The organism is Candidatus Woesearchaeota archaeon (assembly GCA_016192995.1).
Taxonomy (GTDB): domain Archaea; phylum Nanobdellota; class Nanobdellia; order Woesearchaeales; family DSVV01; genus JACPTB01.
Genome location: JACPTB010000001.1, coordinates 57,672 through 115,342 on the forward strand (window position 1 = coordinate 57,672; position 57,671 = coordinate 115,342).

Here is a 57,671-nt window from a genome sequence, read left to right on the forward strand (position 1 = left end):
AAGGTGTCCTGTTAAGTCAGGTAACGAGCGAGACCTGTATCCACAATTGCTAACGAGCAAATTACTGTGATCGTGCACATTGTGGGGACTGCCTGGGAAACCAGGAGGAAGGTGCAGGCAACGGTAGGTCTGTATGCTCCGAATCTTCTGGGCTACACGCGCGCAACAATGGCATAGACAATGGGATACAACTCCGAAAGGAGAAGTTAAACCTCTAAACTATGTCTTAGTACAGATTGAGGCTTGCAACTCAGCCTCATGACGTTGGAATCCCTAGTAATCGGGTCTCATCACAACCCAGTGAATGTGTCCCTGCTCCTTGCACACACCGCCCGTCAAACCAACCGAGCAGGGTTTTGGTGAGGCGTAATCTTTTAATTACGTCGAACCTAAACTCAGTGAGGTGGGTTAAGTCGTCACAAGGTAGCCGTAGGGGAACCTGCGGCTGGATCACCTCCTTTTTTATTTTACTGTGTTTGTTTCCATTAGGCAATCTTTTTATTTTCATAATGGGCCTGTAGCTCAGTCCGGTAGAGCATCGCCCTTGCATTATGTTGCAAGCGAAAAATTGCATTTCACAAGTGAGGCGGGGGCCTCGGGTTCAAATCCCGACGGGTCCATCTTAATTAAGAGACTATATAGTCGTTTACGATCATCACATATATTGACCGATAAGGTCTGCAGTTTGGTATTCAAACAATACCAAATTAAGGGTTAAAGATATGGATTGTATATCCCTATTCATATTAATGAAACCATGCATAGGTAAATAAGGAGATCAATACTATCAGGTGGATGGTTTGGCTCAAAAGCTGATGAAGGACGTGACAAGCTACGAAATGCCTTGGCGAGAAGCATGTGTTCTTTGAACCAAGGATGTCCGAATGTGACTTCACATTAAATCCGAAAGGATGGGAAACACAGGGAATTGAAACGTCTTAGTACCTGTAGGAAAAGAAATCAAACGAGATGCTGTTAGTAAGAGCGACTGAAAACAGCGTAGAGCAAACCGAATCTATTGTAGCAATATAATAGGGATGTGGTGTTGAGGCTACTTTTTAGATCCAAGAATAACATTCAAACTTCTTTGGAATAAGAGACCATAGAGGGTGAAAGTCCCGTAGAAAACTTATTCTTGGATTGTAGTAGTACCTAGAGTATCATTCACCGGATACTGAATGAGAATATGGGAGTATCAACTTCCAACTCTAAATACTATTTGAGTCCGATAGCGTATAGTACCGCGAGGGAACACTGAAAAGAACCCATAAAAGGGAGTGAAAAGAATCTGAAACCTGATAGTTATAGTGGGGTAGGGTTCTTTGGAATTCTACCGTGCGTTTTGAATAACGTACCAGGGAGTTGATCTGAATGGCGAGGATAATCCTTAAAGGAGTTATCCGGAGCGAAAGCAAGTATCCGCAGCTTGCGAGGGATAAGGTATGAAAGTGCCTTAAGTCATTTGGGTCTGACCCGAAGCGGGACGATCTAACCTTGGGTAAGGTGAAGTGAGGGTAAAACCTCATGGAGGCCTGAAGAAGTGCTACGTGCAAGTGCTTTTCTAACTTGAGGTTAGGGGTGAAAAGCCAATCGAGTCCCGTGATAGCTGGTTCCTACCGAAGTTGGCCGCAGTCAAGTCCATAATTATATAGCTTGGATGGTAGAGAAACGGATTTGGAGCTTAGGGGGAGAAATCTCTCGGTTCTTTGTCCAACTCCGAATATCCACGCATAGTTAATATTATGGAAACGGCGGCTCGGGGTAAGCTTGAGTCGCGAGAGGGGAACAACCCAGACTACAGTTAAGGTCCCTAAATAAGAGCTAAGTGTTAAAGGGTGAAGAATGTTTATGTACTAAGACAGCGAGGAGGTTGGCTTAGAAGCAGCCACCCTATAATAAGTGCGTAACAGCTTACTTGTCAAGTATATAAGCGTCGAAAATGGACGGGGCTAAGCTCTTTACCGATACTGTGGACAATCGAAAGATTTGTGGTAGGTAGGCGTTCTGTGTGGGTAGAAGCATTTCTGAGGGGAAATGTGGACCGCATAGAAATGAGAATCCTGGTGGTAGTAAGAACAGAGCAGTGTGAGAATCACTGTCGCCGAAAGGGCAAGGGTTCCTTGACAATGTTAATCAGTCAAGGGTTAGTTGATCCTAACTCGGTTCATAATTTGAAAGAGTCGAGGAAAGGGAAACAGGTTAATATTCCTGTACTATTAAGGTATATGTGGTAACACAAGTTTAATTTCTGACATTTTCGGCTAAGTTAGCATAGATTATCTTCTATGTTAATGAGGACAAATCAAAGGAGTATCGTAATGATGAGAATTTGATTAAACCTTAAAATAGTATCTTTAAGATATCTTAACTGATGCCTAGAATCCATGAAAAAGGAATTAAAATAAATCCTTAATAATCATACCAAGAACCAGCACAGGTGCCCCTAGGTGAGAAACCTAAGGTGTGATGGTGTAATCTAACTAAGGGAATTCGGCAAATTAGCCCTGTATCTTCGGTAGAAAGGGTCCCTGTGGTTGTCTTCATAAGGAGGCGACTGTAGGGTTAAAAGATTAGGGTGGTCCAACTGTTTAACAAAAACACAACTTTCTGCTAGCCTGAAAAGGTGTGTACAGAAGGTGACGTCTGCCCAGTGCCAGTACTTTAAACTCTGGTTCAACGGAGCTAAGAGCTGGTAAACGGCGGGGGTAACTATAACTCTCTTAAGGTAGCGAAATGCCTTGCCGTTTGAATGACGGCCTGCATGAATGGCGCAATGAGATCGCCACTGTCCCTAGTTAGATGCCACTGAACACTCTACCTGGTGCAAAGGCCAGGGATCTCCAGTGGGAAGTGAAGACCCCGTGAAACTTTACTGTAGCCTGTAGTTGCAATGTGAGTGGAGTTATACAGCGTAGATGGGAGTCGCTACGTTTTGATCGCCAGATCAGAAATAGACATCAATGAAACACCATCTTTCAACGCTTACGTTGCTAACCAAGCAATTGGGACAGCTATTGGTGGACAGTTTGGCTGGGGTGGCACCCTGCTGAAAATGTATCAGTAGGGCCCAAAGGTTGGCTCAACTCGGTCAGAAATCGAGTGTAGAGTGCAAGGGCAAAAGCCAGCCTGATTGGAATTCCAATCGTACGAATTTCAAACACGAAAGTGTGGCCTAGCGAACTCCTATGCTTTCTTGATGGAAGTTAGGAATGACAAAAAAGTTACTCCGGGGATAACAGAGTTGTCGCGCCCGAGAGCTCATATCGACGGCGCGGCTTGCTACATCGATGTCGGCTCTTCCTATCCTGGATGTGCAGAAGCGTCCAAGGGTGGGGGTGTTCACCCATTAAAAGGGATCGTGAGCTGGGTTCAGAACGCTGTGAGGCAGTTTGTTTAATATCTACTGGAGATGTTGGATATCTGAGGGGAAGGATCTTCTAGTACGAGAGGAACGAAGAATCGGAGCCACTGGTCTACCTGTTATCTGATAAGGTATGCAGGGCAGCTACGCTCCAGAGGATAAGTGCTGAAAGCATCTAAGCACGAAACCTCCCTCGAAACGAGATATCTTGAGCACCTATAAAAGATAGGGTTGATGGATACGGTGTGTAAGCATCAAGCTTCGGCGAGATGTTAAGCATGCGTACCCCAATAGTTCGTACATCTTATTTACTTATGTGTGGTTTTCTTTTTTTCTTTTTTAAATTCGGTCTTACAGAACAATTAGTGACAACTCTGTTATCTTAGAGAAATACTTGTACCTAAATTACAATTTACAGTCAAATCTCACGGGTCTTCAGAATACTTAAGAGAGTTAATAGTTACCATAAATTTTCTTGTCATACTTTTTTGGTTTGTCAATGCAATAATATTTTTCATCAAACTCTGTTATTTCCACCTTGAAATTCCAATTATCTTCTAGCCAAACTGTCGCTAGTTTAGAAAGAAATCCAATTTTTTTTGCTGTATGATATACTCTATGTGTTTCCAAAGTCATTTTAGGTTTAAAAGAAAGTTTCTGTGGATACGTATTTCTTGTCTTAATTTCATAAAATGTAAAATTATATTTGTCATTTTTATCAATTCCTATATTATTTGCTTGTATAGCATCAATTGAATCCCAATGTTCTATTAAGAACGCAATTTGTTCCTTAGTAAGCATATCGTCAAAATAAGCAAGAAAACGATGTTTAGGGTAGAAATTTGTTAAAGTGATTTGTGGGGTGGCAAGTTTAAACATACATTCTCCTATAATCCCTTTGAACGTGCCATTGAATTTTTTAACATTAAACATATTTTAATTTGTCAAATAAGGATATTTGAAGATTTCCCTTAAGGAGTATAAGGTTTGTTGTTAAATAAATTTTGTATAACAAAATATTTAAACCTACAACGACATCTAAGAGTGTAAGGTGTAAACATGAAATATAACACAAAAAGCGTTATTTTGGGAAGAAAGAAAAGATCAAACCCTGATGATACAAAACATCCTTTATTCATCAGTCTTTTTACTATGAATGATCCTCATAAATCTGGTCAAGTTCCTGACCAAATAATTGATTTTCCTTTAATCGATAGAGTTGATATTACAGGATTAGATGTTATATATCTTCTTGGCGGCAATGATCTTGTTATTAATAATCTTGAATATATTGAAGTTGAAACAGATAAGAATTATCGTGTTTATATCAGAGGAAAACAAGTAAAAAAATAGAAAATATTTTCTCATCTAAACCCTTTGATCTCTTCAACGTTGGCAACTTCTGGAATTGTTTTAAGATTTTTTATTAATTCGCTGATGATATGTTTATCAGCAGTTTCAATAGTGATTGAAGTAAGCACTTTATCTTTGCTTGGTTTAGTATTAATATTAGAAATATTAACCTTTTTTTCTACAAAACACGTCAATACTTTTGCCAGCGTTCCTACTTTATGTTCCAGGAGGAGGCGTAAAATAGTTGTTTCAGTGCGAGAGCTTTTATTCCACAATACAGGAATCTCTTTCGTTTGACCAAGACTGTGAATATTAGAGCAGCCTTGTTTATGAACAGTTACTTTTTTATCTTTTGTTAGAAATCCTACGATTCTATCACTGAGTTGGGGATTGCAGCATTTTGATAATTTTGCTTGATCTGATTTCATACCGACTACTTCAAGGTAATTGATAAGGTTCTCAGGAACAGATTCTTTGAGCTTTTCAAGTTTTCTCCGCCCAGCTTTTGGGTCATGTTCTACTTCCATATGTAATGCTTGCCTTATTTTGCTTTTTGCTTTATTTGTTTTAACAAATTTAAGCCATTGCCGAGAAGGTTTTGCATTTTTTTGAGTGATAATTTCAACAACATCACCTGAATGAAGCACTGTTTCAAGAGGCGCAATTTTATTATTGACTAATGATTTGGAACAGTTTTCTCCAATCGAAGTATGCACCATATAAGCAAAATCAACAGGTGTTGAGTTGACCGGGAGAGAAATAGGATCTCCTTTTGGAGTAAACACTACAATTTCATCTTCAAATAAATCAATTTTTAGGCTTTCAATAAATTGTTTAGCATCTGTTGATTCTGCGCGCCATTCGAGGAGTTGTTTGAGCCATGAAATCTTTTTGTCAAACTGTTTATCGCGTTCAGTGCCATGATACTGCCAATGTGCAGCCACACCATCTTCAGCCATATGATGCATCTCTTCAGTTCTGATCTGAATTTCCAACCTTTTTCCGCCGCCGGTTATTACCGTAGTATGTAAACTTTGGTAACCATTTGCTTTTGGCACAGAAATATAATCCTTAAATCTTCCAGGAGCTGGCTTCCATAATTCATGGACAATCCCCAAAGCTGCATAGCATTCAGGAATTGTTTTAGTGATAATACGCATAGCGATAAGATCATTAATCTCATCAAAATTCAATTTTTTCTTTTCCATTTTTTTGTAGATGCTAAAAAAATATTTGGCTCTTCCAGAAATTCTTGCAGAAATATTTTTTTTCTTTAGCTGTTCTTTGATTTCTTTGATAAGCTGCTTTGTCTGCGCTTCTCGCTCTCCTCGTTTTTCAGCAATTTTTGTTTTAATGTATTGGTAGATTTCAGGTTTCAAGTAGCGTAAGGAAAGATCTTCAAGTTCACCTTTAACGCGCCACATTCCAAGCTTGTGAGCAATAGGCGCATAAATCTCAAGGGTTTCTTGGGCAATTCGTTCTTGTTTTTCAGGAGACAATGATTTTAAGGTTTGCATATTGTGCATTCTATCCGCGAGCTTAATAAGCATGACACGAATGTCTTTTCCTGTTGCAATTAAGATTTTTCTCAGATTTTCAGCATTATAGTCTTCTTTTGATTTAAAATGAATCTTATCAAGTTTAGTTACACCATCAACTAACAACGCAATTTCCTCTCCAAATACTTGTTTAACTGACTCTATTTTAACAGGAGTATCTTCAACAATATCATGCAATAATGCTGCGCATATAGTGGCAGAGTCAGCCTTAAGTTTTATTAAAACTTCAGCAACAGCAACAGGATGGGAAAAATAAGGTTCTCCGGTGAATCTTGTTTGACCTTTATGGGCATCTTCAGCAAGAATATAGGCTTTTCTGATTAGTTTAATATTAGCTTTTGGGTTATATTCTAAAATATCCTCAATAAATTTATCTAATCGCATGCCAAAAGAATGATTTGAAGGTATATAATCTTTGCGGTATATTGTACTACTTCATAACGTTGAAGTAGTACATTTTCGAAATCTTTATAAATATCATTATACAGAAAATATTGAGAAAGAGGTGTCATAAGTGGTAGCTAAAAGCCAATTAAGAATTCGCGGTCCTTTTAAACGAGCAAGTTTGAATCTTTCAGTTGATGCAATTGTAATATTTGTATTAGCATTTTCTATGATGGGTGTTGGATTGTTTATTACAAAGTTAATCAGAGAAAAATCCACTCCCTTATTAGAAGAAGCATTTGATATTAATCTGTTAGAAAAACAGCCAACATCGCAAGATCCAATCTCAATTCAGAATGAGTTAACATTGAAAAAAGGCAAAGACTCTACAGTATTGATTGGCTTTTACAATGTTCATACACAATCAGTTGTAAATGTAGTTCCTTTAATCTCGAGCTGTGTTGATGATGAAGGTGGTGTAGTTACTGGTTTGCCTGTTTTTTTTGCATTACCGCAAACAGTTGAAGGGAGCAAAGCAGTTGCGTATAAAGCAATACTTAAGGAAAAAAAGGGAACTAACCTAGCAGCAAGAAAATATATTTGTCTTGTTGAAATAAACGCACCAACAGCACCAGTAACTCCAGCATATGCTTCAAAGCAAGTGTATTTGAATTTAATTTCATAGGTGATACTCATGGTAAAGAAAAAATCAAATAATGTACAAATGCCTGCTTTAAGATCAAAATCAGGCAAAAAGAAATTAAGTGAAGAGCAGGAATTCAGAATCATGCTCCTTGTTTTAGACAAATTCCTTTGGTTAGGATTTGGTATTATGGCAGTAGGGTTGTTTATGATAGTTACTGGCGCTCAAGACCTTTATAGAGGAATTTCATTTATGGTTGCAGGAGCAGTATTATTAGTGATATTCATGCTGTTAATTGTTAAAGAATATGAAATTGTTAAGTAATAAGATAATATTTATATAATCACTTGTATTTATTTATTTATGCTTAACCATTTTGGATGGAAAAAGACATTATTAATAACCATACTTATTGCAGCTATTCTTGTTATTGCAAGCTGTTCTAAAGTAGAATGCAGAAAAGACACACAATGCGTTCAAAAAGCATGCCAAACTGCAGTATGTTCAAATAATGTTTGTAAATACACTCCTGTCCCTAACTGCTGTGGCAATTTGCAATGCGAAGCAGGAGAAACACGTTGTTCTTGTGAAGTAGATTGCAAACCAGCTTGTAAAGGAGATGTTATTCTCGAACAAATGCAATCAAAGAACAAAACATCTGAATATTTGCAATATGCTTGCAATGAAAAAACTCAAAATTGTGAAGTGCAGGTAAAAAAAGAAAAAGTAAAACCTATTACGTTGATCAATTCATGGCAGCAGCCAAATCTCCGTTTAGATATGGAATTAAAATACAAACAACCGTTTGATGTGGCAAAAGATGAAGTTCAGGTTAAAATATCACTGCAAGATGCTGATGCTAAAGTGAAATTACCTTTAGTGATATCTAAAGTGCAAATTATTTCAGGCCAAGAGTTGTTAGGAAGTAAAAATCTCAATGAAAAACTCAATAGTATTGGCGCTTCTACCATGGTTTCTATTCCTATTATAGCTCAGCTTAATACTTGGGAAGAGAAGCGTGCCATTAAAGTAAAAGTAGATTATGATGCTCTTGTTTTTAAAACTGAAGAAATTATTGAACAATCTCGAAATAATGTTGAAAAACAATTCTCTGGTCAAATAATATTTGTTAAAACAGGAGAAGATGAATCTGAATCGAGCAGTAAATAATGTAAATAAACTATGGTAAAAAATATCGGAATTAAGCAAAAAAGAGCTGTTGAATTGTCAGTGAATTTCATTGTTATGTTGATATTAGGTTTAGCGATCTTCTCGGTGGGGATGTACATTGCAACACAAGTTTTCTTCAAAGCTCGTGACCAGGCAAAAATATTAGATGATGATATTAAATACGCGATAGAAAATGATTTGCGCGATAGTTCTGAAGAAGTGACGATTGGTTTGATCAGGAGATCAGTTGAACGGGCAGGCAATGATGTTTTTGGTGTTGGGATTGCAAATCGTGATGAAGCAGAGACTACTTACAAGATTGATGTTTCTTTTGCAGTTTATGAGAAAGAGGAAGGCAGCGGGAGCAATGATCAAACATATAACAGAATTATTTTCCCTACTAAAAATTCAGCAGAATTAAATCAAATAACTATAAAACCACATGAAATTAAGATTATGAATCTGCCGTTTACCGTTCCTAAAGATACTCCTTCAGGGAGTTATGTATATAATGTAAGAGTTCTTAAAAAACTCGATACTACGCAGGTAGGAAAATTGCAGAAGATATATATAGATGTAAATTGATGAAATTGTAACTCTATTATTATGTTAGCAAAAAGAGGTCCATACATTGTATAAAAATATGAATCTAGGGTTTATTTTTTTAGTTGTAATTAGTTTATTTGTTGTTAGTATATCAAATTTACCTCTGTCAGTGAATTCTTTTGAAGGAACAGGTTTAGTTATAGGTATGTCTTGCAAGGCAAATGCAGATTGTAGAAATGTTAATGAAGTGTGTTATAGTAATATGTGTATTAATAGAGCGTGGATTACAAAGTTAGATAAAATGTCTGCTGAGAAAAAACAGAAAATACTGGAACAGTTTAAAGCAAAATATGAAAAATCTCAAACACAGCCTGCTTCTAATTCTCAACCAACACCAGTTCAAGAGCAATCAGTTGAGAAGGAAAAAGAATCAGGTAAAATCTCATCATTATGTGGTAATGGTATTGTAGAACAAGATGAAGTATGTGACGATGGTAATGATGATGATACTGATCAATGCAGATTTAATTGTTCTTTATTTATCAAATCTACAGTATCACCTTATGTTATGTGTACTAAAGATGTTATTTTGAAAGTTTTTGATGCAAATAAAATTCCTTTAAATAAAGCAATTGTTTCTATTTATAATTATGAAAATACAATGTCTGCTACATCAGGTTCACAACCAATTCATTTTCCTTGGGATCAATATCCAGAAACTCTGTTAATGGTGAAAGGAAAAACTAGTGAATCTGGCGAGTTTAAGATCGAAAATGAATGGTTAACTAACACAAAAATGTATGCTTTTGTTGTTGAAAAGAAGGGATTTCTTCCATCATTTGTTGATGAAAAACAATGTTTTACCAATTATAAATATGACTTTTTTCTTCAAACTCCTCCAAGTCAGTTTTTAACTATTGATCAGAAACAAAATGTACTTCCAGTAACTGTGATGATTACTAACACACACATTTCTAACTTAGAGGTAAGTGGTAGAGAAATAATGTTTCCTTATATTCCCTCAGTTCGAGAAGATCTTTCTAATAATTTACAAAGCGTTGATATAACTTTAAATATTTTTCAAGTGAAAACGACATTGTATCCCAATCAGAAAGAAACTATGTTTTTACAGAAGAAAAGTAGTAATGTTAAGTTAAATCAACTTAATGTCTTTATGTATACTCTTCCCGAAGGAATCTATTATTCGTTTTTTAGTTTCAAATTAAACTATAAGGATGGTAGTAAAAAAGAATTTAATTATTATCCAAATCATGCAACATGGGGAACTATTATTGAAAAACCATCATTTGTAGATCAGAAGCTTCTAACTCAAAGTATAGAATATATAAGCTCAGTTAGAGTTTATCCTCAACAGAATGAAGAAAAGTTTGTAAGTCTTATGGGAGAGAATACTGGGGGCAATACAAAATTAAATATTGTTTTTTTAAATGTAGGTTTTGATAAAGAACTATTTAAATCTATAGTTAATCATTTGATCTATTCTAATAAAGGATTTACCAACGTAGAACCATATATGTCCAATAAAGATAAGCTAAACTTTTGGTATTATCCGGATATACTCTCTTATGATGAAGCATCATGGCCAGTTAGTGAAAATACTAAAATAATCGCTCAGCTTGTGCCACTTACGAAAACCCAGAAAATATATCTCAGTCATGATATTAAAGGTAAAACTTTCTTCATTGCATTAGTTAATGATGATCAAATTATTAGTGATACAATAGCTGGAGCTGGAAAGTGTAAATTTGAGAAAGGAACTCAAGTTGCTATAAATAAAAATATGTTACTACAATGCTTAAGTGGAAAAGATATGTCACAATGCTTTGATCAATTTGATTTGGCTAGAGTTTTTAATCATGAGATGGGTCATGAGATAGGAATCTTAGGAGAAGAGTATGTAGACAATAATAAACTATTTGACATCAATTCTTTTGTTAGTAACCAAAAATATCTTTATAATAATTATAAGTCAAATACCTTTTTTATCGAAGGTTTGGATCCAACAGAATATTGTTTTACTTCACTATTTACAGGTGGAAAAATTCCTTATAACTATATTGGAAATGAAGTGATATGTTCATCTCAATTTAAAGTTCTTAATTGTACTCAAAGCCAATGGGGTGATCTTATAGGTAATGGTTGTGGATCAGATGGATTAGTTGATTGTGGAAAAGATGATCCTAATTATTATTGGGAAGTCGGATGTTACTCAGGTGGTGGGATGTCTGGGGGGAAAAATACAGGGTCAAATCTTCTCAAGCCAACACGCTTTTCTATAATGCATTTAGGAGGAAAGTTTAATTATGCACTTGAAAAGAGTCCTACTTCAAGGGTTTATGGTGTTGCAAATGAACGCTCTATCTGCCGCGCAATAAAAACATATACTGGTTCAGCAGGTGGAGTCTGCAATGAACTATGTATAGATGGCTGTAAACAAGGTGAACGTTGTATACAGGGAACATGTCAAGCTGTTAAAACTTAAATTTATTGGAGGTATAATCTAATAAAATTCATTAGCAATTCCTTATCATACTAATAAACGAATCAACTTCCAATGATGCATTCCCTGGAAGAACACCGTCAACATCTTGAAGAATAAGAATTTCTCGAATATTGTCTGGTTTGACGCTGCCGCCGTAAATAATATACATTTGTTCAACAACACGTTGATGATATAACTGAAGCAAGCTGGCTCGTATAAATGCATGCATTTCTTCTATTTCAAGCAATCCTGCTGGTTGTTTTTTTTGATCGCCTTTGCTAATCGCCCACAAAGGTTCATACGCAATCACGATATTCTTTGCTTGTTTCTGATCAACATTTTTCAAACATTGTTTTAGTTGTCGAAGCACAAAATCTTTGTACTCATCTTCTTTTCGTTGTTTTACGTCTTCTCCAATGCATAAAACAGGAGTAAATCCCTGTTGTAATGCGGTAAGAAGTTTTTTATTGACCATTTCATTAGTTTCTCCAAGTTCACGTCTTTCAGAATGACCAATAAGAACATATTTTACCTTAAATTCTTTTAACATTAAGGGGGAGACTTCACCAGTAAACGCGCCTTTAGCTTCATAAAAAATATCTTGAGCGCCAAGTTCAAGAATATCACGCTTTAATACGTTGTTTACTTCGCTTAATGCAGTAAATGAAGGGCATATAACAAGATTAAAATATTCAATATGCTTGATCTTCTTCTGAAATTCTTTGACAAATGCAACTGATTCAGCAGCAGTTTTATTCATTTTCCAATTACCAATAATCAAGGGATCTTTGGTTGACATACCTATTTCAAAGCATATGTTCTTTTTAAGCTTTTTGGATGAAAGGCACAATCCAATTTGTAAGTGATATTGCGAAAAGTGCCACCATCTTTTTTGCGAGGCTCTTCTTATCTTTCATCGAGTGTTATCCGAGGTTCCAGAGAGGATAGCACAATCGATAACTGCATCTTAAGCCGAGCCGATGGTTGCCGAAAGCATTTTCGCAATATCACTCGTTTTTTGGATTGTGCCGAATGAAACCGATTATGTTTTTACCTTTTTCATCGAGAAATCCTAAGAAATCTTCAGGTAACGGCGCAGTAAATGCATATTTTTCATTCCCAAAAGTAAATGAGACTTTAAAACTATGAAGCAGCATCCGCGGTGATTTAATTCTGGTTAAATGTTCTGGCAGTAACTGATGTTCATGGGTTGTATAATACTTAAACACGCGGTCAGCAATGTAAATCTTATCTCCAACAATAGGATGTTTAATTGAAGCAAGATGCACCCTAATCTGATGTTGTCTTCCAGTTAAGGGTTTACAGAGAACAAGTGTATATTTTTTCCCCTCTTTAATGAACGTATGCAAAGGTGTTATTCCAGTAATACTTTCTTTTCCTTGAGGACTTATCTTAACCTTCCACTTAATATGGGTGCCTCGTTTTTCAGCAAGCGGTTGATTAATAGTTATCGGTTTAGTAAGTACGCCAAATACAATGGCAAGATATTCCTTGTTAAAACCTCGTTCAGACATTTTATGGTAGAGTACTTTTGCTGTTTGCGTTAATTTTGCACATACTATTATTCCAGAAGTATCAAAATCAAGCCTATTAATAAGATGAATTTGTTGATAATGTCCTTGTTGTTTAAGAACATCGAGCAAAGAATTATCCTCATATACACCTCCTGGATGGCTTGCTATTTGTGGAGGTTTATTAACAATAAGAAGATGTTCATCTTCGTAGATAATGGGTATCATATGATGGAAGAATAAGCATACGATTAAAAAAGGTTATGAGAAAAAAGGCTTCATCCAAAAATAAGGTTAGCACCCTCAGGTCGAAACTCTTTGAAATATTCATGAAAAGAGGTCGGAGGGTAGGCTCCTTCGGAGCACGACCGTTTAAGCGAAGATAATAAGCGAAGTTTCGAAGGTGCTAACCTGGCGGCAGCCATTTTTTGGATGAAGCCGAGAAAAAATACAAAACATTATATATCTCTATTTTCTCAACACTATGTTATGGAATTAAAACAAGTTATCTTAGTACGTGAGGATCTTAAATTACCTAAAGGCAAATTAGCTGCGCAAGTTGCTCATGCTGCAGTAGATGCGGCATTGAAATTGCAGAAAAAAGATGAATCCTTATTAAAGAGATGGTATAATTCAGGGATGAAAAAGATTGTTCTTAAAGTAACAGATGAAAAAGAGTTGTATAAATATATTCAAATAGCTAAAGATCAAGGTATCATTACTTCTATTATTACAGACGCAGGGCATACGGTTGTTAAACCAGGTACTGTTACTTGTGGAGCCATTGGGCCAGCTGAGGAAGAGCAAATAGATGCGATTACGAGTAAATTGAAGATGATGTAGTTTAGTCACCATTGCGTAATACTAACGAAAGTTTAAATAGTAGTACTTCCAAAAATAAAATTTGTGGGGTATGGGGAATAAGTATCACACAAAGACTTTAGTTTAGAAAACATATTCCTTAAGGGAAAGAGGGGTGATTTTTTTGACACTAGAACAATTAGGTGCTTCAATAGCACAGCCATTACAAGAGGTATTAAGTAATTTCTTACAATTTGTGCCTGGATTGATAGGGGCATTTGTAGTTTTAGTTGTAGGATATCTTGTAGGATGGGTAGTTTATTTTGTTTTGAATCGATTTTTTACCGCAGTGAAGCTTGATGAGATGCTCATTAAGAAAACAAATCTTTCAAAACGCGTTGGTGACTTAAAATTTGGTCATATTCTTGCAGTTGTTTCGAAATGGTATGTATTTATCCTTTTCTTGACACCAGCAGCAAGTCTTATTAATCTTGAGACAATGTCTGAATTTTTAATTATGGTATCATTTTGGATTCCAAATTTAATCGCAGGTGTATTAATTGCGTTGATTGGTTTAGTAGCAGGTGATTACACCTATTCAAGAATTGTGGAAACAAGAGCAAAAGATGCTGAACTTGTTGCAAAAATTGCACAATGGGTAATCATAATATTTGTCTTCCTCATTGCGCTTGAGCAAGTTGGTTTAAGCATTTCAGTTGCAAGAAACACCTTCCTTGTTGTGCTCGCAGGATTAATGTTAGGTGTTGGTATTGCAGTTGGTATCTCATTCGGAGATGCAATGAAAGAACCAGCAGGAACCTTTATGCGCAAGCACTTTAAAGGAAGAAGATAAACGAAATTATTTTTTCTTTTTGATTTTTTCAATTTTGTTCTCCAAAACATTTATAAATCATCAGTAAATTCATGAAGTAATATGGCTAAAGCAACTAAAACACAAACACGTGTAGCAAATTGGAAGAAGAAGAAGTTAATTCCTATTTATACCGATAACACTTTTAATAATTTCTTGCTTGGAGAAACTATGGTTGAAACTCCTCAGGCATTAGTGGGAAGATGCATTTCTACAAATTTGATGTTATTAACTGGTGATATGAAGAAACAAAACGTTAACCTTAAATTCAAAGTTACGCGCGCTGAAAACAACAGAGCAATTGCTGAGCCTCTTGGTTATTATACTTCTTTTGCTTCAATAAAGCGTATGGTAAGGCGCGGCCGTGATAGAATAGATCTTTCATTCGTGGGTAAAACTGCAGATCATAAATCTGTTCGTATAAAACCAATACTGATTACAAAATCATCAACAACAAGGGCAGTATTAACCTCATTACGGAAAAACTGCTTAGTATTAGTCACTAATTTTCTTAAAGAAACAAAATATGCTGATACGTTTGTTCATGTTATGAGCAATCGCCTTCAAAAATATTTAAATGATAGCCTTAAACGAATTTACCCTCTGCGAACTGTTGAAATTCGTGTTCTTGAGTTAGAAAAAGTAAAAGGCGCAGCAAAAGTTTCTGAAGCAATTAAAGAAATTCAGCCAGAACAGCCTTTAGAAGAAGCTGCAGAAGTAACGCAGCCAGAAGAAGCAGTTTCAGAATAGATCAAGGCAACAATAAGGTATATAAATCTCATTACTATTTTTAGAAATATGAAACTCATCATGCATGGTGCGGAAGCTAAGATTTATAGAGATAAAAATAAAATAATTAAGATCAGAGCTGAGAAAAAATACCGTTGCAGGGAATTAGATGAATCATTGCGTAAACATCGCACAAGAAAAGAAGTGAAAATATTAGAAAAGATCGCAAAACTGAAGCTTGCTCCGAAATGTATATCATATAACGATGTTGATACTGTTGAAATGGAATTTGTTGAAGGAAAAAAACTCTCAGAACATCTTGAAAGACTCAAGTATAAACAGGTTTGTTTTATCCTTGGTCAAAAAATACGGCAGCTTCATGATCTTGAAATTATACATGGTGATTTAACAACAAGCAATTTAATATATGATGATCAAGAACATAAACTTTATTGCATTGATTTTGGTCTAAGCTATACTTCTACAAAGGACGAAGATAAAGCAGTTGATTTGCATGTATTGCATGAAGCACTGGTCAGTAAGCATTATAGCATTGCTGATAGGGCATTTAAAGAAGTCTTACAAGGGTATGATTCTAAAAAGGTTGAAAAAAAGTTAGTGTTAGTAGAATTACGAGGACGAAATAAACAGAAATCATAGGTATGTAATAAGTCTTCTTCGGTTGTAGCGCCGGTTCAGCTTTTGAAGTGTATATCAATTGGATTTTTCTCTCTGGCACTCCGAAAAATCCTCGATAGTTACTAAGAAGAGCTTCACAAAATAGGCGCTAAAACCCCAGACTTATTACGTACGATCATAGCGGCTTCGGTGAAAATGTAGTTTTTGGTGCCATGCTGGTGATTATCTTTCAAATTAATGAACGAGAAAAAAGGAAATTCCAATAGGAATTTTTTCCTTCTTATAAATAAGCGGGATAATCACGGCACCAAAACCGAGGCTATGCCGAGATTTTCACCGAAGCCGATCATAGCATTAACTATATAAACCACCTTATTAATATCTACAGATAGGTAGGGGTTGTATATGAGTTTAGCACAAGATAAGAATTACATGCAACAAGCACTAGAACTTGCTCTTCGAGGCAATACGCTTCCTAATCCTTTTGTTGGCTGTGTTATTGTCAAGAATAATAAAGTCATTGCAACAGGTTATCATCGAAAGCCTGGTGAAGATCATGCTGAAATTAATGCACTATCTAAAATTAGCCTAAAAAAGGCAAAAGGTTCTACTATTTATTTGACGCTTGAACCATGCTGTCATTACGGCAAAACACCACCCTGCATTGACAACATACTTGCAGCAAAACCAAAACGTGTAGTTATTGGTATGAAAGATCCATTTCTCTTAGTTAATGGAAAAAGCATTGCTAAAATTAAAAAAGCTGGCATTGCCGTGAGTGTCGGTGTTTTAGAACATGAAATTAAAAAAGTAAACCGGGAATACATAAAATATATTACCAAAAAAGAGCCGTATGTATATTTAAAATCTGCGATTACAAAGGATGGAAAAATTACTTGGGCAGATGGTAAAAATAAACAAATTTCTGGAGAAGACGCGCGTATTTTTGTTCATAAGTTAAGAAACAGAGTTAATGCAATTCTCGTGGGAATTAATACAATACTTCATGATAATCCACGTTTAACAACCCGGCTTCCTGAAGCTGAGAAACATAAACGTATCAAACAGCGAGGAATGGATCCATTAAGGATTGTCCTCGACAGCACCCTGCGTATTCCTCTTAATGCAAGAGTTCTTAATAATAATCAAGTTATTATTGTCACGACAAGGAAAGGTTATGAAACAAGAAAAGCGCGATTGCTTGAAAAAAAAATCAAACGTTTTATCGTTTTCAAAGACCACATTAACTTAAGAGTTTTGATGAAGATACTCGCAAAAGAAGAGCAAGTTGCAAGCATCTTGCTTGAAGGAGGAATGATTCTTAATACTTCAGCGATTAATAGCAAAATAGTTGATAAATTAGTTCTGATTATTGGGGACTTTAAAGTAGGTAATGGTATGACCTTATTTAAAAAACAAGTCAAAAAATTTAAGTTGACTGATATCAAATCAAACCTTGCAGGCAATGACCTCATTGTAGTAGGTAAAGTTAAGTATATTTGATTACAGGGCAAACTCGAACTAAATAACAGGTGAAAATGTGGGATTAACTGAACCGGAAAATATGGATGATTTATTGTATTTCACGAATAGAGGAATTAAAGAAGGCAAAGTAAAAGCATGGGTTTATAAAAAGCTCTGCCCTCAATGCAAAAAAGAAAAAATGGGAAAACCTGTTGGTGATGAAGGTAATATTAAAATCAGAGCAAAAGAATATCAATGTCCTGGTTGCAAATATACTGAAGAAAAGAAAGAACATGAAGAATCATTAAATTTAGAGGCAAAGTATACTTGTCCTGATTGCATGAAACAAGGCGAGGGCGCAACATTATACAAGAGGAAGAAATTTCAAGGTGCAGATGCCTATGTTGTTGAATGCCAGCATTGCAAAGCTAAAATTCCAATAACTAAAAAATTAAAGGGTGTTTAAGAAGTACGTGGAAAGCTTAGAGCACTCCTCTAAGCTTTCCACGTACCATAGCTAACAATCTTTATATATACTACCCATAATACTGGTTCTATGAATCCATTGCAAACAATTTCTCCATTAGGCGGAAGATATTATGATAAAACTGAATTGTTAGTTCCTTTCTTTAGCGAACAGGCATTCTTTAAGTATAGAATTCTTGTTGAAACTGCCTACTTAGTAGCTCTATCTGAAGTAGAAGGATTTTGCTTGAGAAAATTTACTGATGAAGAAAAAGATTTTTTGAACAATCTTTCGAAACTTTCGCTGGAAGATACTGAAATTATTAAAGAGATTGAAACAAAAGGATATCAAGACATCCCTCCAACAAATCACGATGTTAAAGCAATTGAATATTTTATTAAACTGAGATTAGAAGCAACGTCACTTCATGACTGCAAAGCATTTGTTCATTTTGAAAGTAGATCAGCTTATTCTGCTCATTAATTCTTTCGCAAAAAATTACCAGGATGTTCCTATGCTTGCAAGAACCCATGGACAACCTGCATCCCCAACAACAGTCGGCAAAGAGTTTCTTGTATTTAATAGCCGGCTTAAAAGGCAATTAGAATACTTAAAATCCCATAAAATAACAGGAAAATTAAATGGCGCTACTGGCAATTATAATGCGCAGGTTGCTGCATTTCCATCTATTGATTGGATTAAATTTTCAGAGCAGTTTATTTCTTCATTAGGAATTGAACCAAATCTAATTACAACACAAGTTGAGCCGAAAGATAGTTATGCTGAAGTATTTGATTGTTTACGAAGGATAAATGTTATTCTCCTTGATTTTTCACAAGATATGTGGCGTTATATCAGTGACAACTGGTTTATTCAAAAACCAGTAGCTGGAGAGATTGGGAGTTCAACGATGCCGCATAAAATAAATCCTATTGATTTTGAAAATGCAGAAGGCAATCTAGGATTAGCAAATGCATTGTTTGATTTTTTTTCTCGAAAATTACCCATTTCAAGATTGCAGCGCGACTTGTCAGATTCCACTGTTTTGAGGAATATAGGGGTTGCTTTTGGCCACTGCTTAGTTGCTTATGAAGCACTGTTTAAAGGGGTATCAAAAATCGAAGTGAATAAAGAAGAATTAGTAAAAGCGTTGCAAGATCATCCTGAAATAATTACTGAGGGAATACAAACGATATTACGAAGAGAAGGCTTAACTACAGCTTACGAACAATTAAAGGAGTTAACAAGAGGGAAAAAAGTGACTTTACAAGAAATTTATTCTTTTGTTGAACAATTAGATTGTTCATTGCGGGTAAAAGAAGATCTAAAGAAAATAAATCCAGCAAATTATGTTGGGATAAGCTTCCGGCTCTGTCCCGAATGAAGTTTTTGGTGCCATGCTGGTGATTATCCTTCCAATTAGTACGTGGGAAAAAAGGAAGTTCCAGTAGGAATTTTTTCCTTCTTATCAATAAGTGGGATAATCACGGCACCAAAACCGAGGCGTTAGCCGAGATTCGGGACAGAGCCTAAACTTCCAATAACTATAAAAAGCCATCAACCATAAATCTACTATGAAATCCTATTATTTCGACTATGCTGCCGCCACCCCTATTTGTAAAGAAGCATTAGAAGAATATAATTATATCAGTGAGAAATTCTTTGCTAACCCATCCAGCAGCCATTATCTTGGAAATCTCGCAAAACAAAAATTGGAAGAATACCGAATGCGAGCTGCAAAGATATTACATTGTTTGCCTGAAGAGATTATTTTTACATCAGGAGGAACAGAAAGTAACTTTATTGCAATTTCTGGTGTTATTAATAATAATTATGATAATCAGAGTGAAATTATTACTTCTCATCTTGAACATCCTTCAATTATAGAAGTTTGTAAACAGAAAACTAAACAGGTAAAGTATGCCACTGTTGACAAAACAGGTATTGTTTCATGTATTGATTTGAAAAAGAAAATTACGCGCAAAACAAAACTTATCACTATTCATTATGCTAATAACGAGCTTGGCTGCATTCAACCATTGTCTAACATTAAAAAAATAAGCAATAATATTATTTTTCACAGTGACGCGTGCCAAGGTGCATTGCTTGAACTCAATGTTAAAAAATTAGGTGTTGATTTATTAACCTTAAATTCTGCAAAATGTTATGGGCCTCGAGGAGTTGGTTTATTGTATAAGAAAGAGAGCATTTCTCTTTCACCGGTTATAGTCGGAGGAGGGCAGGAGTTTGGCTTGCGCTCTGGCACACATAATTTAGCGGGCATTGGAAGCTTTGTTGTTGCGTTAGAAGTAGTGCAAAAACAAAGGAAAAAAATATTGGAAAAATTAACTTTATTAAGAAATTATTTTATAATAAAAATAAAACAGAGTATTGCAAATCTCCTGATTAATCAAACTAAACAATCGAAAAATCAGTTGCCAAGTATTATTAATATCGGTTTTAAAAGTATTGTTGCTGAAGAATTAATTAATTACTTATCTTCTCAGGGAATTGCTATTTCAAAAGGAAGCGCTTGCAGTGCAGGGATTATAACCTTAAGTCACGTGTTACAAGCTATTAATGCTAATCCTGATTATGGATATATCAGGATCTCTTTTGGCAAAGATACGACACAACAAGAAGTGGATTATCTAATTAAATCCTTGATTTTCATCGTAAATAGTTTAAGGAACTGTTGAATAGTGATTGTTTAAGTAAGTACATAAAATTTATAATAAAAACTTCTTTACAAAGAATATGTACCGATTAGATGGACATAGAGCATATTTATCAGTAGGAGGGGAATGTGCATATCGCTGTACCTATTGTTATACACTAGTTCCTAGTTATAATCACCAACGAGCAATAGGTATAACTGATTTAGGTTTAGATCTAAATGAATTAGTTCTTGAACACAGAGTTGAAGTAGTTAAAGTAGGTTGTGACACTGAAGTTTTTGTCAACCCTGCATTTGGTCTTGAAGTGATAAGAAAAATAGCTAAATGGGGAACACATATATCATTTGCTACAAAACAAAATTTATTAGAAGGAACTGTTGAAGAATTAGCTGAAATTTGTGCTGAAATGGAAAGTAGAAAAAAACCTAAAAAACTTATTGCATTTGTATCTTTGCTTGGTCGTGAAATAGCAGATTCTTTTGAAAGGGGAGTTCCGACTTACCAAGACAGAGTTGAAACAGTGAAACGATTGTATGCAGTGGGTATTCCTACGTTTGTTTATATGAAACCTCTGATGCCAACAATACCTACTAAAGCAATAGATAATGTAATAGAAGAAACAACAGGTAATTGTTCTGGTTATGTTGTTGGTTCAGGTGTGTTTTCAAAATCACAACTTAAGATAACACAAGCAACTGATGCAACTCCAATTGCTATTCCTAAATGGTTTTCAAGTGGAACTCAAGGACAATTCTTTAGTGTTATTGATGAACGCATACAATCTTATTTGAGAAGAGCTGGTTTCTTTTCATGTTCAGATCATGCAATAAATTATGTACTTTGACCGTCTCAACGGCTCTGGTGAAAATCTCGGCATAGCCTCGGTTTTATTAAAAATCACTATTTTTAATCCCTGAGATCCTTCGGATTCAGGTGACATCAGTTCGGCTTTTTATTGGTTCATGTTATTGGATTTTTCTCTCTGGCACTCCGAAAAATCCTCACTTATGAAATTAAAGAGCCTCACCAAAAGATGCCAAAAACTACATTTTCACCAGAGCCCGTCTCAACATAAAAATTAAGAAGGTAAATAAGAATCAGCAAGAGCTTTAAATCCTTAAAATAAAAGAATAAATGATTGAAATGATTGAAAAGCCTCTGGCGGGAATTGAAGCCGCGCAGCCTTTTAAAAAAAGCCTGGGGAAAACAAAGCAAGTACGACATTTACTTTGTAAAGTCGTACGAATGAAGAACAAGAATAAATGATTGAAAAGCCTCTGGCGGGAATTGAACCCGCGACCTCTACCTTACCAAGGTAACGCTCTACCACTGAGCCACAGAGGCAAATGATAAGATAAATTAATCATTCATTTTTAAATGTTCTTAATCTATTTCATTGCAATCGTGCTTGGCGCTCTTCTCCCAACTGAAGGGCCTTCTTTAACAGTAAATCCTGCGTTTTTAAGATTATCACGTACCATTCTGGCACAACTATACGTCGTAAGAATACCGCCTTTCTTAAGCAGCTTAAAAATATCTTTAAATAATTCTTCATTCCATAATTCTGGACATTTTTTTGGTGAAAACGGATCAAAAAAACAGATATCAAATGTTTCAAATTCAGAGATGGCTTTAATCTTATCCCGTACATCACCCAACATTACTTTAACACAAACATTTTCTCGCTTGATCTCATAATATTGGTGTTTATTGTTTTCAATTTTATTTTTAATAACTTGTTTAATCAGGTTATAGTGTTTGAAAGAAGGATTAATCTCAAGAATTTTACTTAAAATATCTTCATCAATTTCAAAGCCAACCACTGCAACATTACAAGAAGGATTTTCCAACAAAATAATATCCAGTGCAGCAGCAGAATTATATCCTAAGCCAAAGCAAATATCCAATATCTTAATTGAACCTTTTTTTGCAAGTTCTTTTACTTGAGTTGGTTCGGCAAATTTCTTCAACGCCTCTTCAACAGCGCCAGAAGTGCTATGGTAGGTTTCTTGGCTCTGCTCGTTAAAAAACGTTACACTTCCATCATTAGTTAGCACTTGTTTCATAACAAAACCTTTTTCAAAATCCTTTTCTATTTTTAAGAAATGCAACAAAGTTTTCAGCTAAAACTAGTTCTCCATGTTCGATAACATATCTAAAGGGCAGAATAACCTCTTCCCCATCATCCATCGGAATAACCAGTTCATCAATAAAATTGAACTCTTCAAATTTCATTCCTGATAATATTTTCCAGCTAACATAAACTGCAGTGTTTGTTGACATTTGAACATTGCCAATATTTCTTTTTTCACAGATAAGGTGTTCGCTGAGTTTAGTTTTTGTTCTTTTGTCAGCAGGGTAATTTCCTAGAATGCCACCAAAAATAAAATAATCAAATTTATTTTTATCATCAGGAGATAATGTTTTCTCAGCTAAAGGATCAAGAATGCAGACTTTTTTAAGATTTAAAGCAATGACTGATTTGTTCTCAACAGAACCTAATGGTTTCAATTTTTCAGCTGCTGAACTTCCTTTAATATTAGTAAACATAATATTTTCTTTGCCAACAGTTTTACTGCAATGCGTGTATTCCAATAATGACCAATTATACAATCGTCCGTCTAAGTGTTCAATAATGAATTTCATAAAATTAAAAAATGATGAGGGATTTATAAATTATGTTCATTATGGCTCTGGTGAAAATATAGTTTTTGGCATCTTCTCGTGAGGCTCTTCAAAGTAATGTGTGGGAATTTTTCGGAGTGCCAGAGAGAAAAATCCAATAAAATAAATCCATTAAAAGCCGAACTGATGCCAAAACCGAGGCTATGCCGAGATTTTCATCAGAGCCGTTCATTATAGGTTGGGACAAGAAGTAAAGTATCACGTAATATTCTTATAGGATCAACTAAACTTCCCGGGGAAAATTCTGAAGCAAAAGAAGGATTTTGATCTACCACAGTAAATCTATTATTATTCATTGGTAATATAACCTGCTGCAGAAAATCACCATGTTTATAATCATAAGATATTGATAATTGAGGTACTTTATTAGATACTACTATTTGCACTAATTTTCTGTATTCCATATTTTCTGGTCCAAAAGCAACAAAGCAAGTGTAACTGCCATCATCATTTAGCTGAATTTTTCTTGAATTGCAAGCAGCGGTCTTTTTAATATAATGATACAATCGTTGGGCATAAAAATTAATTTGCTCCTCTCTTGACATAAATTCATAGGGAGACGGATCAGGGTCAATGATAAAATCAATGCAGCCTGGCTGAAACAATAATCCGAAACCTAAAGCAGCTTGTACCGTCAATTTTCTTATAATGGAGGTTAATTCCATCACTTAAAGAAAAAAAGGCCGATTTAAATAAATGATCAAAATTTAATCATTTAATCACATTTAATCATAATCAGTCATATATTCTTCTAACTCATATTTGTTAAAATGAGTTCTATTCATTATTTCTCTGAGGCTTTTTTCTTTATCCTTATCAACGCTTTTCTTTGCCTGTATCTGATGTACTTCTTCTACTTCTTCAAACATTTCTTCATGCATCTTAGTCACCATATAGTAGTTTTTATAGATTTTAGTAGTTAATAGGTTATTTATATAGTTTACTACTACAAAGTACTCTATATATTAAGCGAAATATTTATATACACGTACGTGTACACGTACGTGTATGGCAACAAAAACATTGACTATAACGGAAGATGCGTATAATCTTTTGAAGACACAAAAGTTAGCAGATGAAAGTTTCTCTGAAGAGATAAGTAGATTATTGTCTGAAAAGAAAAAAGGCTCTATTTGGAATTATTATGGGATATTATCAGAAGAGGATGGACAAGCTATAATGGACCATTATTTGGAACGAAAAAAGGGAAATATTATTGAAGCAAAAAAGAGGTTGCAACGTATACATGGCATTACTTGATACAACATATTTGATCGACCTCTTAAGAGGGAAAAAGGAAACTGAAAATATAAAAGGAAAATATCCAGAATTGTTTACGACACAGATTAATATGTATGAAGTTATATCAGGACTATTTTTGAAAAATGTTACTTCACGTGATTTACCAAGAGCATTAGAATTTTTTAACCAAATCAATGTGCTTCCCTTAAATGATAATGCTCTGATTAAATCAGCAGAAATTTATGCTTATTTAGTTAAAAAAGGGGAGCCCATAGATGATTGTGATTGCCTTATAGGAGGCATTGCACTAGCACATGGAGTTACTACTGTTGTAACTAAGAATGTGAAACACTTTGAACGTATAAATGGATTAAAAATAGAAACATATTAAATACCTCGCTGGTTCTATCCTAATATGGTACTAAAAGAGGTCTTAGAATATGAAATAGCTGAAGGAATTATTCTGTTCGTTTTCCCTCACCAGCAGCTTATGACTAAAACCTTCATGCGTTTTCAAGAGCATTATGAATCGCCAAGATTCAGGGGCAAATTCTTTTCACGTGACGAATTTGAAGTATGGTATAATGGCCAAAAAGGCGCAAATACTGATGGAAGCTGTAAATACTACGATGACTGGAACGGATTTAATGTTCCTTCGCTTTTTTTCGATCCTTTTTACCAGGGAAAATTTGATCCTCTTGATGCCTATGAAAAAGCTTTGCTTGATCGATTAAAAAAGCGAAAACATCCTTTCTATGTTATTGGCATTCACGCACATTCAGAAAAACCAGCTTTACAGCATGAAATTGCTCATGGATTATTTTATGCAAATCCTGCTTACAAAAAAGAAGTGCTTTATGCTCTTAAAGGAATTGACGTGTCTACAATATTAAAATATCTTGAAGAATCCGACGGTTATCATCCAGATGTCTGGCAGGATGAAGTACATGCCCATATACTTTCAAGCAGAACAAAGTTAAAAGAGAAAGAAGTTGACTTTCAACCGTATGAAGAAATGCTGGTGAAATTAGATGTTATTTTTGAGAAATATTTCAAACCAAAGAACATTGCTCAATTTAAGTCTTTAATCCAGCGCTATGATAATACTGAGCATGAATTACAGGATGATTTTAATTTTCTTTTTTAACAAAAAACAGTACGTAATAAGTCTTCTTTAGGTTTTAGCACCAGTTCAGCTTGAAATGTGATTAAACATTGGATTTTTCTCTCTATAAATATAATCCCGACTCCCTCAATAATATAAATCAAGGATTCATAAGTTGGCTTGCGTCTGGGATTATAAGACTTGCCTATCGGCAAGGAACCCCGAAAAATCCCCAATAAATATATAAGAAAAGCTTCACAAAAATAGGTGCTAAAACCCCAGACTTATTACGTACAAAAAACAACAACCTTTATAAATAACCGCCAAATCTAACGTATTATTCGCCCGATAACTATTAACTAATAGAAGGGTGGAGGTTTAAGGATGGATATAAAACAAGTGCAGGATGCACTGAAGAAAGCACGCGAACAAGGAAAGAAAAGAAATTTTTCTCAAACAGTTGACTTAATAATTACCTTGCAAAATCTTGATCTTAAAAAACCAGAACAACAAGTAGATACGTATATCACCCTGCATTATCCAAGAGGCAAGCCTGTAAAAGTATGCGCGTTAGTTGGTCCTGAATTGAAAGATGAAGCTGAAAAGATTTGTGATAAAACACTTCATGTTGATGAGTTTAACAGTATTGACCAAAAAAAGGCTAAAAAGCTTACAGAAGATTATGATTTCTTTATTGCCCAAGCTAATATGATGGGAAAAGTAGCAACAACTTTTGGTAAAATACTTGGTCCGCGAGGAAAAATGCCAAACCCAAAAGCTGGATGTGTCGTGCCTCCTAAAGCAGGACTTAAACCATTATATGATAAACTCCAAAAAACACTTCGCCTAACGGCAAAAACAGCTTTAATGATACAATGTTTTGTCGGGAATGAAGCAATGAAGGATGAAGAAATTGTTGATAATATTATGACTGCATATAAAAGTTTGATTAATGTTTTACCAGCGCATGAGAATAACATTAAAACTATATATCTTAAATTAACCATGGGCAAACCAGTGAAGGTACTATAAATGGCAACTAAACACGTAGCTCCAGAAAAGCTTGATCAAGTGAAAAAATTTGTTGAATTAATGATTAAGTATCCTATTATTGGAGCAGTTGACATGGAAAATCTTCCAACCAAGCAGCTTCAGAATATGCGAGCTTCATTACGAGGCAACGTTGAATTGCTCGTAGGGAAGAGAAGATTAATGAAATTAGCAATTGCAAAGGCAAAGGATAAAAGAAAAGACATTGAACAATTAATTCCTCACTTAAAAGGTATGCCAGGATTGCTTTTCACCAATGAAAATCCATTTATTTTATATAACAAATTAAAAAAGTCAAAATCATCAGCTCCAGCTAAAGGTGGACAAACTGCTCCAAAAGATATTATGATTAAAGCAGGTGTAACTCCTTTTGCACCGGGACCAGTTATTGGCGAGCTTGGCGCTATTGGTTTGAAAGTAGGTGTTGAAGGAGGCAAAGTTGCCGTTAAAGAAGACAAAGTAGTTGTTAAAGAAGGTGAAGTAATTAAAGCTAATGTTGCCTCAATCTTAACAAGATTAGGAATCGAGCCAATGGAAATCGGGTTAAATGTCGTTGCTGTTTATCAAGAAGGCACTATTTTCCAAAAGTCAGTGCTTGATGTTGATGAAACTGCCTATATTAACAATATCACTCAAGCTGCTCAATGGGCATTTAATTTAGCAGTTGAAGCAGCATATCCTACTCAGGAAACCACTATCTATTTGATTCAGAAAGCGTTTAAAGAAAGCAAAGCGCTTGCTCTTAGTCAAAATATTTTGGGAAAAGAGGTTGTGGGTGAGATTTTAGCTAAAGCTCATCAAGAGATGCAATCTGTTAAGTCAGTTGCAAATATTCAAGATTAAATATACGGAGGAATTTACCATGGAATATGTATATGCTGCAATGCTTTTACATAAAGCAGGACATCAAATCAACGAAGCAAATGTTACGAAAGTACTAACAGCTGCAGGTGCTAAAGCTGAAGAAGCTAAAGTCAAAGCGCTTGTTGCTGCATTAGACGGCGTGAACATTGACGAAGCTATTAAGAAAGCTGCTGTTGCGCAAGTAGTAGCTGCTCCAGCTGCTGCTAGTGGAGAACATAAAGCAGAAGGCAAAAAAGAAGAAAAGAAAAAAGAAGATGACAAAAAAAGCAATGAAGCTGCAGCAGCAGGTTTAGGTGCTTTATTTGGTTAGGTCTATTAACTTTTTTTATTTTTTCTTTAAACAGCTTTCTGGATAGTAATGCAGTAAAAGATATGTTAAATAAGAGTATTGAATAATGTGGTTTAGACTATGACTGAATCAGTACATAAACAGGAACTTTTGAAACAGATGCATGCATTGAAGCAGGCTGTTCAGGAACTTAAAACTACGTGTAATAATCTTCATCAGGAGAAAGAGAAACTCTATGAAGAAAAGCAGAAAGTGGGCAATCATATTAAAGAATTAATTGGAACGTTAAAACAATCAAAAGAAAAGCGTGATTCTTTCACCCAATTGGTTAAAGATAAAAAAGTAAAGAGAGATGAACTGCACGATGCAGTTAAAAAGAAACTTGATGAATTAAAAGAATTGGAAAAACAGCGTGGAGAAGTATTGAAAAAAAAAAATATTACTGAGCATCCTTCTGAGATAAAACGAAAAATCAAGGCATTAGAATACAGAATAGAGACTTCAGGAATGTCGTTTGCTAAAGAACAGGAATCAATGAAGCAAATAAATTCATTAAAAAAAAGATATCAGGAAACAGCTGTTGCTTCTGAATTAAACCAGAAAATTGCAACCCTTGAAAAAGAAGTCCGGCAATTAAAACAAGAAGCAAATCTTTCCCATCATGTCGTGCAAAGCACTGCCCAGGAAAGCCAGAAAAAACACGAAGAATTAGTAGGTTCTTCCAAAGAAGTGGAAGCTCTTCGAACCAAAGAAAAAGAGTTATACGATGCCTTTTCAAAGCTAAAACATGATTTTAATGAAAAAAATCATGAGCTTAAAGAGAAATTAAAGCAGTTAAACGAACTATATGCTCAATTAGATATGGATAAAGAATTTAAGAAGCATGAAAAACAAAAACATGATGAAGCTACCTTAGAAGAACGACGGAAACAAGTTGATGAAAAACTCAAAAAAGGCATGAAGTTAACAACCAAAGATATTATTGCATTCCAAGGAAATGATGATAGTTGAAATTTCTTCAAATTTTCCGTAAAATTTTTTATTGTTAAGTTTTTTAACGGACATTTTTTCAATAAAACCGTAAATCTTCCGAAAAGTATGGGAGGATTTTCGGTTTTTTCGGCGATGGGTTTATTAAGGAGTTCTTCCTCTCATTAATATGCATGGAAACAAATATAACTAATAATAGAGGCGTTTACTAAAATGAAACATGCTATCAAATTGTTCAATAATAAGAAGATTCGTGTTGAATGGGATTCCGAAAAAGAGAAGTGGTACTTCTCAATAGTAGATGTTATACATGTGCTTACTGAAAGTCCAAATCCACGGAAATATTGGAGTGTGCTAAAAACAAGGTTAAAAGTCGAGGGAAGTGAGTTGGCTACAAATTGTAGTCAACTGAAAATGCTTTCATCTGATGGTAAATATTACAATACAGATGTTGCTGACACGGAACAATTGCTTCGCTTAATTCAGTCAATTCCATCTAAAAAGGCAGAGCCATTCAAGATGTGGCTTGCAAGAGTTGGTCGTGAAAGAATTGATGAAACTGAAGATCCTGAACTTGCAATTGATAGAGCAATGTATTTATATTTACATAAAGGATATTCTCTTGACTGGATAAATCAACGATTAAAAACAATTGAAGTGAGAAAACAGCTAACTGATGAATGGAATAGGGTTGGAATTACAAAACAAGAAGATTATGCTATTTTGACAAACGAAATTACAAAAGCATGGTCTGAAAAGACAGTTAAGGAATATAAACAGTTAAAAGGATTGAAAAGAGAGAATTTAAGAGATAATATGACAAATATTGAATTAATCCTAAACATGCTTGCAGAAGCAACAACAAAGGAGATCTCAGAAAAAGAAAATCCTGACTCTTTTGAACAAAGCAGAGAAATTGCAAAAGAAGGTGGAAAAACTGCAAAAGTTGCAAAAGATAGAATAGAAAAAAGATTAGGTCAAAAAGTGGTTAATTCTAAGAATGCTAAAAAAATTCATTACAGCGATAAAAAGTGGATTAAGGATGTTTGAGATTGAAACAAAGATGATTTTCAAGATAAACTAATTAATAATTAATCAAAATTAATAAAAAGAAATTTAAACTCTCTATTTTCTCTCCATATACTGGCATTTGCCACAGGTCAATCGATCTTTGTGGTTAGCAAGCGCATAGCCAACACCGCATTTTGGGCAGTGTTTATTATTTCGCTGCAATTTATCGCCGCTTACCATGTATCTTTTTGGTCCTGATTTTTTTCCTTTTGGTTCTTTTTTTTCTGCCATACATATCACATATTTTGATGTTAAACGATTTATGCTGCTGCTGGTTTTGCTTCTTTCACTTCAGCAGAACCTTCTTGTTTTTCCTGATGTTTTGCTACTAATTTTTTATGTTCAAATTTTTCAAGAACGTCTCGTTTTTCATAAACATTAACAATCACCTTTACTACTCTATCACCAAACTGCGGATAAAGATGTTTGATAATAACCAATGAAGGATCTACTTTTAATTGTTTAGCTAGCAGATTTCTGATGGTTAGCCTGGAAGGAGTTGCAGCTTCAGCAGTAAGCTTAGCAGTTACTCTTTTTCTTGATAATAAAGGAGTATCTTTTTGTTTGAGAATTTCAATGTTCATAATGTTCACCTTACCTTTATGGCATATTCTCCTTTTTGGTCAATAGCCATTTTTTTAGCAATCACTGATTTTTCAGGATTCATAATAATAATTCTTCCTTTCCAGCTTGGTGTGTAATCGTCAGCATTTTCTTTAACGTCACTAGCATCCATAATCATTTTTGTTTGTTTATGCGCAATTTTTTTACCCATGAATTTCCCTCATCAAGATTAGTTATTCTTTTTTACCTTCTTTACTTTCTCCTTTAGACTTATGTTCCTTAGATTCTTTAGCTTCAGATGGAACAGATCCTTTTTTTTCATCATACCATTCAAGCTTGCCTAAGCCAGTCTGCCTCATCGTTAGCCCTAATTTAGGATTGCTGACATCAGTATAACTAACTGCAATAATTCGCGCTCTGCAAGTATCTCCAATTTTTAAGGCACGTTTGCTGTCTCTGCCAGTTAATACTTTGTCTTTTCCAAAACTAACAAAATCATCCATGGTTTGTGAAATATGAATCATCCCATCAATTGGTCCTATGGAAATAAATGCACCAAAATCAGCAATGTCTTTAACTTTGCCAACAACTACTTCCTGAAGTTCAGGTTTAAAGGTTAGAATGCTAAAGGTAACGGTGTGATATGCTGCTCCATCACCATGGATGATAACGCCTTCTTTTATTTCTTTGACTTCATCAACATCAATGACAATCCCTAATTCTTTAGAAATATAACCTTCATACTTTTTCTTCAGCATTTGAATAACTGAAGATGATAATTCTAAATTGAATAACTCAGGTGGAACCCTGATGTGATCAGATAAAGTCATTTTATAATACATAGATTACGCCTCAATTAGTTGAATATACTTCTTTTGCCGTAGCACTAATACGTTTTTAAGCTTCCTTTTTAAATCTTTGTCTTGTGTAGCTATGATATACTCATCTTTGAGATGAACAAGGATATCATCAACATAGTCTTGTGAAGGTATGGTGAGGATTTTAATCTTTTTAGCTTGGACAAGCTTTAAGGCAAGCTGAGCAGCCTGTTTATCTTTTCCTGTTTGTTGTTCTACGATCTTTTTAAGCTCTTCTAAGCTTTTATCAAGCACATAAAGTTCATAGTTGAAATTACAGGTATTTTCAAGCTCTCTGAATATATCTACTCCTAGTGAACCAGGTATGAGTAAAAAATTGGTGTCTAATAGGATTTTCTTGCCATCTGGCATATAAAAATAACGTTTTTGAAGTCATTTATAAATGTTTTCTTAAGTGTGCTGTGTTGCATAATTATTCCATACCTTTGGTTAAACCCAAAGGTATGGAATAATTATGCAACACAGCAAAGGATAAACAATCTTTTTAAATAATTATGTTATTCTTTATTGAATGTTAGCACAAGCAGGAGATTTGGAAGGAATGTTAAGAGGAACTTCTTCTGATCCTACTATTGCTGAACATAGGGAAAAAAGAAATTTATTAGCAAATATCAGAACAAAAATCATTGATATATCTGATTGGACTGAAAAAGTCTTTTTAGCATATGATGATGTCCGAGCAATGAGTACTGATGAGCATGGTCAAGATCAGTCTGGTTTTAGATCAGTATTGGGAGATGTTAACCGACAAATTTGTTATCCTTTGGAGCGTATCAGTGCGCAATTAAATGCTTATCTTCGTGTTCTTGATGATCCTGAAATAGGAAAGACATATTCTAAATGGCATCCTTTCAAAGCAAAATATGTTCGAGAAGTTACTCACGCTGCTGCAGAAATTTACAGACAATTAGGCTTAGGTAAATTACAAGAATTAGATGAAATAACCGAAAGAACTCATGCTAATGGTTATAGTGGTATAGCAGCAGCGTTAGGATCTTTTATTGATCATGTATCAGGAAAAACAGAAACTCCTGAAAAACAAGGATGGAGAGATTATATTGTATTGAAAATAATAATTGATCGTTATCAAATGGTTTTAAAGGATTTAAAATAATAGGTTTATTTAATGGCAACAAGAGAAACATTACGTGAAAGAACGAAAAGAAAACATATGAAACCTAAAGAAGACTTATTATGTATGGGGCTTCATCCAAAAAATGGCTGCGCCAGGTTAGCGCCTTCGAAACTTTGCATATTTCAATCGCATAAACAGTCACGCTCCGAAGAAGCCGTCCCTCTGATCTCTTTAAACAGCTCTGTCCCGAATCTCGGCTAACGCCTCGGTTTTGGTGCGGTGATTATCCCACTTATTGATAAGAAGGAAAAAATTCCCATTGTAATCTCCTTTTTTCTAGATTATTTATTTTAAAGATAATCACCAGCATGGCACCAAAAACTTTATTCGGGACAGAGCCCTTTAAACCGGTACTGTAAAGAGTTTCGACCTGAGGGCGCTAACCTCATTTTTGGATGAAGCCTATGTATGGGAAGAGTTTTTATTTTCTATTCCTTTTCCCAACCAAAATCGAGTAAAAGGAGCAACTATGGTTGCAAACACTAATGAGTATAACACAAACAAGACCATTAAATCAATAATACTTTTTAATTCTGGATATACTGCAATTTGCGTTGATAGCACAAATATCACGGTCGCTATACCAATACCTTTTGGCATAATTAGGGTCATGAATAGTCTTTCTTTAAAAGTGCTTTTATCATGCATGGATGAGATATAAACTGCAAGGAACCGAATTAAAATATAAATCCCAAATAATTTTAAAGAATTTAAGAAGAATATCAAATTGATTCCGGTAATCTTAAATCCAATCCCTACCAGAATAAAAACAAGAATCATCAAAAAGTTTCCAAATAATGTTGGAAATGAATAGAGTTCTTTTTTCTGTTCAACATAATAATTGCCAAAAAATAAACCAGTGACTGTAACTGCTAGTATACCGTTCCCACCAAGATGTTCTGCAAGAATATATGCTAAAAATGCTGAGCCAATTAATAACAACGGTGAAAAACTTTCTGGAACTCCTTTTTTGAATATCTTTCCAAGAATTAACCCTATAATGACACCAGCGCCAATTCCAACGACAAATTGGCTGATAAATGGTTTTAACTGTTCAAATAACGTAGTTAGTAACAGAGTTTTTCCTTGACTTTCATCCGATGAAACCGAAAGCGCTTTCATCAAGTCAAGAATAATAAATGGAATAAGTACTGTTAAAGGAGTATTAATAATTGATTCTATACGAAGAAGTTCGATTATTTTATTTCCTTGATGGTTTTTGAAGAGGTTTAAACAAACATCAGCAGCAGTTGCTCCCATAGTGGCAGCAAAAATAAGAATCAAGAATAGATTATCAAGATAAAACAAGTAGGAAACTGCAATACTAAGCAAGAATGCATTGACAAAAAGAAAAACAATAGCTAGTTTCAAGGCTTTTCCTGTTAATTGATCTACTAATTTCCACTTAAACCTTGCTGAGCTATCAAAAACAATAATTACCAATGCTATGATTGCGATAATAGTTAAAAAAGCAGGTGGAAAATCAAACAATGCCCTTCCAGGAAAGGTAATTTGTGTTAATCCAATGCCTGCAAGAATTAATAATAATACATTTGAAATTCTCAAGTATCGAGCAAGAACTGTACACATAATTCCAACAAACAAGATAATAGTAAGATCAGTAAGGAATGGTAATGACTCCATGATTATTCTACGAAAAAGAAGATTTATATGTTTTTTGGATAAGTAAATTGGAAAGTTTTAACAGTTCTAAGTGCAGAACTCCATTCTCCGATTACCCCTTTAGTAACCACTTCCAGACGGGAATTGCTATTATTGTTTTATCTCCAATTATAAATTTATCTTCTTGATTATAAGTTAAAATTAATCCTTCTTTCAGCTTAAATTTCTTCATGGCGCTAACTAAGCCAGTTATTTCCCTCTCCCTACTATTTTCATTAAGTTCATAGCAAACCTGCATGGCTTTGACAATTTTTAGACCTTCTCTAATTAAAAAATCACATCCATTTTCTTCTTGAAAGTAGAATATCTCTTTATTTTTCCTTCTTAAATTGATAAAAACAAGGTTTTCAAGCAGCCGACCCCGGTCATCAAAGAAAGAAGCAGAATTTTTGGCTGCAAAACCATTATCTATTGCATAAATTTTCTTAGGATTAACCAGCATTTTTTTCAGAGAATAATCGAATCGCTGAATAGTGAACAGCAGGTAGGTGTTTTCAAAATAAGAGATAAAAGCTATGACTGTATTAATCGAACCTAATTTAAAATTCTTTTTAAGAGAGTTATACGTAAAGGGCTTCCCAATATTTGTCAAGAGATAAGTAGCCAGGTCTTTCAATATTTTTTGGTTTCTTAGTTGATACCTAGTTATAATATCTCTAGCAAGTATATCCTTCAGTAATTCTTGAAGAACATCCGGTCTTTTTAGTTTTAAATATTCTGCAAAACCACCCTCAGAGAAATATTCTTCAAATGAAACTAAGGAGGGTTTCTCTTTTTTAAGCCTTAGAAATTCTCTAAATGAGAACGGAAATAATTCATGATTTAAGTGTCTCCCTGTTAGTTTTGTTCCGAGTTCCTGACTTAAAAGAGACGCATTAGAACCCGTAATTATCACGTGTTTCTTCAGGTCAACCAGTCTTCTTACAAAAATCTCCCATTTAGCAATATTCTGAATTTCGTCAAAAAAATAATAATTCTGTTCTTTATACTCTTCGTGAAAGACTTGGTCTAATTTTTCAAAATCACCTATATCAAACTCTCCGGCTCGTGAGTCCTCAAAATTAAAATAGTAGAATCCTTTCAGATTTTTCATCAATTGCAGAAGCAAGGTGCTTTTTCCACATCTTCGTATTCCTGATAAAATCAAAGCAAAAGGCACATTTAAATCGATAGTTGATATATCTTCCCTCTCTATGCCTAGATCAAATAAGGCCATTTCTTCTCTTTGCAATCTTACCAGTCTTCTAAGTGTTTCTTTATCTATCATGTAACTTTCTAATACATTTAGATTTATAAATGTTTGCATTGCTAATGAACAATAGTGTTCATTACTAATGAATACAAATGGATTTTAGAAGCACGTTTATTATTGCGACCTTCGGTTGCAATAATGATACTTGCACTGGTGTTCGCAAGTTTGTTTTTACTATTTGTCAATAATAATAAAGCTTAATATAAGGTAGAATATAAAATAAGGGTTTATGGGGAATATATTACTTGGGATTGCCATATTCTTAGTAGTTCTAGCTATTTCTATTTTTCTCCGGCATTACTTTAAATATCGTTTTTTTAAGAACATAAAGTTCTTTGCAGATGCAACTCCAGCTTTAACAAAATGGTTATTTTTTATTATTTTAACACTCGGACTGCATATTGCATTTCTCGTTTCTGACATTGATAGCAATCTTCTGTTATTAGTTAAAGCAGCGGAAATACTGCTTATCGCAAGGTTATTATGCATTGCTTCTAATGCCATAGCTGATTATTCAACGTCATTATGGGGAAAAACAATTGGTTTTAGAAACCGCATTAAACTAATCAAATTATTTAATGTTCTCACAAAAACAGCAATAGTTGTATTGGCAATTGACATACTTTTAGGATTATGGGGAATTGATATTTTCACCAAAGGTTTTGATATCATTAATATTATCCAGCAAAATAATTTTACTAAAGCATTGATTTTACTCATTATTTATTTAATTATTGCGCGATTAGTATTGTATCTTTGTAAAACCTATTTCACTGAAGTTGTTCACGATACTAAAACAAAATTCGATGATCTTATCCTAGAAAAAAGCGAGTATAGCATTTCTTGGCTTATTGTCTGCTATGGGTTAAAAGTTACGTTAAAAACAATGGGATATCAGGGAACAATTATTACCGTAGTCAATACCTTTATTGTGATCATAGTTGCTCTCACGTTCATTGCAATTATTGAAAGCCTTATTCGTTATGTAAAATATAAAACTGCCTCAGCAATGAATGAGGAAAGTATTCAGGTTTTTGCAAATATCAGCAAAATCATTAGTATTCTTATTGCATTATTTACTATATTAGTATTATGGGGCATTGAAATCAAATCACTTCTCTTAAGTTTAGGAGTATTAAGCGTCGTGATAGGTTTTGCTTTAAGAAGCACGCTTGATAATATGATAAGCGGCATTTCAATGATGTTAGACCAAAGTTTTTCAGTAGGTGATATTGTCAAAGTAGGCGAAAATGAAGTTGGTGAAGTTGCGCAAATTGGCTTGCGATCAACTAAGATAAAAACTCTTGATCATCAGTACCTTATTGTTCCTAACGCAGAACTTGCAACAAAAACAATCATTAATTTTGCAAAACCAGATCCTAAAATACGAGTAGTCATCCCTGCGGCAGTTGCTTATGGTTCAGATACTGTCAAGGTGGAAAAAGTATTGAGAAATTGTTTAAAAGGATTTCCTCATCTTGTTGACCCTGACAAAGCAGATGTAAGAATGATAAAAATGAGCGATTTTTCACTTGATTATCAGGTTATTTTTTTCATTGATAATTATCGCGAGCGATTTAAAGCAGTTCATAGCATGACGAACAAAATATACGCAGCATTACGAAAGAACAAGCTCGAAATACCATTTCCTACAAGAACTGTTTATTTAAGAAAGGGAAAACGATAAAGTATGAATCGAAAGTTATTTATAATAGTAAGGCATAACTTACTTAGGTGATAGTATGGAATATGCAATAGCAAAAGTAAGTACAAAAGGACAAATAGTTATTCCGACCTCATTAAGGGACAATGTAAAAACAGGAGACGAATTTCTTATGATAAGAGATGAGGGGAGAATTATATTAAAAAGTATGAAATCTCTTGCTTTAAATCTACGCGACGATCTTGCATTTGCTGAAGAAGTAGAGAAAGCATGGCAGGAATATGACAAAGGGAAATTTCAAAAAAAATCTAAGGAAGATTTTCTCAAGGAGTTACAAGCATGTTAGAAATAGAACATAGAGAAAATTTCCTTAAAAAAATTAGTAAAATAAAGCATCAGACCATCAAAGAACAAATCAAGAAACAAGTTGAGAAAATAATAGAAACTCCAGAGATCGGAAAGCCAATGCGATATAGTAGAAAAGGAACTCGCGAATTATATGTAAAACCTTATAGGCTAGCGTATGCTTATTTTCAAGAAGAAAAGAAGATTGTTTTCATTGATCTTTACCATAAAGATGAGCAGTAACGTAAAATTATATCTTCAATTTCTTAACAACACTTTTCTGCAAAGCTTCTAAATCAGTGAATCCTTTAACTGAAAAAGAAGTTATTGTTTCAGGCGGCAAAATATCAGACTTACTAAAATAAACAATCACTGGCTTTTCTGATTTTTTAAGATGATTGAATAATTTCTTCTGATCAGGAATAGTTGCTGCTTGTTCAGTAAGATCAAAAACATAAATAATTACCTGTGCGCAATACTGCAAAGCAAGATGCGCCTGCTGTTCAATAGTATTCATTTTCTCGAATCTGTTTAAAGTTCCCGGCGTATCAATGAATTGAACGCGCTTGGATTTATATTGCCAGTATCCTAAATTAAGTGATTTTGTCGTGAAAGGATAATTTTCAATCTCTGGACTTGCAGAGGTAAGCTTTTTCAATAAGGTTGATTTACCAACATTAGGAAAGCCAGCTATGCATACGGTAGGGCAAGAGGTTTTAATTGCAGGAAAGTTTTTCATGGTTTTCCTGGCTTGTTCCAACATTAAAAGCTCTTTTTTAATTTGCCGTAAAAAAGAGGAAGTTCTTCCATAAAATGCTCTTCTATGATTATTAACAACAGTAATATCTCTCGATAGCTTAATATTTTTTGAGGTAAGGCTTGTTAACTCATTAATTTTTTTAACGCACCAGTTCAAAGCTCCCAGAGATTTCTTAAGATGAACATAGTCTAACGTAATTTTAATAAGTTCTTGATAAAACGGATCAAGCTGGTCTATGCTTGGAAATGAGGTAAGAATACCCATTAACTGTGTTGAAAGCACGTTTCTGATCGTAGTAATTTTTTCAAGCTCAATAATCTTTGACTTTTGGAGCTTATTAAATGCTTTAACCTCACGTTGCCGTTCAGCTTGCTCATTTGCCCTTCTAAAGGCAAGCCCTAAATAGAAATCATCAGTTTCCACTTTTTGAAGATTTTGAAAGTTCATAAAAGATTATAACTAAGGATGCTTTATAAATCTGACTAATCACAGAATTCTTTAAGTAATCTTACACCTTCTTTTATTGTTTCAACACTGCATGCATAACTCAACCTTATATAATCATCCCTACCAAAAGCAATCCCTGGAACAACAGCAACATGCTTCTCTGCTAAAAGTCGTTGGCTAAATACTTCTGAACTTAAACCAGTATTTTTAATAGAAGGAAATGCATAAAATGCGCCTTCAGGAAGATTGCAAGTAATGCCTTTGCAAGTTCGTAATCCTTCAACAAGCAGATTTCGCCGTTGCTCAAATTCATTTCTCATCTTTTCAACACAACTTTGATCACCATTATACGCAGCAACACTTGCATGTTGCGCAATGCTGCAAGAGTTAGAGGTCATCTGGCTTTGCAGCGTGTCCATTGCTTTGATAATATCTTTTTCAGCTGCAGTAAATCCTATTCTCCAGCCAGTCATAGCATAGGTTTTGGAGACAGAGTTAACAATAATTGTCTTTTTCTTGATATCCTGTCCTAAGCATGCAATGCTTTTATTCTTTTTTCCATCATAAATAAAATGTTCATACACTTCATCAGAAATAACATACAAATTATGCTTCAGCACAAGCTCTTTTATTTTTTCTAATTCTTCTTGTTCGATAATTGCTCCGCTTGGATTTGAAGGTGAATTTAAAATAAGTATTTTTGTTTTTTTCGTGATTTTTTGTCCAATCAATTCTGTAGTTACTTTGAGGTGTTTTGTTCCACAAAACACAGGAGTTCCTTCTGCAATTTTTACTTGCTCAGGATAACTCGTCCAATAAGGAATAGGAATAATCACTTCATCGCCTTTGTTAAGTAACGCAAAAAATACATTGATCAAACTATGTTTGCCTCCATTGGAAACAATAATTTGTTCAGGTGTATAGGTAAGATTATTTTCTCGCTGTAATTTTTGGCAAATTGCTTTTTTCAATGGAAGAATCCCAGAATTCTCAGTATATTTAGTATAGCTTCTCTCAAGTGCGTCAACAGCAGCATCTTTTATATGCTGAGGTGTATCAAAATCCGGCTCGCCAGCACCAAAACTAATAACAGTAACACCTTTGCTCCTTAATGCAATAACCTGCCCAGTAACTGCCAATGTTTTACTTTCAGAAATATTACTAAGACGTTTTGCGAGCATAATAATTTCTTATTAATAAGAAATTAATAAATTTATTTATTTTCATGGACAAATAGTTTGCAAGTGCAGGGTAATTTATACTGCGCTTTTTTCAATGCTTTTTTCGCAACATCAAGATGTTGTTTTTCAACATAGGCGCTTAATACAATCTGCCCTTCTTTAACCTGCGCTGCAATGCCAATGGGCTTGCCAAAAGCAAATGCCATCCCCGTACTCATACGGTCTGCACCTGCGCCTGAAGCTAATGGATTTTCACGAAGAATATGATGTGGATAGGGACGTAATAGGAGCTGAAAGCCGCTTTTGCCAAGGGCTTTTTCCAATGTTCTGTTTGAAGTAAGCCTTGCTGATTCTAAGCAGTTATGTCGTAATTGCAAAGATTCAGTTACACAAAGATCTACTTGGTAAGGAAATTTCCTTGATAAATCACCCATATTATAACGAACAATTTTACTATGGGGAGAAGCACGCACATACGCTTTCTGCCTAAATTTAGATCTTCTTGTATAAGGCCGATCAATGCGCCTATAAGAAACACCTTTTCGTAATTTTGCCATGATTGTTGAGTTTATGGCTTATTTATAAATTTTGTTATCAAGTGTACGTAATAAGTCTGGGGTTTTAGCGCCTGCTTTTGTGAAGCTCTTCTTAACTTTACTTTGGGGATTTTTCGGAGTTCCAGAGAGAAAAATCCAATTGAAGAACACTTCAAAAGCTGAACCGGCGCTAAAACCTAAGGAGGACTTATTACGTACTATCAAGTTAGTGACACTAAGATTATACCACTAATTGAATTTCTCACTCATTAATTTTCCATAATTTAGTATCCTTATCCCAAGCAACTTGTTTTCTATATCCTTTCCCACCAACATATATTTCACACCCATTACCTGGATTTGAGAAATCAAAAATAGGAATATCAACATGGCTTGAAGCACGAGGAAATACTCCTTGGTCTTTTAATCGCTCTGCAAGAACATCTCTTTTTGTCAAATCAAGTTCTTTCATTAATTCAGGAACAGATTCTTCAGAACCATTACCTAAAGCAAGAACTAAAACACCACCTCGTTTTTCAGTATAAAACGGAACTTTCATTCTTGGATCAATACCTGGATGTAATCCTAATGATACTTCACCAATACCATGTGTTTTACCTGTTGGTTTTCCCTGTGCATCATAAACTTTAACAATTGCATCTAAATTATGACCGCTATCTTTGACAGCATTATAGCTTGTCACCGTTCCATCGTCGCCAAATTTAAGCTGTATACCGTTCAGAGTGTAATTTTTATAAACAAAAGGGACGCTAGTAAAAACACTTCCTTTAACTGCATTAGTTACAGGTGTTAAAAACATTTCTCCACCTGGCATATTTTTATGGCCATCATCAAAAACAGCAACACGATGTTCTATTCCTACATATAATGTTGCTCTTGTTGTACCTGCAAATTGATGAGTTATGATTTCTATGTAATCTGCATCATCAAGTAATGTTTTAAGTTCAGCATAATCTTGTCCCATTTTCTGGTAATTTACATCAATACAAGGACTTAGAGCAGCTTTTCTAAATGCAGCCATATTTACCTGTCCCCTTTTATCAAGAAATCCATTGCTTCGTGCTTCTGCTCTCGTTGGATATAAAGCAACAGTCCATGGTTTTGAACGCATCATTTTTTGTCCATAGGGACTTAATGTTCGCCAGAACAAATCATTCATTGCACTGGTCGAAATACCTTTAACTGAATTATATCTTTGTGGATCTTCAACACCCTTAATATTAAGATAAACGGTATTCTGTTGATCTAATAATGCACCTTCACTGTTAGCAGCAGCAATAACTTTGCTAGGATCACTTGCAGTTGCTGCTTCAACTAATAATGCAACACGTTCTCGAGGATCATGCATTCTATTAAGGATTGTTCCTCCAGCTTGTTCAACTTCTCTAACAACAAGATCAACAAGTGTTTGTTTTTCTCTATTAGCTTCGCCAGAAAGATGGACAGTTATACCTTGAAGACTTCCACCTGCGACTTGCCCTGCAAGAGAATAATGAACTAATTGTTGTGCATATCTATTTAACTGATCTTCAAACTGAGTCATAGTACTATGTTTCCTCCATTTCTATTCCAGATAGTATCCTTCTAAAATATCTTAACATCCCCAGAAAATTGAGGTATTTACCTCTTATTAATAATGAAAAAACCAATGTTTTATAAAGTTATCTATTTCAGTATAGTTCCACCATAATACAAGGTACGTAATAAGTCTGGGGTTTTAGCGCCTACTTTTGTGAAGCTCCTCGATATCTTTATTTGGAATTTTTCGGGGTTCCTTGCCGATAGGCAAGTCTTATAATCCCAGACGCAAGCCAACTTATGAATCCTTGATTTATATTATTGAGAGAGTCGGGATTATATTTATAGAGAGAAAAATCCAATCGAAATAATATGTTTAAGCTGAACCGGCGCTAAAACCTAAAGAAGACTTATTACGTACCATACCAGTATATCGAGGTGATTACATGGTCTTATTAGAATCCAGGTATGATACATTAAAACACGGAGATAAAGCACCTTCCTTTGCGTTGAAGAGTATTTCAGGAAAATTATGTTTTTTTGACAAAGTTTCTGGTTATCAAGGATATGTGATTATCTTCATGTGCAATCATTGTCCTTATGTTGTACCTAAAATAAAAACTATGATTGATCTGCAAAAAGAATTTCCTCAGATTAAATTTATTGGTATCAATAGCAATAACAACCCTGAGTACCCAGATGATAATTTTGAACATATGCAGAAATATGCAGCGCAGTGGAAATTAAATTTTGAGTATGTGATTGATGAAACTCAAGAGATAGCAAAGAACTATGGAGCAACCTGCACGCCTGATCCATTTCTCTTCGACAAAAACAAGAAATTAGTCTATCATGGAAGACTCGATCAATTTCATGGTAAAGAGCAAGGCAATGGCGAAGATCTGCGGCATGCAATTAAAGAAATGCTTGCAGGAAGAAAAGTTTCAGATGACGAAATGTATTCCATGGGTTGTTCAATCAAATGGATGAAATAAGATTAGAACTAAGGAAATAACAATAAGTTGATTATCAGAAAATAAAGACAATAATATAGGTGAAGCATTTTGATCATTACTATCTCTGGAAAACCTGGTGCTGGAAAAAGTACCGTGGCAAAATTAGCAGCTCGAAAACTGAAGATGAAGCATTATTCTGCTGGAGAGTTATGGAGAAAAATTGCCCGAAGGAAAAAGATAACTATTTTGCAATTAAATAGATTAGCTGAAAAAAATCCGAATTATGACAAGAAATTAGATGCAGAAGTTGCAAAACTAGGAACAACACAGGACAATTTTGTTATTGATGGAAGATTGGCGTTTTATTTTATTCCAAATTCTGTTAAAATATTTCTTGATGGTTCCTTAGAAGTTCGCGCTAAGCGTATTCTCAAAGACAATCGCAAGGAAGAAGATAACCTAACTATTGCCGATACGATAGAAAAAATCAAAAACAGGGAGGGATCTGAGCGTAAACGATACAAAAAACTTTATGGCATAGATATGTATCATTCAGAGCATTTTGACCTTGTCATCCCTACCTCTAAAGCGAGCATTTCTCAAGTAACAAACAAGGTTGTTTCCTTCATAAAAAACAGGAACATTTAAAAACAATGGTGTATTATTCACCTAGAAGTGGCACTGTTAAAAATTATATGAATTTATATTTAAAACATTGAGGTAAAACTATGGGTTTAGTAAGTATTGTAAAGAGATTAGCACAGATTATGGGTGTGGTTGGTGGGTTAGCTGCAGCAACACCTGCCTTTGCTGATGAAACTCCTGAGAGATGTGAATCTGTTCGTACTAATACACCACCATTAATAGAGAGATATAAACAATTATGGTCAGATTTAGATACAGATTTAGGACCTCATCTTGCTTCTGCAAGCGAACTAACACAAACTCAATCACAGATGTATGCTTCTCAAACAGATGTTTTGAGAAGAATTGCGCAAAGTAATATTAGAAAAATAGATAGTTTACTACAAGCATTACCCTTAGCAGAAGGACAAGGACATATTGATAGTGGATACACCTGTGTAGATTTAGATGCAAAGTTATACGATATAGAAAAAAGTTTCGAAAGAGCTCAAAAAAAAGCAGATGAGATAAGAGACACGGCCAAACGCCATAAAGAAATTCTAGCTGCCCTTAACCATGCGGTTTGGACTAGTGATTATAGTAGGTTTCATCAATCTAAACGAGAACTTGCATTCGATCTCTCTAGTGAAACGGATTACACAGAGATAGGTGATATTATTGCTCAAATTGGTGATTACGCACAAGCTTTGCCTGATTTGACAGGTAACTTAGCTATTGCATCAGACAAAGGTACACCTAAATCACCCCCGTCAAGATCAGGAACAAGCGGAACAACATATAGTCAAGCACCTTCAAGAACATCAGTTTCATCTTCAACAACATCATTAACACTAGTGCTTGATGCTAATGCAATTCCAACAGGAATTGGACAAGATATTATCAATAATAGTTATGCATATGCTGCTGCTCATCCAAAACAAGGAAAATCTCAACCAAGAACAGCTTATCGATCACCTATGACAAGATTTTGGGCTTTGTTCAAAGGAGCTAATGCAGAGAAAGCAACAAGACATACTTCAGCTAATGTATTAGACGCAATAATTGAGCAAGGAAGAGATACACATTTTTCTTTTTCTGGAATAGGAAGATGTGATTATTTAACAGCAGTAGCTGAAAAAACTAAAGATATATACAATAATGGACGATATCATGGACAATTTAGAATTAGCGATGTTGAAGTAAAAGGTTGTGATAATACTGAGAAGGTAAAATCAGTTACAACTCCACCATCAAATATGCAACCTCAACAACCTGCTCCTCCAAATGACAATAAAGTTAGACCAGGAGAAGTACATCCTGATTTTCCTACATTCCCAAAAGAGACACTCGATGCACTTCCTGGAACATCAACTGACAATACTTTAGATACTCTTATGAAAACCTATACTGCTCATAACCATGCATTTAGTAATGGTCTTTTGGATGCTCATAAATATGTTGCACAAGTTAAGGCAGCAATGAGTAAAGGAAATAATGATCTTTATGTTACTGAAAACGGCAGACTTGCAAGAGCAATCTTAGCAAATGAAGGCAGCTTAGTGCGCAAATATAATGATAGAATTGCTGATCTGATGGAAGTTGTTGCTGATACAAGCGATCAACGTGCTTTAGATGAAATTCAACGTGCATTAGTTGATGCAACAGCGCGAAGTTATGTGCGACGCACACCTAAAGTTTTAGCACAATTAGCAGGAGCAGCATTGGCAGTTGAACAAAAGCAAAAAGCAGTTGCTTCTACTCTTGAAAATAGTGTTGGAGCAGGCTCAGGTCCTGAACCATTAACACATGATCGTGTTCATTATGCAACTGCACGTTACAAAGCAGATGAAGCTATTGATACTTTACATAGTGCATTGATGACTGAGAATTATGATTTAGCTCAAAGATTAGCAGGACGAATGTCACCTCGACAAGTAGTAAAAGCAGAATTAGAAATGAATAGAAGTTATGCTTTAACCGATCAACAAAGAGCACAATATGGACGCTTCTTTGAAGGAGCAGAACATGCTGCAAACGAACGTGAAGCTCATGTGCGCGCTCAAGCAAGAGAACAAGAATATGCTGAAGATTTAGCGCAACTTGGAAATGCTCCCGGATTAAGAACCCATCGTGTGTATAATCAAGTTCGCGCAGGATTAATTGATGGTAATACTGATGCATTGAAAATATTGCAAGAAAATGGTATGTTAACATTACAACATATTACAGCTATTGAAGCTGGTATTGATGGAACTCAATTAACAGCAGCAAAAAGAGCAAGAATTGCTATGGATCTTGAATTTGTTGAACGGTATTTATTATCACCAGCAACTACACCTCGAGATCCAGCAGCAGCACAAGTAATTGCATTTCCACAAAGAACTGCTATAATTTATGACAAAGCTGCTTAAAACATTTTTAATGTCTGATTCAGAGTACGTAATAAGTCTGGGGTTTTAGCGCCTACTTTTCTGAAGCTTTTCTATCTTTACGTTGAGGATTTTTCGGAGTTCCAGAAGGTGAAGGAAAGCATTTAGAACAATACAGAAACTCACGAGAGCTTGATGTTGAGGTTGCTGTTGACAGCTTTGGAAATAGTGTGATAACTCAGTTGTACCTACAAGATAAGCCCTGGATAAAACCTTGAATAGTATTTTTCTTCACTACTGATTATTTACCAATATCTTGCTCTCTCTGCTGTTTTTTCTAACGCAGGTAATAATCCTAATAATCCTATATATTGATCTTGTTGTCTTTTAAATTCATTAGGATCTAATGCTTTAATTTCTTCCATTGCATATTTTATATTTGATAGTATCTCTGGGATTCTGCTTGCCATAAATAATCTTTTCTTTGTATCAAACCAGGCACTGTAAAAACATAAACTTCTAAAAATAACTGAATGTAAATAAGCCATTTTCAAACTCTCAGCCAATGATTTTGATCCAATTAACTCTTCAGGAGTTGATCCCAAGTCCTTATATGCTTTAACATATGCTTCTAATCCATTAAAATCATGTTCAAATGTTTTCCCGCAATAATCCCCAAACCGATAAAGATTTGCCACTTCATTTATTAGAGGAACGCTTGACATCCTTTCTAATTCAAAGTCAACTCTTCCTATTTCAGAAACACCTTTCCTTTTATCAATAACAACTATATATTGTTTAGGATGGGAATCTAAGTTAACTACTTCAGGGATATTTTTAAATACTCGAAATATGGTTAAACTAGTGAGAAAATCACAATCACGTGGTTCTAAAAAGCCATATTTACAATAACGGTTACTATCTTCAAATCTTTTTTTTAATTCTTTGCTCGGATCAAATTTTCCTAGTACAATAAACTCTTCACCAAGAATGTAATGAAGTTTTCCAGTTAAAGTTGCAACTTCAGGTAAAAAAGATAATGCAATAGATTTATATTTTCTTGATCTCAATGCCTCATCTAATGTAATTCCTCGTATACGCTCATCGTAACGAGCAAATCTTTCGTTGTTGATATACACATAACCAATAGTGTGCGGTAATTTTAATTTAATTCCAGCTTCATCTAATTTTTTTCGAACAATTGTTCGTACTCTTGCTTCATTTCTTAATTCTATAAAATTTGATTTTATAACACGAACATTAAGTTCTGTAATATTTCTAGCGTATTTAACTACTTTCACATCAACATCTCGTCCACCATCACCTAAAGTTTCCTTTACGTCTCCATTTTTCTCGAGCCACACAGCAAATGTTTGATCTAATTGGTTTATTTCTTCAACTCTTCCCAATCTTGTCAACACTCTTTTAAGACCATCATAATGAAGAGGATTTAAGGTGTAACAAACAAGATATTTTTTATCTTCAGAAACTACACCATATTGAAAAGTAGGTGAATAATCAAAAGTATTTGGGGAGCTTTGTAGACTATTGTTTAGAGCATCTTCTAAAATTGAATTATGAGAACGATACCATCTAGATCTCATTTTGTCAAAAGCAAACATTGGTATCCCAAAAAATAATCCCCCTATTATGATTGCGTCTAAAAAAGTTCCCTTGTTTAATGGTGGGTATATTAATGCAGCATATAAGAAAGCATTTACTTTGCCTGAGGTTTGAAGATCTTCAAATAATTTTTTTAAAACTGATCTTCTTATTTTATCTGAAAATATTATGTGTGATATAGAATATTGAATAGACGTTTTACCTAAAGAGGAAACTTCTTGATAATCTTCTAACTCAAAAATAGTTATACCATCATCTGTATCGATAGTTAAAAGAAAAGGAGATTCACGAACAATATCATCTATACATCTCTGATCCAAAAGCATATTCTAAGAAATACCTTATGCTTTTAATATTTTTATAGAAAAACACACTTACCTGCTCGAATCTGCCTGCCGTTCTACTTCGTATTTCTTGGCAATAGCTATAGAGTTACCATTGCATTCAGCAGCATTCACTAGTTCATCTGCTAAAATATCAACAAACTTCTTTTTAGAATTAAAGCTCTTCTGATAAGAACCTTGAATCATATACCGGATTGTAATATCAATTCTTCTCTGTGGAGCGCATTCAACTGCTTTAGGATAACGAGCACCCCCATATTCAATTGTTATAACTTCCTCTCTGGGAGCTGCATTTTCAAGAGCTTTAACTAATACTTCAACAGGATTCTTTTTTGTCTTTTGTTCAATGATCTTAAGCACCTGCTCCATCAACCGAAAAGCAGTGCCAGCTTTTCCTGTGCAATGATAGGATGTTTTGAAATGTTTTTTTGATTTATGCCCAGGTATCATAAGCTTGTTCATAAAACGTTCTATGATATTTACTCTTGATTTATGAAACTTATTTCCAGCATATCGCGCACCAGTTCTTGGCACGATTACAGAGCTTAAACTGATATAATTTCTTAAGCCAGGATCATTAACCTTAATTCCCTGCAAACTCCATTTATTGAATACTTTAATCTCCATGTTTATTTCCTTGCCTTTTCTAGTTTACCTTTTCGCAATGCGATTAAGCTTTGATCATTAACTTTGATAACTCGCCATCGTGTTCCTGGAATGTCACCCATCGCACGGCCCATTTTTCCACCAATACATTCGATAATAACTTCATCGTGCTCATCAATAAGCTTTGTAGCGCCATCTCCTGGAAGAAATGCAGTTACCTGCTTGCCATTTTTTATTAATTGAATTCTTGCGCATTTACGCATTGCTGAGTTTGGCTGTTTTGCTTCAAGCTGCTTTTTCTCAATAACTATACCTCGAGCTTGTGAACAGCCACCAAGAGGATCTGATTTTTCCTTTAAGCCCAAAAACTTTCTTTTAAAACGTTTATCAGCTAGTTTAGAGTAAAATCTTCTTTTCCCTAATTTTTTTGCTGTGTTTAATCCGGATGGTTTGTGTCCCATAGTATGTTACCTTTGTTTATACAACTTTGATTTCATTGATATTAAAATATCTTTTGGTTATTGCCTCAAAATTCCTTAAATTTTGAGCAACTCTCCCTATGATTAACCCTCTTGTTTTTGAATCAAGAGGAGTGATCGTGACAATCTCATCTTCAATCTGTATATCCCTTGTTTTTAATGGATACAAGACATTTCTTATGAACTGCGATAATTCTGGATTAAACTCCACTATTTTAAGCTTTCTATTTAATTTTGCTTCAAGCGCTTTTACTTTAACACCATTTTTGCCAACTGCATTAAATAGTTGCCCTTGGTCAACCACAAATATCTGCATTTCATGGTTGTCAGTGAAACAATCTTTGACTTTAGCTCCGGTAAATCGCTCAAAATACTGCATAAGCCCTATGGTTTCAAGATCCAATTTAATTTTCAAGGACTCACCTACTTGAGCAAACCAACTACAGAGATTGAAAATGGTTTCTTGCACAATACACCAAGCTCTTCGTTGGTGTATTTTAATTCATGAACATCGCATTTTGTTAATTTTGTATAGTAGTCAACATCTTCTTTAACTGATGCTGGACAATTTGACGTAGTAAATACCGTAACCAGCTTCCCAGTTCGCAAGTGAGTTAAAGCTCTTTTTGTTCCAATGATAGCTTTTTTTTTTGCAATAGCCTCTTGTATCTGGGCAATGTCCTTTTGCAATTCCTTTTTCCTTGCCATATTGTGTAACAACTCTGCACTGTTTTTTAAATGTTTACCTTACAAGCTTTATTTAACCTTGCCTTTAGTATATAATTTGGGCAAGCCTGTTCCAATAGGAACTGGTTGATTAACCATAACATTTTCTACAATACTATTCAAGGGATCTATTTCACCGCTTAATGCTGCATCCATTAAATGTCTGATAGGAGTTTCGAATGATGCTCTTGCCAAGACACTTGATTTCTCACTTACAACACCATATCGCGTGATACCTTTTATTTTTCCTGAAATACTCATAGTATCAGCAACTAACATAATGTGACGGATATCAACGTTTAAACCTTGAGCTTCAATAACTTTAAACACTTCTTCAACAACTGCCTGCCGCGCTGCTTCTATGCCAAGCACGTCTCCAATTTCAATAACATCATTAGACTTTGTTCTTGTACAATCAACTTTTTCATGATTAAGCACATCCATCAAATTACTTCCTGCAGTAATAATAATATATTCTTCTCCTTTTTTAACCGGCAGCACTTGAAGAATTCCTTTAATCCCTGAAACGTACACATCTTTCAGTTTTTCTTTTAATTTAAATACTGCATTAATAGAATCATCTTTTTTTGGTTTAATAACCAGAAGATTGCTGTCTAATTTAACCGTAATCCCTCGTATGTTTGCACCAATACTCTTAACAACATCCTCTGATTTTAATTCTAAACGATTAACTTTATCCATATCCAAAGTAACATCTACGGTTGATTTTGCCACATTGATTGTGAATTCTTTAGCTAATTCCTTTAATCTGCTTTCCTTAATAGATTCAGCTACTTCACGAATATTTTTTCCCTCGGAAAAAGGTTTTTTCAAGTAGATCTCCATCATCGGAGTTGATAATGATTTGCTGCAGTCGAGAATTTCAATAATACGCGGCAAACCAGTAGTAACGTTCATCTCAGCTACACCTGCAAAGTGAAAGGTGTTTAAGGTCATCTGCGTGCCTGGTTCACCAATGGATTCTGCGCTTAACAAACCAACACATTCACCAGCCTCAACCTGACTGTCATGATATTCTTGGCATGTTTTTTCCAATATTTTTTTAAGTCTGGTTTTATTAAAACCATGGGTGAGTTCTTTAAGCTCAACTAAAACACTTTCTGGCAATTTATCCTTGTATTCATTAAAAAGTTCTTCCATGTGCATCAACCTTTATTGAACTGATTCAACAATATTTTTAACATTAATTTTTCCGCCTTCACTTTTTGCAACACTGACACCATCATCTCCATATTTAAATTGGATTATTTTCTGGGTTGCATCTCTTACCGTACCATCATATTCTACTTTTAAATCCTGCAATGCATTAGATAATCTCCGGTAAAGATATCCTGATTTAGGGGTTCTTAATGCTGTATCCATCAGAGAGTCTCTGCCAGTCATAGATGCAAAGAAAAATTCACTTGGCGTTAATCCTGATTTAAAACTGCCTCTGATAAAACCACGGCTTGCAGGGCTTAAATCACCTTTTTTATAACAAGACAAGGTTCTTTGCGTATAACCTTTTTCTATTCGTTTTCCTCTCATAGCTTGCTGTCCTACGCAACCTGCCATCTGCGCAAGGTTCAAAGGACCACCTCGCGCTCCAGAATCACTCATCATTAATGTTCCTGTGCCTCGAGAAACATGCTTTGAAACTAATTGTCCTGTCTCGTTTCTTGCTTTATTTAATTTTTCAAGAATTTTTAATTCTAAAGTTTCTGCAACAGTTCTTCCTGGGAATGCGTCTAATTTGCCTTGCTTGTAAACTTCAATCAATTCATCTACTTCACCATAAGCTTTATTCAATACTTCATTAATAGTATCATGCGCTTCCTTAGGCAAGTCAGTATCATGCAAAGCAGCAGTAAAACCATGACGCAATAATGTTTCGACTCCTAATCTGAAGATCTTTCCTAAAATTCTGATAGTTTTTTCTGCGCCATATTGTTTATGCAGCGTACGCAATAATAATCCTGAACCTTCACCAAGATTAGCCTTATCCATAACTCCCCTGAGAAGCACCCCATCCTTAATTTCAACAAGAGCATCATTTTTCTTATCAATCTCAGGTTTGCCGGTGTATGATTTTGCATGACCTTCGAAATTAAAATCATTTGGCAAAAGAACGCTGAATATTTCTTTACCGGTAATACGCTCTTTGTTCGGCAACTTTTCGAAGTTAGTTTCCCTGATCGCTAATAATAATTCTATTGCCTGATTTCTTGTTACATTCATATACTTTGTAAGAACATAATTTCCTGAAATTGAATCCTGTACACAACCAATAATGCTTAATCCATATCGTGGAGAAATTAATTGTGTTTGTACCTGCATTAAAATTTGAGCCTCTGCTCGCGCTTCCTGGGTTTGAGGAATATGCAAGTTCATTTCGTCTCCATCAAAATCTGCATTATAAGGAGCGCAAACTGCAGGATTTAACCTAAATGTTTTGTAGGGAAGCACTCTGATGCGGTGGCACATCATGGACATTCGGTGCAAACTTGGCTGCCGATTGAATACTGCAATATCACCATTCATTAAATGCCGTTCAACCGTATAACCTGGCTGCAATTCTTCTAAAAGCTGCTCTTTTGTTTCATCAGTAATTTTTTTCTTCTTTCCATCAGGCCTGACGATATAATTGCTGCCAGGATAATTTTTAGGCCCACGTTCAACAAATGCGCGGATATATTTAGCATTCCATGCAGTAATAGTTTCCGGGACTGTAAGCTTCATTGCTACTTCCAAAGGAACTCCTACTTCATCCAAATCAATCATAGGGTCAGGAGAAACTACGGTTCGCGCAGAAAAATTAGTTCTTTTACCTGCTAAGTTATATCTAATACGGCCTTCTTTGCTTTTAATCCTTGTACTTAATGTTTTTAATGGCTGACCACTTCTGTGCCGGGCAGGAGGTAATTGTGCAACTTCATTATCAAAATAGGTTGTAATATGATACTGCAATAAGTCCCATAAATCTTCGATAATAATTTCTGGAGCGCCTGCATTAATATTTTCAAATAAACGTTGATTAATTCTGACGATATCCCCTAATTTGTGGGTTAAATCATCTTCACTTCTTTCACCTGTTTCCAGCGTGATGCTTGGACGCATGGTTACTGGAGGAATCATAAACAAAGTCAACACTGCCCATTCAGGACGGAAAGACTTTGCGTCAATACCAAAAATTAAACAGTCTTCATCAGGAATTTTTTCCAATCTTGATCGAATTTCAATAGGAGTAACACGCTTTTCATTTTCAAGAATAGTTGTTGGTTTTTCTACATTAATTTTATACTGCTTTGCTTTGCATCGCGGGCATTTGCTTGCAGTCTTTAATGATTTAATAATCTCTTTAATTCGTTTTCTTCGCGCAAGCAGACCTGCTTCATTCGTTAATTTTTCAAGCTCATCGCGATGCGCATCTATTTTGTTTTGAGGAATAAGAATTCGCCCGCACTCGCGGCATGTTGCCTTGAGCAACGTAACAATAACACCAATATAATGAATATGAATAACCGGCCTTGCTAATTCAATATATCCAAAATGGCCAAGACTTTCTTTTAATTTTAAGCCGTCAGTTTTACAGGTTAATCCAGGATCAATAACTCCCAAACGAATGTCCATTAAACCGCCGTCAACAGGATATCCTTCTTTATCATATAATTCAGGAGTTACAATTTTAGCTACTGCCATCTCTTTAATTATTTTAGGAGACAACACTCCAAACTGGATGCTTTTGATCTTTTTGTATACAAATTTTTCATCCATAATGCAACACCTTTAATTATTCATTATTTTTATTACCTTAAAACTTGTTTTCAAGGTCTAAGCGAGGATAAATCCCTAAGCTTTTGATTTCGTCTAATAATAATTTGAAAGCATAACTTATTTCGATGTATGACATCTCACTTTCTTCTCCATAAATCGGAGAAATCGCACGATTCTTTCGCGCATCAAAGTAACCAATCAAACCACTCTTTTCGCAAACAGGAACTATAACTCTGTCTGAATCAAAGCGCTCTTTTAAAAGAAGGCTTGCGCCGTGCGCTACAAAGGTATCTTTTTCCATCTCTCCTAATCTTAATCCACCTTCTTTTGCACGTCCCTCTGTTGGCTGTCGTGTTAACAACTGGATTGGTCCTCGAGCGCGAGAATGCAATTTGTTTGATACCATATGTTTTAATTTGAGATAATACATATTGCCAACGTAAATCTGCGCTTCAAACATTTCTCCACTCATGCCATTGTAAAATGTTTCAGTACCATTCTCTCTAAAACCCATAGATAACAATTCTTTTCGAATAGCTTCTTCTGGTTCAGCTTCAAAAGTAGTTCCATCAATATATCTTCCTGCTAATGCTCCTGTCTTTCCACCGACTAATTCAATCAAATGCGAAATAGTCATTCTTGAAGGAATACCATGCGGTGAAAACAATAAATCTGGAACAATCCCTGATGCAGTAAAAGGCATATCTGCTTGATCAACAATCAATCCGATAACTCCTTTTTGACCATGACGGGAGGTGAATTTATCCCCTACTTCTGGAATTTTTCTGTCACGAACACGAACCTGCACTAATTTATTTCCTTCTTCATTCTCAGTAAGCAGAATAAAATCAATAATTCCTCGCTCACCATGTTTTACTACCATGGAAGATTCTCTTCGAAGATTAGAAGCTAAATTATATTCATCTGCGCCGCTTAAAAATCGCGGAGGTGAAGTTTTTCCAATAATTACATCTCCTTCTTTAATGCTTGCTTCAGGATAAATAATGCCATCTTCTTCCAATAAACGATAATCTTTTTCACTTCTATACCCGCGAACTTCTTTATCAGGGATGCAAACTTCATCCATTAAACCGCCTGAATATCGCAATTCATCAGCAACACTGGGCCTGAAATAGGTAGATCTTCCCATACCTCGTTCAACAGAACCTCGGTTAAGGATAATAGCGTCTTCCATGTTGTATCCTTTAAAACTCATAATAGCGACAACAACATTTTGCCCAGAAGGATGGCTATCATAATTAGAAATATCATGCATAATAGTTTGAACAACAGGTCGTTGAGGATAATCCAGCAAGTTAACATCCATATCCATTCTAATATGATAATTTGCTGCGTATACTCCTAATGCCTGCTTTTGGTTTTTACTTCCTGCGTTTAAACGTGTTGATTGGTTGTAGTTACCATAAGGAACAAGCGCTGTGCACAATCCTAAGATAGTTAAAGGTGCAATTTCAAGATGCGTGCATTCGGGCGTGATTTCTTCTGGCGTAAATGCAACAAGCGCATTTTCTTCTTCAAGCGCATCAAGATATTCAATAACTCCCTGAGCAAGAAGATCTGACCAGGTTAATTCTCCTTTTTCAAGCTGATGAACATGCTTTTCGGTGAGAAGGGATTTACCGTCTTTAACAACCACTAATGGCCTTCGCAAACGGCCTTTACAGGCTTCAATTTCAACAATATCTTCTCCTTTGTTATACAATATATTCACATTAGAAGTTAATGCGTTTTTTCGGCGTTCAGCAACGGTGCTTTCTACAAATTCAACAGGGTTTTCAACAGTACCAACAAATTTTCCATTAAGATATACGTCAGTCATGTTTTCACCTTACGGTCTTTAGCCCTATGTTTTTAAGCATTTTGACTACTTTATCTTCATCTGCTTCTAAGGAAACCTGCGCTAATAATGCAAGGTTTTTTCGCAACCCAATATTAGTACCTTCAGGAGTTTCTATAGGACAAAGTCTTCCTAAATGTGTGCTATGCAATTCACGTGCTTCAAAATTTTCCTGAGAACTTGATAATGGAGAAACAACTCTTTGTAAGTGGCTTAGGGTTTCTAAGAAATTAATTCTTTGAATACGCTGGCTAATTCCTTTTCTGCCGCCGATCCAATTACCAGTAGCCATGGAACTGTAAATACGAGACGTCAATAATTTTTCCCTGATGATTACTTTAATTGAAGGAAATTTACCGCGCTTTACAATACGCTGGAAGTTATACAATAAATCACCGATCAATACTTTCAGGTTAACTCTGAATAATTCACCTAATAAATCTCCACTCATTTTCATTCTTTTATTCATGTAATGATCTTTATCTGAAATCTGAATTTTATTATTTCCTACGTCAATGAAACGTTTTAATAATTTGCATAAGTTGTATGCTTTAAACATTCTATCTTCTTTATTGATCCCTAAATGCGGCAATAAATATTTATCAAGAATTTCCTTCATACGCTCAACGCGAATTTCTTTTGACTGCGTAATACCAATTTTTTTTGCAACGTAATCCAACGCTTCTTCTTCAGATTTAATATCGACAAACTCGTATAAATTAATATAAATCTCATCGCTTTGCTCTTCGCCTGCAACATACCGCATAATGTCTTCATCTTTAATTAAACCAAGAGCTTTAACCATGACAATTAAAGGAATACGCTTTACTCGGGTGAATGATAAATAGAATAAACCATCTTTTAAACGCTCAAAGGTATGTGGAATTTTGTACGATCCTGATTCGGAAAATAATTTCCCCACATATTCGCTTGGACCAATAGTATCCTGGCTCACTAAAAACCTATTTGCTGCAAGATCCTCGATATTGATCAGCACCCTCTCTGTGCCATTAATGATAAAATAACCGCCTAAATCATCAGGATCTTCACCGCGCTTAATCAATTCCTCTTTGCTTAAACCATGAAGATGACAGTATTTAGAGCCAAGCATAATCGGCAAATTTGCAATTTGCGTCGTGAATGATTCACGCTGAATACCATTAATATGCGCGCTGATTTCAATAAATACAGGAGCAGCATAACTGATTTTTCTCAACCTCGCTTCAATGGGATAAATAGGTCTTTTAGAACCATCAGCTTCAGTGATTTCTGGTTTGCTTACCCAAATACGGTCGAGCCTGATTTTAAATTCATCAACATTGCTTGGAATAATAGTAGGCTCAACAATTTTATTTTCTTCAACAATAAGCGGCAATTCCTGTTCAATAAACTCATTAAATGATTGTATATCCGATGCAACTAATGAATGCTCTTCAAAATATTTTTTGATTAACATTTCAGAATATTTACGCACTTACAACACCTCGGTAATAAACAACTTCACCTGCAGTAGGACTTTTCTTGACTACTTTGATAATATCCCCTAATTTTACGTCTAAACGTCGAAGAGCAGGATCAGTTATGAGAATTCTAGGAAGCTGATGAATAGAAACATTGAATTGAGCAAGAACCTCTTTTTTTTCTTTTTCATTAAGCTTAACATGCTTAGGAACTAAAACATGTTGAGCAACATCAAAATTTGTTTGTTTTTTAACTTTTTTAACCATGTTTATACCCAAGCTCATGATATCAATATTAAGTATAACGGGCCAGACGAGATTTGAACTCGCGACCACCCGATTTCTTAGGAAGCTGAGCATCCTTAAAAGTCGGGTGCTCTATCCAGGCTGAGCCACTGGCCCTTTGAGCAAAAAACGCCCTGGCCGGGACATTCAGCGAATATTGCCTCTTTTAAGCAGTATTCAGGTTTTGAACCCGAGTCGGAACCGTGACAGGGTTCCATGATAGGCCACTACACTACCAGGGCTTTTTACTGATGAATGAACTAGTATTCCGTCTTCTAACTTAAAAATAGAGTCCATTTACCCCCAATTTAAGATAAGAAAGACTAGTATAGCAATTCATCATACTAATGGCTTTTTATTGGTTATTTATAAAACTTTTGCTTATCCGTTGACTCAACAATGGATAAGCAAAAGTTTTAAATAAAGTGGCAAAACCTAAAACATATCCTCCTATAGCTCAACGGCAGAGCGTTCGGCTGTAGATAACTCACTGCAATGACATTGGATTATCCATAAGAATGAGTTGCAGCCAGCTGAACCCGAAAGGTTCCCGGTTCAAATCCGGGTGGGGGGATTTCTTTATCTTACT

At 34.9% G+C, this 57,671-nt stretch carries 59 protein-coding genes, 5 tRNA genes, 2 rRNA genes and 1 pseudogene (2 of these 67 cut by a window edge); 34 read left to right on the forward strand and 33 right to left on the reverse strand.

All coding sequences use genetic code 11. The features are described from left to right. From HYY69_00275 to HYY69_00285, 3 genes are all read left to right on the forward strand, one after another. Positions 1 to 461: ribosomal RNA gene (locus HYY69_00275) — 16S ribosomal RNA — on the forward strand (it extends 1,011 nt beyond the left edge of the window). 50 nt (positions 462 to 511) lie between these two features. Continuing rightward, a tRNA-Ala gene (locus HYY69_00280) sits at positions 512 to 620 on the forward strand. Between the two features lie 166 nt (positions 621 to 786). Beyond that, positions 787 to 3,614: ribosomal RNA gene (locus tag HYY69_00285) — 23S ribosomal RNA — on the forward strand. Together the 16S and 23S rRNA genes with 1 tRNA gene alongside form the textbook arrangement of a ribosomal RNA operon. Positions 3,615 to 3,814: 200 nt before the next feature. Here HYY69_00285 and HYY69_00290 read toward each other — a convergent pair. Then, positions 3,815 to 4,294, reverse strand: coding sequence for a hypothetical protein (locus tag HYY69_00290; GenBank protein ID MBI3031889.1), 480 nt, complete (start codon positions 4,292 to 4,294; stop codon positions 3,815 to 3,817). Between the two features lie 126 nt (positions 4,295 to 4,420). Here HYY69_00290 and HYY69_00295 point away from each other — a divergent pair, with 126 nt between their 5' ends. Beyond that, positions 4,421 to 4,714, forward strand: a complete 294-nt coding sequence (locus tag HYY69_00295; protein ID MBI3031890.1) for a hypothetical protein — start codon at positions 4,421 to 4,423, stop codon at positions 4,712 to 4,714. 11 nt (positions 4,715 to 4,725) lie between these two features. On the opposite strand, the gene HYY69_00300 is transcribed toward HYY69_00295, so the two are convergent. Next, the gene (locus HYY69_00300; GenBank protein ID MBI3031891.1) at positions 4,726 to 6,657 is read right to left on the reverse strand and encodes a bifunctional (p)ppGpp synthetase/guanosine-3',5'-bis(diphosphate) 3'-pyrophosphohydrolase; all 1,932 of its coding nucleotides are present in this window, start codon (positions 6,655 to 6,657) and stop codon (positions 4,726 to 4,728) included. A 130-nt stretch (positions 6,658 to 6,787) separates the two neighbouring features. Between HYY69_00300 and HYY69_00305 the strand changes: the two genes are divergently transcribed. From HYY69_00305 to HYY69_00325, 5 genes are read left to right on the forward strand one after another with little or no spacing between them, the layout of a single operon-like run. Continuing rightward, the gene (locus tag HYY69_00305; protein ID MBI3031892.1) at positions 6,788 to 7,342 is read left to right on the forward strand and encodes a hypothetical protein; all 555 of its coding nucleotides are present in this window, start codon (positions 6,788 to 6,790) and stop codon (positions 7,340 to 7,342) included. 9 nt (positions 7,343 to 7,351) lie between these two features. Beyond that, positions 7,352 to 7,624, forward strand: coding sequence for a hypothetical protein (locus HYY69_00310; protein ID MBI3031893.1), 273 nt, complete (start codon positions 7,352 to 7,354; stop codon positions 7,622 to 7,624). Positions 7,625 to 7,663: 39 nt separating this feature from the next. Then, a complete protein-coding gene (locus tag HYY69_00315) occupies positions 7,664 to 8,470 on the forward strand; it encodes a hypothetical protein (protein MBI3031894.1) in 807 nt (268 codons plus the stop codon). Between the two features lie 12 nt (positions 8,471 to 8,482). Continuing rightward, a complete protein-coding gene (locus tag HYY69_00320) occupies positions 8,483 to 9,055 on the forward strand; it encodes a hypothetical protein (GenBank protein MBI3031895.1) in 573 nt (190 codons plus the stop codon). Positions 9,056 to 9,101: 46 nt separating this feature from the next. Then, on the forward strand, positions 9,102 to 11,519 hold the full coding sequence (locus HYY69_00325) for a hypothetical protein (protein ID MBI3031896.1): 2,418 nt from the start codon (positions 9,102 to 9,104) through the stop codon (positions 11,517 to 11,519). 31 nt (positions 11,520 to 11,550) lie between these two features. Here the strand turns inward: HYY69_00325 and HYY69_00330 are convergent, their stop codons facing one another. Both HYY69_00330 and HYY69_00335 read right to left on the reverse strand, forming a co-directional pair. Further along, positions 11,551 to 12,318: a triose-phosphate isomerase gene (locus HYY69_00330; GenBank protein ID MBI3031897.1), complete on the reverse strand. Its 768-nt coding sequence runs from the start codon at positions 12,316 to 12,318 to the stop codon at positions 11,551 to 11,553. Positions 12,319 to 12,526: 208 nt separating this feature from the next. Next, complete coding sequence (locus HYY69_00335) at positions 12,527 to 13,279, reverse strand: RluA family pseudouridine synthase (protein MBI3031898.1); 753 nt, start codon at positions 13,277 to 13,279, stop codon at positions 12,527 to 12,529. A gap of 261 nt (positions 13,280 to 13,540) precedes the next feature. Here HYY69_00335 and HYY69_00340 point away from each other — a divergent pair, with 261 nt between their 5' ends. The 9 genes and pseudogenes from HYY69_00340 (at position 13,541) to HYY69_00380 (ending at position 21,543) form a co-directional block, all read left to right on the forward strand. Then, positions 13,541 to 13,894 carry a peptidyl-tRNA hydrolase gene (locus tag HYY69_00340; protein ID MBI3031899.1) on the forward strand — a complete coding sequence of 118 codons (354 nt, stop codon included), beginning with the start codon at positions 13,541 to 13,543 and terminating at the stop codon, positions 13,892 to 13,894. A gap of 142 nt (positions 13,895 to 14,036) precedes the next feature. Next, positions 14,037 to 14,705, forward strand: coding sequence for a hypothetical protein (locus tag HYY69_00345; GenBank protein MBI3031900.1), 669 nt, complete (start codon positions 14,037 to 14,039; stop codon positions 14,703 to 14,705). Between the two features lie 81 nt (positions 14,706 to 14,786). Continuing rightward, positions 14,787 to 15,473 carry a hypothetical protein gene (locus tag HYY69_00350; GenBank protein ID MBI3031901.1) on the forward strand — a complete coding sequence of 229 codons (687 nt, stop codon included), beginning with the start codon at positions 14,787 to 14,789 and terminating at the stop codon, positions 15,471 to 15,473. A 48-nt stretch (positions 15,474 to 15,521) separates the two neighbouring features. Beyond that, the gene (locus tag HYY69_00355; GenBank protein MBI3031902.1) at positions 15,522 to 16,112 is read left to right on the forward strand and encodes a Kae1-associated serine/threonine protein kinase; all 591 of its coding nucleotides are present in this window, start codon (positions 15,522 to 15,524) and stop codon (positions 16,110 to 16,112) included. A 384-nt stretch (positions 16,113 to 16,496) separates the two neighbouring features. Then, a complete protein-coding gene (gene ribD / locus HYY69_00360) occupies positions 16,497 to 17,594 on the forward strand; it encodes a bifunctional diaminohydroxyphosphoribosylaminopyrimidine deaminase/5-amino-6-(5-phosphoribosylamino)uracil reductase RibD (GenBank protein ID MBI3031903.1) in 1,098 nt (365 codons plus the stop codon). A 37-nt stretch (positions 17,595 to 17,631) separates the two neighbouring features. Beyond that, entirely contained in the window at positions 17,632 to 18,021 is a 390-nt protein-coding gene (locus tag HYY69_00365; protein MBI3031904.1) for a hypothetical protein, read from the forward strand. Between the two features lie 90 nt (positions 18,022 to 18,111). Beyond that, a pseudogene (gene purB / locus HYY69_00370) lies at positions 18,112 to 19,405 on the forward strand (adenylosuccinate lyase). A 190-nt stretch (positions 19,406 to 19,595) separates the two neighbouring features. Then, positions 19,596 to 20,720: a cysteine desulfurase gene (locus HYY69_00375; GenBank protein ID MBI3031905.1), complete on the forward strand. Its 1,125-nt coding sequence runs from the start codon at positions 19,596 to 19,598 to the stop codon at positions 20,718 to 20,720. A gap of 58 nt (positions 20,721 to 20,778) precedes the next feature. Continuing rightward, positions 20,779 to 21,543, forward strand: a complete 765-nt coding sequence (locus tag HYY69_00380; protein MBI3031906.1) for a radical SAM protein — start codon at positions 20,779 to 20,781, stop codon at positions 21,541 to 21,543. A 428-nt stretch (positions 21,544 to 21,971) separates the two neighbouring features. Here HYY69_00380 and HYY69_00385 read toward each other — a convergent pair. The 5 genes from HYY69_00385 to HYY69_00405 form a co-directional block, all read right to left on the reverse strand. Further along, a tRNA-Thr gene (locus HYY69_00385) sits at positions 21,972 to 22,043 on the reverse strand. A 44-nt stretch (positions 22,044 to 22,087) separates the two neighbouring features. Further along, positions 22,088 to 22,765: a hypothetical protein gene (locus tag HYY69_00390; GenBank protein MBI3031907.1), complete on the reverse strand. Its 678-nt coding sequence runs from the start codon at positions 22,763 to 22,765 to the stop codon at positions 22,088 to 22,090. 13 nt (positions 22,766 to 22,778) lie between these two features. After that, a complete protein-coding gene (locus HYY69_00395; protein ID MBI3031908.1) occupies positions 22,779 to 23,345 on the reverse strand; it encodes a hypothetical protein in 567 nt (188 codons plus the stop codon). A gap of 197 nt (positions 23,346 to 23,542) precedes the next feature. Beyond that, positions 23,543 to 24,049, reverse strand: coding sequence for a hypothetical protein (locus HYY69_00400; protein MBI3031909.1), 507 nt, complete (start codon positions 24,047 to 24,049; stop codon positions 23,543 to 23,545). A 60-nt stretch (positions 24,050 to 24,109) separates the two neighbouring features. Next, positions 24,110 to 24,265, reverse strand: a complete 156-nt coding sequence (locus HYY69_00405) for a hypothetical protein (protein MBI3031910.1) — start codon at positions 24,263 to 24,265, stop codon at positions 24,110 to 24,112. Between the two features lie 127 nt (positions 24,266 to 24,392). Between HYY69_00405 and HYY69_00410 the strand changes: the two genes are divergently transcribed. From HYY69_00410 to HYY69_00445, 8 genes are all read left to right on the forward strand, one after another. Continuing rightward, complete coding sequence (locus HYY69_00410) at positions 24,393 to 24,644, forward strand: antitoxin VapB family protein (GenBank protein MBI3031911.1); 252 nt, start codon at positions 24,393 to 24,395, stop codon at positions 24,642 to 24,644. Next, on the forward strand, positions 24,631 to 25,017 hold the full coding sequence (locus HYY69_00415; GenBank protein ID MBI3031912.1) for a type II toxin-antitoxin system VapC family toxin: 387 nt from the start codon (positions 24,631 to 24,633) through the stop codon (positions 25,015 to 25,017). Before HYY69_00410 ends, HYY69_00415 begins: the two co-directional genes overlap by 14 nt. A 24-nt stretch (positions 25,018 to 25,041) precedes the next feature. Beyond that, the gene (locus HYY69_00420; protein MBI3031913.1) at positions 25,042 to 25,773 is read left to right on the forward strand and encodes a hypothetical protein; all 732 of its coding nucleotides are present in this window, start codon (positions 25,042 to 25,044) and stop codon (positions 25,771 to 25,773) included. A 342-nt stretch (positions 25,774 to 26,115) separates the two neighbouring features. Further along, entirely contained in the window at positions 26,116 to 26,763 is a 648-nt protein-coding gene (locus HYY69_00425; GenBank protein MBI3031914.1) for a 50S ribosomal protein L1, read from the forward strand. Then, the gene (locus tag HYY69_00430; GenBank protein ID MBI3031915.1) at positions 26,764 to 27,624 is read left to right on the forward strand and encodes a 50S ribosomal protein L10; all 861 of its coding nucleotides are present in this window, start codon (positions 26,764 to 26,766) and stop codon (positions 27,622 to 27,624) included. It abuts the gene before it with no gap. 19 nt (positions 27,625 to 27,643) lie between these two features. Then, positions 27,644 to 27,955, forward strand: a complete 312-nt coding sequence (gene rpl12p / locus HYY69_00435; GenBank protein MBI3031916.1) for a 50S ribosomal protein P1 — start codon at positions 27,644 to 27,646, stop codon at positions 27,953 to 27,955. Positions 27,956 to 28,054: 99 nt separating this feature from the next. Further along, complete coding sequence (locus tag HYY69_00440) at positions 28,055 to 28,945, forward strand: hypothetical protein (protein MBI3031917.1); 891 nt, start codon at positions 28,055 to 28,057, stop codon at positions 28,943 to 28,945. 192 nt (positions 28,946 to 29,137) lie between these two features. After that, complete coding sequence (locus tag HYY69_00445; GenBank protein ID MBI3031918.1) at positions 29,138 to 29,974, forward strand: Bro-N domain-containing protein; 837 nt, start codon at positions 29,138 to 29,140, stop codon at positions 29,972 to 29,974. Between the two features lie 75 nt (positions 29,975 to 30,049). On the opposite strand, the gene HYY69_00450 is transcribed toward HYY69_00445, so the two are convergent. The 5 genes from HYY69_00450 to HYY69_00470 are packed head-to-tail and all read right to left on the reverse strand — an operon-like array spanning position 30,050 to position 31,788. Continuing rightward, positions 30,050 to 30,226: a 30S ribosomal protein S27ae gene (locus HYY69_00450; GenBank protein ID MBI3031919.1), complete on the reverse strand. Its 177-nt coding sequence runs from the start codon at positions 30,224 to 30,226 to the stop codon at positions 30,050 to 30,052. Between the two features lie 29 nt (positions 30,227 to 30,255). Then, the gene (locus tag HYY69_00455) at positions 30,256 to 30,579 is read right to left on the reverse strand and encodes a hypothetical protein (GenBank protein MBI3031920.1); all 324 of its coding nucleotides are present in this window, start codon (positions 30,577 to 30,579) and stop codon (positions 30,256 to 30,258) included. A 5-nt stretch (positions 30,580 to 30,584) separates the two neighbouring features. Further along, positions 30,585 to 30,737, reverse strand: a complete 153-nt coding sequence (locus HYY69_00460; protein MBI3031921.1) for a hypothetical protein — start codon at positions 30,735 to 30,737, stop codon at positions 30,585 to 30,587. A gap of 55 nt (positions 30,738 to 30,792) precedes the next feature. After that, complete coding sequence (locus HYY69_00465) at positions 30,793 to 31,401, reverse strand: DNA-directed RNA polymerase (GenBank protein ID MBI3031922.1); 609 nt, start codon at positions 31,399 to 31,401, stop codon at positions 30,793 to 30,795. A 3-nt stretch (positions 31,402 to 31,404) separates the two neighbouring features. After that, a complete protein-coding gene (locus HYY69_00470; protein MBI3031923.1) occupies positions 31,405 to 31,788 on the reverse strand; it encodes a hypothetical protein in 384 nt (127 codons plus the stop codon). A 160-nt stretch (positions 31,789 to 31,948) separates the two neighbouring features. On the opposite strand from HYY69_00470, the gene HYY69_00475 reads away from it, so the two are divergent. Further along, positions 31,949 to 32,551, forward strand: a complete 603-nt coding sequence (locus HYY69_00475; GenBank protein ID MBI3031924.1) for a hypothetical protein — start codon at positions 31,949 to 31,951, stop codon at positions 32,549 to 32,551. Positions 32,552 to 32,974: 423 nt separating this feature from the next. Here HYY69_00475 and HYY69_00480 read toward each other — a convergent pair whose 3' ends face one another. After that, positions 32,975 to 34,216, reverse strand: a complete 1,242-nt coding sequence (locus tag HYY69_00480; GenBank protein ID MBI3031925.1) for a cation:proton antiporter — start codon at positions 34,214 to 34,216, stop codon at positions 32,975 to 32,977. A gap of 91 nt (positions 34,217 to 34,307) precedes the next feature. Next, a complete protein-coding gene (locus tag HYY69_00485; GenBank protein ID MBI3031926.1) occupies positions 34,308 to 35,522 on the reverse strand; it encodes an ATP-binding protein in 1,215 nt (404 codons plus the stop codon). Between the two features lie 214 nt (positions 35,523 to 35,736). On the opposite strand from HYY69_00485, the gene HYY69_00490 reads away from it, so the two are divergent. From HYY69_00490 to HYY69_00500, 3 genes are read left to right on the forward strand one after another with little or no spacing between them, the layout of a single operon-like run. Beyond that, entirely contained in the window at positions 35,737 to 37,194 is a 1,458-nt protein-coding gene (locus HYY69_00490; GenBank protein MBI3031927.1) for a mechanosensitive ion channel, read from the forward strand. Between the two features lie 55 nt (positions 37,195 to 37,249). Beyond that, entirely contained in the window at positions 37,250 to 37,516 is a 267-nt protein-coding gene (locus HYY69_00495; GenBank protein ID MBI3031928.1) for an AbrB/MazE/SpoVT family DNA-binding domain-containing protein, read from the forward strand. Further along, positions 37,510 to 37,758: a type II toxin-antitoxin system RelE/ParE family toxin gene (locus tag HYY69_00500; protein MBI3031929.1), complete on the forward strand. Its 249-nt coding sequence runs from the start codon at positions 37,510 to 37,512 to the stop codon at positions 37,756 to 37,758. The genes HYY69_00495 and HYY69_00500 overlap by 7 nt, the downstream gene beginning before the upstream one ends. Before the next feature lie 7 nt (positions 37,759 to 37,765). Here HYY69_00500 and HYY69_00505 read toward each other — a convergent pair whose 3' ends face one another. The 4 genes from HYY69_00505 to HYY69_00520 all read right to left on the reverse strand — a co-directional run bounded on the left by HYY69_00505 (position 37,766) and on the right by HYY69_00520 (position 42,003). After that, positions 37,766 to 38,722, reverse strand: coding sequence for a 50S ribosome-binding GTPase (locus HYY69_00505; protein MBI3031930.1), 957 nt, complete (start codon positions 38,720 to 38,722; stop codon positions 37,766 to 37,768). A gap of 35 nt (positions 38,723 to 38,757) precedes the next feature. Further along, entirely contained in the window at positions 38,758 to 39,903 is a 1,146-nt protein-coding gene (locus tag HYY69_00510) for a pyridoxal phosphate-dependent aminotransferase (GenBank protein ID MBI3031931.1), read from the reverse strand. A 32-nt stretch (positions 39,904 to 39,935) separates the two neighbouring features. After that, positions 39,936 to 40,460 (reverse strand): 50S ribosomal protein L16, encoded by a 525-nt coding sequence (locus HYY69_00515; protein MBI3031932.1) that lies wholly within the window; start codon positions 40,458 to 40,460, stop codon positions 39,936 to 39,938. Between the two features lie 241 nt (positions 40,461 to 40,701). Beyond that, positions 40,702 to 42,003 carry an aminopeptidase gene (locus HYY69_00520; GenBank protein ID MBI3031933.1) on the reverse strand — a complete coding sequence of 434 codons (1,302 nt, stop codon included), beginning with the start codon at positions 42,001 to 42,003 and terminating at the stop codon, positions 40,702 to 40,704. A gap of 421 nt (positions 42,004 to 42,424) precedes the next feature. Here HYY69_00520 and HYY69_00525 point away from each other — a divergent pair, with 421 nt between their 5' ends. From HYY69_00525 to HYY69_00535, 3 genes are all read left to right on the forward strand, one after another. Beyond that, on the forward strand, positions 42,425 to 42,973 hold the full coding sequence (locus HYY69_00525) for a thioredoxin family protein (GenBank protein MBI3031934.1): 549 nt from the start codon (positions 42,425 to 42,427) through the stop codon (positions 42,971 to 42,973). A 69-nt stretch (positions 42,974 to 43,042) separates the two neighbouring features. Continuing rightward, positions 43,043 to 43,582, forward strand: a complete 540-nt coding sequence (locus HYY69_00530; GenBank protein ID MBI3031935.1) for a cytidylate kinase family protein — start codon at positions 43,043 to 43,045, stop codon at positions 43,580 to 43,582. Positions 43,583 to 43,662: 80 nt separating this feature from the next. Further along, positions 43,663 to 45,969 (forward strand): hypothetical protein, encoded by a 2,307-nt coding sequence (locus HYY69_00535; protein MBI3031936.1) that lies wholly within the window; start codon positions 43,663 to 43,665, stop codon positions 45,967 to 45,969. A 263-nt stretch (positions 45,970 to 46,232) separates the two neighbouring features. Here the strand turns inward: HYY69_00535 and HYY69_00540 are convergent, their stop codons facing one another. The 12 genes from HYY69_00540 to HYY69_00595 all read right to left on the reverse strand — a co-directional run bounded on the left by HYY69_00540 (position 46,233) and on the right by HYY69_00595 (position 57,324). Beyond that, positions 46,233 to 47,876: a hypothetical protein gene (locus tag HYY69_00540; GenBank protein MBI3031937.1), complete on the reverse strand. Its 1,644-nt coding sequence runs from the start codon at positions 47,874 to 47,876 to the stop codon at positions 46,233 to 46,235. 48 nt (positions 47,877 to 47,924) lie between these two features. Further along, on the reverse strand, positions 47,925 to 48,515 hold the full coding sequence (locus HYY69_00545; protein MBI3031938.1) for a 30S ribosomal protein S7: 591 nt from the start codon (positions 48,513 to 48,515) through the stop codon (positions 47,925 to 47,927). 8 nt (positions 48,516 to 48,523) lie between these two features. Further along, on the reverse strand, positions 48,524 to 48,961 hold the full coding sequence (locus tag HYY69_00550; GenBank protein MBI3031939.1) for a 30S ribosomal protein S12: 438 nt from the start codon (positions 48,959 to 48,961) through the stop codon (positions 48,524 to 48,526). Between the two features lie 16 nt (positions 48,962 to 48,977). Further along, positions 48,978 to 49,394 carry a NusA-like transcription termination signal-binding factor gene (locus HYY69_00555; protein ID MBI3031940.1) on the reverse strand — a complete coding sequence of 139 codons (417 nt, stop codon included), beginning with the start codon at positions 49,392 to 49,394 and terminating at the stop codon, positions 48,978 to 48,980. An 8-nt stretch (positions 49,395 to 49,402) separates the two neighbouring features. Further along, a complete protein-coding gene (locus HYY69_00560; GenBank protein ID MBI3031941.1) occupies positions 49,403 to 49,687 on the reverse strand; it encodes a ribosomal L7Ae/L30e/S12e/Gadd45 family protein in 285 nt (94 codons plus the stop codon). Positions 49,688 to 49,735: 48 nt separating this feature from the next. Then, complete coding sequence (locus HYY69_00565) at positions 49,736 to 50,866, reverse strand: DNA-directed RNA polymerase subunit A'' (GenBank protein ID MBI3031942.1); 1,131 nt, start codon at positions 50,864 to 50,866, stop codon at positions 49,736 to 49,738. Positions 50,867 to 50,878: 12 nt separating this feature from the next. Further along, positions 50,879 to 53,479: a DNA-directed RNA polymerase subunit A' gene (locus HYY69_00570; GenBank protein ID MBI3031943.1), complete on the reverse strand. Its 2,601-nt coding sequence runs from the start codon at positions 53,477 to 53,479 to the stop codon at positions 50,879 to 50,881. A gap of 37 nt (positions 53,480 to 53,516) precedes the next feature. Further along, positions 53,517 to 55,319, reverse strand: coding sequence for a DNA-directed RNA polymerase subunit B (gene rpoB, locus HYY69_00575; GenBank protein ID MBI3031944.1), 1,803 nt, complete (start codon positions 55,317 to 55,319; stop codon positions 53,517 to 53,519). A 4-nt stretch (positions 55,320 to 55,323) separates the two neighbouring features. Further along, complete coding sequence (locus tag HYY69_00580) at positions 55,324 to 56,811, reverse strand: DNA-directed RNA polymerase subunit B'' (protein MBI3031945.1); 1,488 nt, start codon at positions 56,809 to 56,811, stop codon at positions 55,324 to 55,326. Continuing rightward, positions 56,804 to 57,064 (reverse strand): DNA-directed RNA polymerase subunit H, encoded by a 261-nt coding sequence (locus HYY69_00585; GenBank protein ID MBI3031946.1) that lies wholly within the window; start codon positions 57,062 to 57,064, stop codon positions 56,804 to 56,806. The genes HYY69_00580 and HYY69_00585 overlap by 8 nt, the downstream gene beginning before the upstream one ends. A gap of 38 nt (positions 57,065 to 57,102) precedes the next feature. Beyond that, a tRNA-Lys gene (locus HYY69_00590) sits at positions 57,103 to 57,199 on the reverse strand. Positions 57,200 to 57,212: 13 nt separating this feature from the next. Next, positions 57,213 to 57,324 (reverse strand) — tRNA-Asp (locus HYY69_00595). 204 nt (positions 57,325 to 57,528) lie between these two features. Between HYY69_00595 and HYY69_00600 the strand changes: the two genes are divergently transcribed. After that, positions 57,529 to 57,656: transfer RNA gene (locus HYY69_00600), tRNA-Tyr, on the forward strand. Between the two features lie 10 nt (positions 57,657 to 57,666). Here the strand turns inward: HYY69_00600 and HYY69_00605 are convergent. Next, positions 57,667 to 57,671, reverse strand: the end of a protein-coding gene (locus tag HYY69_00605) for an ATP-binding protein (protein MBI3031947.1). Its footprint extends 1,252 nt past the window's final position; the window shows 5 of its 1,257 coding nt (coding positions 1,253–1,257); the start codon falls outside the window, past its right edge; its stop codon occupies positions 57,667 to 57,669.

Excerpts from the sequence above, each read along its gene's own strand:
- HYY69_00520 (MBI3031933.1), bottom strand. The coding sequence starts at position 42,003 with ATGACTCAGTTTGAAGATCAGTTAAATAGATATGCACAACAATTAGTT.
- HYY69_00540 (MBI3031937.1), bottom strand. The coding sequence starts at position 47,876 with ATGCTTTTGGATCAGAGATGTATAGATGATATTGTTCGTGAATCTCCT.
- HYY69_00300 (MBI3031891.1), bottom strand. The coding sequence starts at position 6,657 with ATGCGATTAGATAAATTTATTGAGGATATTTTAGAATATAACCCAAAA.
- HYY69_00450 (MBI3031919.1), bottom strand. The coding sequence starts at position 30,226 with ATGGCAGAAAAAAAAGAACCAAAAGGAAAAAAATCAGGACCAAAAAGA.
- HYY69_00425 (MBI3031914.1), top strand. The coding sequence starts at position 26,116 with ATGGATATAAAACAAGTGCAGGATGCACTGAAGAAAGCACGCGAACAA.
- HYY69_00355 (MBI3031902.1), top strand. The coding sequence starts at position 15,522 with ATGAAACTCATCATGCATGGTGCGGAAGCTAAGATTTATAGAGATAAA.
- HYY69_00525 (MBI3031934.1), top strand. The coding sequence starts at position 42,425 with ATGGTCTTATTAGAATCCAGGTATGATACATTAAAACACGGAGATAAA.
- HYY69_00420 (MBI3031913.1), top strand. The coding sequence starts at position 25,042 with ATGGTACTAAAAGAGGTCTTAGAATATGAAATAGCTGAAGGAATTATT.
- HYY69_00440 (MBI3031917.1), top strand. The coding sequence starts at position 28,055 with ATGACTGAATCAGTACATAAACAGGAACTTTTGAAACAGATGCATGCA.
- HYY69_00480 (MBI3031925.1), bottom strand. The coding sequence starts at position 34,216 with ATGGAGTCATTACCATTCCTTACTGATCTTACTATTATCTTGTTTGTT.
- HYY69_00430 (MBI3031915.1), top strand. The coding sequence starts at position 26,764 with ATGGCAACTAAACACGTAGCTCCAGAAAAGCTTGATCAAGTGAAAAAA.
- HYY69_00535 (MBI3031936.1), top strand. The coding sequence starts at position 43,663 with ATGGGTTTAGTAAGTATTGTAAAGAGATTAGCACAGATTATGGGTGTG.
- HYY69_00320 (MBI3031895.1), top strand. The coding sequence starts at position 8,483 with ATGGTAAAAAATATCGGAATTAAGCAAAAAAGAGCTGTTGAATTGTCA.
- HYY69_00500 (MBI3031929.1), top strand. The coding sequence starts at position 37,510 with ATGTTAGAAATAGAACATAGAGAAAATTTCCTTAAAAAAATTAGTAAA.
- HYY69_00505 (MBI3031930.1), bottom strand. The coding sequence starts at position 38,722 with ATGAACTTTCAAAATCTTCAAAAAGTGGAAACTGATGATTTCTATTTA.
- HYY69_00350 (MBI3031901.1), top strand. The coding sequence starts at position 14,787 with ATGGCTAAAGCAACTAAAACACAAACACGTGTAGCAAATTGGAAGAAG.
- HYY69_00405 (MBI3031910.1), bottom strand. The coding sequence starts at position 24,265 with ATGCATGAAGAAATGTTTGAAGAAGTAGAAGAAGTACATCAGATACAG.
- HYY69_00515 (MBI3031932.1), bottom strand. The coding sequence starts at position 40,460 with ATGGCAAAATTACGAAAAGGTGTTTCTTATAGGCGCATTGATCGGCCT.
- HYY69_00380 (MBI3031906.1), top strand. The coding sequence starts at position 20,779 with ATGTACCGATTAGATGGACATAGAGCATATTTATCAGTAGGAGGGGAA.
- HYY69_00330 (MBI3031897.1), bottom strand. The coding sequence starts at position 12,318 with ATGTCAACCAAAGATCCCTTGATTATTGGTAATTGGAAAATGAATAAA.
- HYY69_00445 (MBI3031918.1), top strand. The coding sequence starts at position 29,138 with ATGAAACATGCTATCAAATTGTTCAATAATAAGAAGATTCGTGTTGAA.
- HYY69_00395 (MBI3031908.1), bottom strand. The coding sequence starts at position 23,345 with ATGAAATTCATTATTGAACACTTAGACGGACGATTGTATAATTGGTCA.
- HYY69_00335 (MBI3031898.1), bottom strand. The coding sequence starts at position 13,279 with ATGATACCCATTATCTACGAAGATGAACATCTTCTTATTGTTAATAAA.
- ribD (MBI3031903.1), top strand. The coding sequence starts at position 16,497 with ATGAGTTTAGCACAAGATAAGAATTACATGCAACAAGCACTAGAACTT.
- HYY69_00470 (MBI3031923.1), bottom strand. The coding sequence starts at position 31,788 with ATGCCAGATGGCAAGAAAATCCTATTAGACACCAATTTTTTACTCATA.
- HYY69_00485 (MBI3031926.1), bottom strand. The coding sequence starts at position 35,522 with ATGATAGATAAAGAAACACTTAGAAGACTGGTAAGATTGCAAAGAGAA.
- rpl12p (MBI3031916.1), top strand. The coding sequence starts at position 27,644 with ATGGAATATGTATATGCTGCAATGCTTTTACATAAAGCAGGACATCAA.
- HYY69_00455 (MBI3031920.1), bottom strand. The coding sequence starts at position 30,579 with ATGAACATTGAAATTCTCAAACAAAAAGATACTCCTTTATTATCAAGA.
- HYY69_00570 (MBI3031943.1), bottom strand. The coding sequence starts at position 53,479 with ATGGATGAAAAATTTGTATACAAAAAGATCAAAAGCATCCAGTTTGGA.
- HYY69_00565 (MBI3031942.1), bottom strand. The coding sequence starts at position 50,866 with ATGGAAGAACTTTTTAATGAATACAAGGATAAATTGCCAGAAAGTGTT.
- HYY69_00290 (MBI3031889.1), bottom strand. The coding sequence starts at position 4,294 with ATGTTTAATGTTAAAAAATTCAATGGCACGTTCAAAGGGATTATAGGA.
- HYY69_00340 (MBI3031899.1), top strand. The coding sequence starts at position 13,541 with ATGGAATTAAAACAAGTTATCTTAGTACGTGAGGATCTTAAATTACCT.
- HYY69_00415 (MBI3031912.1), top strand. The coding sequence starts at position 24,631 with ATGGCATTACTTGATACAACATATTTGATCGACCTCTTAAGAGGGAAA.
- HYY69_00310 (MBI3031893.1), top strand. The coding sequence starts at position 7,352 with ATGGTAAAGAAAAAATCAAATAATGTACAAATGCCTGCTTTAAGATCA.
- HYY69_00495 (MBI3031928.1), top strand. The coding sequence starts at position 37,250 with ATGGAATATGCAATAGCAAAAGTAAGTACAAAAGGACAAATAGTTATT.
- HYY69_00510 (MBI3031931.1), bottom strand. The coding sequence starts at position 39,903 with ATGCTCGCAAAACGTCTTAGTAATATTTCTGAAAGTAAAACATTGGCA.
- HYY69_00475 (MBI3031924.1), top strand. The coding sequence starts at position 31,949 with ATGTTAGCACAAGCAGGAGATTTGGAAGGAATGTTAAGAGGAACTTCT.
- HYY69_00560 (MBI3031941.1), bottom strand. The coding sequence starts at position 49,687 with ATGGCAAGGAAAAAGGAATTGCAAAAGGACATTGCCCAGATACAAGAG.
- HYY69_00460 (MBI3031921.1), bottom strand. The coding sequence starts at position 30,737 with ATGATTATGGATGCTAGTGACGTTAAAGAAAATGCTGACGATTACACA.
- rpoB (MBI3031944.1), bottom strand. The coding sequence starts at position 55,319 with ATGACTGACGTATATCTTAATGGAAAATTTGTTGGTACTGTTGAAAAC.
- HYY69_00550 (MBI3031939.1), bottom strand. The coding sequence starts at position 48,961 with ATGGGACACAAACCATCCGGATTAAACACAGCAAAAAAATTAGGGAAA.
- HYY69_00465 (MBI3031922.1), bottom strand. The coding sequence starts at position 31,401 with ATGTATTATAAAATGACTTTATCTGATCACATCAGGGTTCCACCTGAG.
- HYY69_00490 (MBI3031927.1), top strand. The coding sequence starts at position 35,737 with ATGGGGAATATATTACTTGGGATTGCCATATTCTTAGTAGTTCTAGCT.
- HYY69_00375 (MBI3031905.1), top strand. The coding sequence starts at position 19,596 with ATGAAATCCTATTATTTCGACTATGCTGCCGCCACCCCTATTTGTAAA.
- HYY69_00315 (MBI3031894.1), top strand. The coding sequence starts at position 7,664 with ATGCTTAACCATTTTGGATGGAAAAAGACATTATTAATAACCATACTT.
- HYY69_00410 (MBI3031911.1), top strand. The coding sequence starts at position 24,393 with ATGGCAACAAAAACATTGACTATAACGGAAGATGCGTATAATCTTTTG.
- HYY69_00295 (MBI3031890.1), top strand. The coding sequence starts at position 4,421 with ATGAAATATAACACAAAAAGCGTTATTTTGGGAAGAAAGAAAAGATCA.
- HYY69_00400 (MBI3031909.1), bottom strand. The coding sequence starts at position 24,049 with ATGGAATTAACCTCCATTATAAGAAAATTGACGGTACAAGCTGCTTTA.
- HYY69_00390 (MBI3031907.1), bottom strand. The coding sequence starts at position 22,765 with ATGAAACAAGTGCTAACTAATGATGGAAGTGTAACGTTTTTTAACGAG.
- HYY69_00585 (MBI3031946.1), bottom strand. The coding sequence starts at position 57,064 with ATGGTTAAAAAAGTTAAAAAACAAACAAATTTTGATGTTGCTCAACAT.